A 55,214-nucleotide genomic window follows, 5' to 3' on the forward strand; every position below is an offset into this window, starting at 1 on the left:
GGCCGACCTCGTCGGGGGTCTGCCCGGATCGGGCGGCGGCCTCGGCGAGATCCAGACTGATCATGGCCCAGCTGCGGGCGTACCCGCTGACCAGCATGATGGTGGAGATCCGCTCGGTGGCCCGTAGCCCGGTGCCCCGCAGGGCGACCAGCCCGTACTCGAACCAGCGGACCTGGTTCGGGTTGATCGGTGGACCGCTGATCGCCACGTGGCGCATCCAGGGCTGTCGGCGCAACGCGACGAGGTTGCCCTCACCCCAGCGGGCCAGGGCGGCTCGCCAGCCCTCGTCGGGGGCGCGGGGTGGTGGCGGCGGGCCGAATGCGGTGTCGACCATGAGATCGAGCAGGTCGTGCTTGGTCGGCACGTACCGGTACAGCGACATGGTCGACACGCCCAGCTCGCTGGCGACGCGGCTCATCGAGACCGCCGGCAGCCCTTCGGCCTGGGCGACCTGGATGCCGGTGGCGACCACCTGCTCCAGGCTGAGACTGCGCTTCGGGCCGCGACTCGACCGGTCGCGCAGCCCCCAGGCGAGCGCGATGTTCTCGGGCAGTTCGACGTCGTCCACTCCACCTCCCTTGACCGTCATCCTAGCCTCTGCGTATGGTCTACGCAGATAAGCGTATTGCATACGCAGTTAAGGAGAGTGATCATGGCGCACGGGCCGCCGGCAGTGGAACTGGAAGACCTGCGCAAGACCTACGGCAACCTGGTGGTGCTGGATCGGCTGACCATGCGGGTGGCCGCCGGCGGCGTGCACGCGCTGCTGGGGCCCAACGGGGCGGGCAAGACCACCACGGTGCGGATCCTGGCCACCCTGACCCGGCCGGATTCGGGGACCGCCCGGGTCGCCGGGCACGACGTGCTGCGCCAGCGGCGGCAGGTGCGGCGGGCGATCAGCCTCGCCGGCCAGCACGCGGCTCTCGACGACGGGCAGACCGGCGTGGAGAACCTGACCATGCTGGCCCGGCTGGCCGGTCTGTCGCCCTCCGCCGCCCGTCAGCGGGCCGCCGCCCTGCTGGAACGCTTCGACCTGGTCGAGGCCGCCGGCCGGCGGGTACGGACCTACTCCGGTGGCATGCGACGCCGGCTCGACCTCGCCGCCAGCCTCGTCGGCACGCCGTCGGTGGTCTTCCTGGACGAGCCGACCACCGGGCTGGATCCCCGCAGTCGGCAGGGCCTGTGGGAGGTGATCGGCGACCTGGCCCGGGCCGGCGTCACCGTGCTGCTGACCACGCAGTATCTGGAGGAGGCGGACCGCCTCGCCGACCGGATCACCGTGCTGCACCAGGGTCGGCTCGCCGCCGAAGGCACCGCCACCGAGCTCAAGCAGCGCTTCGGCGCCCAGCGGCTGGAGTTGGTATGGCGGGACGCGGTCGCCTTCGAGCAGGCGGCGCAGCGACTCGGCGACCGGGTCACCCACCGCGACCCGGCCCGGCGAGAACTGTCGGTGACCACCGACGGCAGCGCGCCGGACGTCCGACGCCTGCTCGACGACCTCGACCCGGACCAGCACGGGGTGGTCCGGTTCACCGTCCGGGAGGCGACGCTGGACGACGTCTTCCTCACCCTCACCGGCCGACCGACCGGCGCGCCGCAGGAGGTGGCGAATGTCTGAGCTCGCGGTACGGGGTACGCAGACCGCGGTGATGATCAGCCGCTGCGTCCGGCTGTCCCGGCGCAACGTCGACGCACTGCTCACCTCGCTGGTGCTGCCGGTGCTGCTGATGCTGCTCTTCGTCTACCTCTTCGGCGGGGCGATCGAGACCGGCTCGGCGTACGTGACCTACGTCGTGCCCGGCGTACTGCTGCTCTGTGCGGGCTTCGGCGCGGCGGGCACCGCGGTGAGCGTGACCACCGACCTGACCGAGGGGATGATCGAGCGGCTGCGCACGATGGACGTCGGCGCCACCTCGATCCTCGCCGGTCACGTGGTGGCGAGCGTGGCCCGCAACCTGGTCGCCACGACGCTGGTGCTGGCGGTGGCCGTCGCCATCGGGTTCCGTCCGGCCGTCGCGCCACTGCGCTGGCTGGCCGCAGCCGGGCTGCTGGTGTTGTTCGTGCTGGCGGTGTCCTGGCTGTCCGCGGCGTTCGGCCTGCTGGCGCGCACTCCCGAGGCGGCCAGCGGCTACACCTTCCTGGTGATGTTCCTGCCCTATCCGAGCAGCGCGTTCGTGCCGGTGGAGACGATGCCCCGGTGGGTGCGCGGCTTCGCGGAGCACCAGCCGGTCACACCGGTCATCGAGTCCCTGCGCGGGCTGCTGCTGGACACGCCGGTCGGATCGGCGCCGGCCCACGCGCTGGCCTGGTTCCTCGGCATCCTGGCCCTCGGAGTGGTGCTCTCCGCGGTGCTGTTCCGCCGCCGGGTCGCCTGACCCGGCGTCGCGGTCGGCGAACCGGGCGGCACGTGGTCCGACGCAGACGTACGGCGGCGCTGGCACAGCGCCGCCGTACGGTCGAATCAGTCGTCGAGAACCTGCGCCAGCCGGTCGCGGAAGCGTCGCTCCGACGGGCTGACCTGGCTGCCGCCCAGGCCGAGGACCCCGCCGCTGCTGGCCGCGCCGACGACCCGCTCGGCGATCTCCACGAGCCAGTGCCGGTACGCCCCGGCCTCCCCGGAGTCGACCTTGGCCGCCAACAGCGCCATCGCCTCCTTCGCCCGGACCAGCACGTCCTCGGCGTAGGCGCGGGGATCGGCGGGGGCGATGGCGGGCAACTCCTCGCCGGCCTCCGGGTCGCCCACCCGGGTCACCAGCTCACCGGCGACCGCCGCCACCAGCGGGCTGGCCGACTCCCGGCCGGCGGAGATGCTCTCCAGCCCGGCGGCGCTCTCGGCCATCGTCGCCCTGGTGCCGTCGGACTCGGCGGCGCTCGCCGCGGTGAGCACCGACTGCGGCAGACCGACGAGCAGCCCCCACTCCTCGTCGGTGAAACCGAAACCGGTGTACGCCGGCTCTTCGATCATGTGCCCTCCGCTCGTCGTCGGTCTCCTCGCCGCACCCGCGCAAGGGCGCGGCCGATGGCTGGCCCAGGTTAGTCCAGCGACAGCAGCCCTTGTTCGGACACCACGCTTACCGACAACGTCTTGTACCCGACCTCGTCGAACAGCACAGTCATCCGGCCTTCCTCGTAACTGAGCACCAGGCCCGCACCCCACTCCGGATGCCGGACCTGGCTGTGCACCGGGAACGGCCCCACCGCACCGTCGTCGGCGACGCTGGTGCCGGCGTGACAGTTGTCGCAGTGCCCGCAGATCGCGCTCATCTGCTCGCCGAAGTACGCCAGCAGGGTCTGGCCCCGGCAGGCGTTGGTCTCGGCGAAGGCGCGCATCATGTCGGTGCGCGAGCGGGTCAGGTTCTGCTGCCGCTCGGCCTCGGCCAGGGCCGCCTCGGCGGCTTCCACCGGGGTGGGGGAGTAGCGGGGCGCGCCGACCCGCTGTCCGGCGCGCTGTTGCGCGGCACCCACCTGCTCCAGCAACGCCAGGTACTGGCCGAGCTTGCGCGGCCCCAGGCCGGTGGTCTCGCGCAGTTCCTTGCGGGTGGTCGGGCCACTGCGCAGCAGCGCGGCCAGGTCGCGGAGTTCGGTGGCGTCCGGCAGGCCGCCGCTGAAGTACCGCTGCAACCCGACGTCCTCGGCCTGCCAGAGCAGCAGGACCCGGGCGGGTTGGCCGTCGCGTCCGGCGCGACCGATCTCCTGGAAGTAGCTGTCCGGCGAGTCGGGCAGCGCCATGTGCACCACCCAGGCGATGTTGGGCTTGTCGATGCCCATGCCGAACGCCGAGGTCGCCACCATGATCGGCACCTGGTCGGCGAGGAACGCCTCGTGCAGCCGGGAACGCGCGCCGCCGGCTATTCCACCGTGGTAGTACTGCGCCGGGAAGCCGGCGACGGTGAGCCGCTCGGCCAGCTCCTCGGCGGCCCGACGGGTCGGCACGTAGATGATGCCCGGCCGCTCGTCCTGCTCCAGCAGCGCGATCAACCGCCGCCACCGGTAGTCCTCGGTCGGGCAGTGCGCCACCTCGAAGAAGAGGTTCGGACGGTCCAGCCCGGACACCACGATCTCCGGGTCGCGCAGCCGCAGCCGGGCGACGATGTCCTCGCGTACCGGCGGGGACGCGGTGGCGGTCAGCGCCACCACCGGGGGCCGACCGATGCCCTCGATGAGCTGGCCGAGGGCCAGGTAGTCCGGGCGGAAGTCGTGCCCCCAGGCGGAGATGCAGTGCGCCTCGTCGATGGCGACGAGCGCCGGTTTCAGGTCGCGGACCTCGGCCAGCCGCTGCGGGTTGGCCAGCTGCTCCGGGGTGATGAAGAGGAACTCGGCCCGCCCGTCGCGGATCTCGGCGATCGCCTCGGCCTGCTGGCCGGGCGACTCGTCCGAGCTGATCCGCACCGCGCGCAGCTCCGGTCGCTGCCGTTCGTTGAGCGCGGCGATCTGGTCCTGTTGCAGGGCGAGCAGCGGCGAGATCACCACGGTGGGGCCGGGGATCAGGCTGGCCGGGATCTGGTAGATCGCCGACTTGCCGGCGCCGGTGGGCAGGACCACCAGGGCGTCGCGGCGCTTCATCACGGCCCGCATGGCGGCGAGCTGGTTGGGCCGCAGGGTGCTCCAACCGAACAGGCTGCGAGCCGCGCGGCGCAACGACATCGAGTGCGTGGTCAGTTTCATCGAGGGCCGCAGGTACCCGGGTGCCGCCGCGCCGAAACCGGATACCGCAGTCGCCGGTCAGGCCAGTCGGGGCAGCACCTCCCGCTGGTACAGGTCGAGCAGTTCCTGCCAGTGCGGTCCGGTGTTGGCGACGTAGACCTCGTCGAAGCCGGCCTTCGCGTACGCGTCGATCCGCGCCAGGTGTGCCTCGGCGTCGTTGCCGCAGACGATCGCCTCGCGCATCGCCTGCGGGTCGACGAGTTGGGCGGCCTGCTCGAAGTGCCGGGGCGAGGGCAGCACCTGCAACAGTTCGCCCGGGATCGCCTCGGTCGGCCACCGCTCGTACGCCAGCCGTACGCCCTCCTGCTCGGTCGGCGCGTACGCGGCCTTGAAGCCGGCCTGGCACGGCTTGTCGCCGCCGCCGTTGTCGCGGAAGCGGCGCACCAGGTCGGCGTCGGGCACGGTGTTGATGAAGCCGTCGCCGATGCGGGCGGCGAGGTCGACCGCCTTGGGACCGAACGCGGAGACGTAGACCGGCGGAGGGGTCTCGGGCAGCGTGTAGAGGCGGGCGTGTTCGACCTGGTAGTGGCGTCCGTGGTGGTTGACGAACCCGCCGTCCCAGAGTTTGCGCATCACCTCGACCGCCTCCTGCAGCATCTGCAGCCGGATGCCGGCCTGCGGCCACCGGTCGCCGAGGATGTGCTCGTTGAGCGCTTCGCCGGAGCCGACCCCGAGGACGAAGCGTCCCTCGTGCAGCACCGCGCTGGTGGCCGCCGCCTGGGCCAGCACGGCGGGGTGGATGCGTGTGGTCGGGCAGGTCACTGCGGTGGTGACGGGTAACCGGGTGGCCTGGCTCAGCGCGCCGATCATGGACCAGACGAAAGGTGCCTGGCCCTGCGCGTCGATCCACGGGTGGTAGTGGTCGGAGATCCAGAGGGCGGCGAATCCGGCCCGTTCCGCGGCCCGCGCCTGGGCCAGTAGCTCCGCAGGCGCATACTCCTCAGTGGACAGAAAGTAGCCGATCTTCATGGGCTGCCCCTCGCCGTGTCGGTGTCTGCGGCAGCGGTACCCCGCGGTGTGCCGGTCACACCCGGTGGGGGTCAGCGTCGGAACATCGCCCGGATCGCGAGGAGCAGCAGCAGGCCGCCGACCACCAGGCCGAGCAGGCGTACGCCGGGGATGTCGGCCGCGTTCGTCGCTTCGGCAAGCAGCGGTTCCATCCCCGCACTCTCGCGGGGCAGCGCTCCCAAGGCAACTGTAAGGTTTATTGACTATTCGTTGGCGCGGTGTGACCATGTCTGCACCGTCGGGTGGCGGTACGAGCGGAGGAGAGCGGGCATGAGCGCGTCCAACGGAAACCTGGCGGCGTTGGCGACAGCCGTTCTCCAGCCCGGTTTCGTCGGCACCGTCCCACCCGACTGGGTCCGCCGCTGGCTCGGCGACGGGCTCGGGTCGGTGGTCCTGTTCAGCCGCAACGTCGTCGACCCGGAGCAGGTCAGCGCGCTGACCGCCGCGCTGCGGGCGGAACGGCCCGACGTGATCGTCGCGATCGACGAGGAGGCCGGCGACGTCACCCGGATCGAGTCGGTGCGGGGCAGTTCCCGGCCGGGCAACCTCGCCCTCGGCATCGTGGACGACCCGGCGCTCACCGAGGAGGTCGCCCGCGACCTCGGTGCCGAACTCGCCGCCGCCGGAGTGACCCTGAACTACGCGCCGGACGCCGACGTCAACTCCAACCCGGACAATCCGGTGATCGGGGTCCGTTCCTTCGGCGCCGACGCCGCGCTGGTGGCCCGGCACACCACCGCCTGGGTACGCGGCCTGCAGTCCAGCGGTGTCGCCGCCTGCGCCAAGCACTTTCCGGGCCACGGCGACACCCACGTCGACTCGCACCACGACCTGCCCCGGATCACCGCCGACCGGGCCCGGCTGGACGCCGTCGAGCTGGCCCCCTTCCGGGCCGCTGTCGCCGCGGGCGTACAGGCGGTGATGACCGGCCATCTGCTGGTGCCGGCGTTGGACCCGCACCTGCCGGCCACCTTGAGCAGCCGGATCCTCGGTGGCCTGCTCCGGGAGGAGTTGGGCTTCAGCGGGGTGGTGGTGACCGACGGGATCGAGATGCAGGCCGTGGCGGGCCGGTACGGCCTCTCCGGTGCCGTCGTACGGGCCCTCGCCGCCGGTGCCGACGCGATCTGCGTGGGCGGCGAGCACGCCGACGAGCAGACCGTCCGTCACCTGCGGGACGCCATCGTGGCCGCGGTCGTCGCCGGGGACCTGCCGGAGGAGCGGCTGGCCGAAGCGGCCAAGCGGGTCGGTCAGCTCGCCGCCTGGACGGTGGCCGCCCGGGCGGCCGGGCCGCTCGGCGATCCGGCCGACGGCACCGGTTCGACGGTCGGTCTGCACGCGGCCCGTCGCGCCGTGCGGATCACCCGGACCGGTGGGGAGGCCGCGCTGCCGCTGGGCCGCGCCGCGCACGTGGTGGAGTTCGCGCCACCGCACAACATCGCCATCGGCGCGGACACCCCGTGGGGCGTGGCCGCACCCCTGGCCGAACTGCTGCCGGGCACCACCGTCGCCCGCTACACCGAGGCCGCGACGCCGGCCGACCCAGGCGCCGACGCCGCCGGCCGGCCCCTGGTCCTGGTGGTGCGGGACCTGCACCGGCACACCTGGATGCGCGCCGCCGTCGACCGGGCACTGACCGCCCACCCGGACGCGGTGGTGGTGGAGCTGGGAGTCCCCGCGCTTGTCACCGGGCCGGTGCACATCGCCACCCACGGCGCCACCCGGGCCGCGGGACGGGCCGCGGCCGAGGTGCTCAGCGGAGTCACCGTCACGTCAGGCTGGTGACCAGGTCGGCGTACTCGGGGTGGCGTTTGATGAACGCGGCCATGAAGGGGCACTGCGGCACGATCCGCTGACCCTGGGCGCGGACCTGGTCCAGCGTGCCGCGCATCAGCGCCGAGCCGACGCCCATGCCCTGGAACGCCGGGTCCACCTCGGTGTGGGTGAAGACCAGCGCCTCCCCGCGGGGCAGGTACGCGGTGAACCCGGCAAGCGCGTCGTCGACCAGGATCTCGTAGCGGTGTTTGGCGGCGTTCTCCTCGACCAGCATGCTCACGCCGCCCATTGTCCACCGGCCGGCGCGACGCCGACGGTGTTCGCGGGCCGGCGCGACGCCGACGGTGTTAGCCGGCGTCTCGTACGCTTGGCGGCGTGATGAACCGACCCCCCGCCGGTAGGACCCCCCGTACCCGCAGAATCGCCGGTCTGCTCGCCGGTCTCGCCCTGGGCACGGCACTGCTGGCCGGCTGCAGCTCGGAAGGCGCCAGCACCAACTGCGGACTGGACGCCTGCACGGTGACCTTCGACCGTGGCGTCGAGGCAAGTGCCAACATCCTCGGCGTCGAGGCCAAGCTGGTCGGTGTGCAGAACGACCAGGTCACCCTCGACATCGCCGGTGAGCAGTTGACGTTGACCGTCGGCCAGCAGGCCGCCGAGGTCGGTGGCCTCGGGGTCACCCTGGACAGCGTCACGGATTCGCAGGTCGCGGTCCGGATCGCCCGCAACCCGGGCTGAGCGGTCACGGCGGGCGGCGGCCCACGTTTGGAAATCTTCGCGTTCGGTGATTGAGAGCCCATGTCTCTTACCCGGAACGCCGAAGCCACCGCCGCCCGTACGGCCGACAGCCGGTGGCTGGAACTCCTCGCCCGGGCCGGTTTCATCGGCTACGGGATCGTGCACCTGTTGTTCGGCTGGCTGGTCCTGCAGCTCGCGTTCGGCAAGTCTGCCGACGACGGCGACCAGTCCGGCGCGCTGCGTACCCTCGCGGCGCAACCCATGGGCAAGTTCCTTGTCATCGCGATCGCCGTCGGCATGCTCGCCATGGCGATCTGGCAGGCCCTCGAAGCGGCCGTCGGGCACCACGCCGCGCAGGGCAACGACCGGACCAAGGAGCGGGTCGTCTCCGCCGCCCGGACGGTCATCTACCTCTGGTTGGCCTGGACGGCCTGGAAGGTCTTCTCCAACGCCAACTCCGACAGCGCCTCCCAGCAGGAGGAGCTCACCGCGCGGCTGATGGAGTCCAGCGGTGGCCGCTGGCTGGTCGGCCTCGCCGGTCTGGTGCTCGCCGGCATCGGTGTCGGCATGGTCGTCTACGGGGCCAAGAAGAAGTTCATGAAGCGGCTGAAGACCGGTGAGATGAACGCCCGGACCACCCAGCTCGCCCGCCGTCTCGGCATGGCCGGCTACATCTCCCGGGGCAGCGCCTTCGCCGTCACCGGTCTGCTGGTCGTGCTGGCCGCGGTCAACTACGACCCGGAGAAGGCCCGTGGCCTGGACGCCGCGCTGCGGACGCTGCGCGACCAGCCCTTCGGCACCCTCCTGCTGCTCCTGATCGGCCTGGGCATCGCCGCCTTCGGCGTCTACTGCTTCCTCCAGTCCCGCTACCGCAAGGTCTGAACCCTCCGGCCGGCCACCGCATCCCCAGCGGTGGCCGGCGGCGGCGATCCGAGGCAAGATGGCCCCTTTGTGCGGATCTTGCCGTCGGACCGGAGGGAGAGGAACACGTGCACAGTTACCTGGTTACGGTCGTCGCCGCGCTCGTCGCGGCGGCGGCCGCTGTCGTGGTCGTCGAGGTGGTGCATCGACTGATCGGACGGTGGGGACGTCGGTCGGTGCTGCTGACCGAGCTGGCCGAGCACGCGCACCGGGCCGCCCAGGTGACCGCGACGGTGCTGTCCGTGCAGTTCGCCGTCCGCTTCAGCACCGGCTACGCCGTCGACGCCCCCTGGCGGCAGGTGCTGCTGCATCTGCTGGTGCTCGCGGTGATCGCCGCCAGCGCCTGGCTGGTCGCCGCCCTGCTGGTGGTGGTCGAGGACACCGCACTGGCCCGGTTCCGCGTCGACGTGCCGGACAACCGGCACGCCCGCCGGGTACGCACCCAGGTCGTCATGCTCCGCCGGGTCACCATCGTGGTGATCGTGGTCCTCACCCTCGGCGTGATGCTGATGACCTTCCCCGCCGTCCGCGGCATCGGTGCCGGCGTGCTGACCAGCGCCGGCGTGGTCGGTATCGTCGCCGCGCTGGCCGCGCAGAGTCTGCTCGGCAACCTCTTCGCCGGGCTGCAACTGGCCTTCAGCGACGCGGTCCGCCTCGACGACGTGGTGGTGGTCGAGGGGGAGTGGGGCCGCATCGAGGAGTTGACCCTCAGCTACGTGGTGGTGCAGATCTGGGACGACCGGCGGCTGATCCTGCCCACCTCCTACTTCACCAGCACCCCGTTCCAGAACTGGACCCGGACCGAGGCCGCCGTGCTGGGCACGGCCGAGTTCGAGGTCGACTGGTCGGTTCCGGTGCAGGCCATGCGGGAGGAGTTGCGTCGCCTGGTGGAGGGCACCGACCTGTGGGACGGCCGGGTCTGCGTACTCCAGGTGACGGACGCGACCGGCGGCATGGTCAAGATTCGCGCGTTGGTGAGCGCCGCCAGCGCCGGCGCGTTGTGGGACCTGCGCTGCCTGGTCCGCGAACACCTGGTGGCCTGGGTACGCGACCAGCGGCCCACCGCGATGCCCCGGCTGCGCGCCGAGGTCGGCGACGGTGCCGGCACCCTGCCCTGGCAGTGGGTACGGCCCGCGCGGGCCCCACGCCGTCGCTCCGACGTGCCGGACGACGCGCGCCTCTTCGGTGGCAGCGACGACGGCGAGGCCCGCAGCGAGGCTTTCGTCGGCCCCGACGAACCCGCCGAGGCGCGCCACTGACCCGGTGCCGGCCGCTCTGGCACGGGACGTCACGGCATTCGAATTGCACATCCGGTTCGGTGGCGTCCGTTTGCCGGCGCGTTTTCTGGGGACCTGCTGCGGGACGCTTCTGTCCCATCTCGGTGCTGCGCCGGGTGACGAGTCGAGGATTGACCGGCGGCGAGTTCGGGCATACAGCGCGGTGATGAACGAGAGGGGGACAGCATGGCCGACGTGGCGAATATCAGGACATCCCACAACGGGGGGACATCCCACAACGGGAAGACCGCCCATCTCGGGAGCGAACCGTCCACCGCCGAGCTGGTCCAGCGGGCGGCCGAGCAGGTCTCCCGGCTGGTGCGCGACGAACTCACGCTAGCCCGTGCCGAGCTGACGGAGAAGGGCAAGCGCGCCGGCATCGGTGCCGGTCTGCTCGCCGGCGGCGGCGCGTTCGCGTTCTTCGGTCTCGGTGCGCTGGTGACCACCGCGATCCTGCTGCTGGCCCTGGTGATGCCGGCGTGGGTCGCCGCGCTGATCGTGGCGGTGGTCATGTTCCTGATCGCCGGTGTGCTGGCTCTGATCGGACGCCGTCAGGTCAGCCGGGCGGTGCCGCCGGTGCCGCAGGCGACCGTGCGCAGCCTGCGCGCCGACGTCGACGTGGTCAGCGCCGCGGTGAAGGACAGGGGACGGGCATGACGCGCAACGGCACCGGCGACACCGAGGCGCTGCGGGCGGAGATCCAGCGGACCCGGGTCGAGTTGGGCGAGACGATGGAGGCGCTGGCCGCGAAGGCCGACGTCAAGAAGCGGCTGAAGTCCTCTGCGGACCAGGCCCGGGAGCGGGTGCGTGACCAGGCCGCGATGACCGTCGCCCGGGTCCGTGCACAGACCGGCCTGCGCCGGGAGATGTCCGCGGACGGGGCTCGCAGCGGTCCGGCGCCCTTCGTGGCGCTGGCCGCCGGTGCGGTCGTCGCCGCGGTGATTCTGGCCATCATCCAGGGGAGGCGTCGATGAGCAAGGGCATCGGCAAGGCCGCCTACCGGCCGGTCGGGGTGCTGATGGGCCTCGCCGCCGGTGCCATCGCCGGCAGCATCTTCCGTCAGGTGTGGAAGATGACCGCCGGAGACGGCGAGGCGCCCAACGCGACCGATGAGGACCGTCGCTGGGGTGAGATCCTCGCGGCGGCGGCCCTGCAGGGAGCAATTTTCGCGGTGGTGCGGGCCGCCGTGGATCGTGGCGGAGCGGTGGGCGTACGCCGCCTGACCGGCAGTTGGCCGGACTAGAACGGCCGCGCGCAGGGCACTTTCGACTCATGCACAGCCGCCGTCGAGCGATGCCGACGTATCCGTCAGGTCACATGTCGGAGAATTTCGTCCGCTAGGCTGTGCAGAGTTTTTGCGTACGTGGTTTGCTGTTCCACGCTGTTGAGAGATGGCGTGGTTGAGAGAAGCTCTCCTTCACCGGGGGCCGCCTCAGGCACCGCTGCTCGAAAACGGCCAACCGGCCGCACGGCGTGCTGGGCCGCCAGTTTTAGAAGGAGATACACATGGCGCAGGGAACCGTGAAGTGGTTCAACGCTGACAAGGGCTTCGGCTTCATCACCGTCGACGGCGGGGGTGCAGACGTGTTCGTCCACTTCTCGGCCATCCAGTCCAGCGGCTACCGCACGCTGGAGGAGAACCAGCGGGTGGAGTTCGAGATCGCCCAGGGCCAGAAGGGTCCGCAGGCCGAGCAGGTCCGCCCCCTCTGAGAACACCGGTCGGCGGCTGCCGGCCAGTGGCGAGGCCGCCCCACACATCGGTGTGAAGCCCCGCGTTCCGACAGGACGCGGGGCTTTTTCCTGCCCACCTCAGGCAGGCGGTCCCGACCCTCGGCGGTTGCGGGCGCGCGCGCCCAGCCAGAGCAGGACCAGGCCGGCCAGCATCAGCACCGGGCCGATGACGGCCCAGATCCGCTGGCCGGCCATCACGCTGCCCTCGACATAGCCCAGCCCCTGCACCGTGCAGGCCGCACCGAGGACCACGCCCAGCAGGCCGAGGGTGAGCCGGAACCATCCGCTCATCGCGATCTCCTGGTCGTCGGGCCGGCGGGGCGCGACGCTGTCGGCCGGTGTGTCACTCACCATCGGTGATGCACCTGCGGCCGGATCAGCTCGTCGTAGACCGAGGCCACCTCGGCCAGCTCCGATGTCGACAGTGGCGGTTGATCGGCTGCGGCGACGTTGGCGCGGGCCTGTGCCGCGTCCCGGGCGCCGGGGATCACCACGGTGACGCCCGGCTGGTCGAGCACCCAGCGCAGCGCGAACTGGGCCATCGTCCGGTCGTCGCCGACCAGCGGGGCGAGGCGGCGTACGGCGGCCAGGCCGGTGGTGAAGTCGACGCCGGAGAACGTCTCGCCGACGTCGAACGCCTCCCCGTGTCGGTTGTACGAGCGGTGGTCGTCGGCGGCGAAGGTGGTGTGCTCGTCGTAGCGGCCGGAGAGCAGACCGCTGGCCAGCGGCACCCGGGCGATGATGCCGACACCGGCGTTCGCGGCGGCCGGCAGCACCCGCTCCAGCGGCTTGTGGCGCAGCGCGTTGAGGATGATCTGGACGCTGGCCACCCCGGGGCGGGCGATTGCGGTCAGCGCCTCGTCGCAGGTCTCCACGCTGACGCCGTACGCGGCGATGCGCTTCTCCTCGACCAGGGTGTCCAGGGCGTCGAAGACCGCGTCGTCGGCGAAGACCACCGTCGGCGGGCAGTGCAACTGCACCAGGTCCAGAGTGTCCACGCCGAGGTTGGCCCGGGACCGGTCGGTCCAGGCGCGGAAGTTGTCCAGGGTGTACGCCTCGGGGGTCTGCGGCACGCGGCGGCCCATCTTGGTCGCCACGGTCAGCGCGGTGTCCGGGCGGGCGGCCCGGAAGCGGCCGATGAGCTGCTCGCTGCGCCCGTCGCCGTACACGTCGGCGGTGTCCAGGAAGGTGACGCCGGCCTCGACCGCGGCATCGAGCACCGCCATCGCGTCGTCCTCGCTGACCGTGCCCCAGTCGGCACCGAGCTGCCAGGCGCCGAGGCCGACCACGCCGGCCTGCCGACCCAGTCGGGGGAAGGTGCGTTGCTCCATGAGGCTGAGCCTAGTTGCTCACTTGCTGTGAGCCGGAGCGGGCCGTACTCTAACAAGACGTACGTACGGTTTGTATTTTTGGAGGCGTGAGATGTGGGACCCGGCGACCTACCTGCGTTACCGCGACGAACGTTCCCGGCCCTTCGAGGACCTGCTCGCCCGGGTGCCGGTCGAACAGCCGAGGACGGTGGTCGATCTCGGCTGCGGCCCGGGCACCCTGACCGCCACCCTCGCCGCCCGCTGGCCGGACAGCCGGATCGTCGGCCTGGACTCCTCGCCGGAGATGATCGCCCGGGCCGCCACGCTCGACGTACCGGTCAGCTTCGAGGTGGCCGACCTGCGTGACTGGCGTCCCGACCCGCACACCGACGTGCTGGTCAGCAACGCCGCCCTGCAATGGGTGCCTGAGCACCGTGAGCTGCTCACCAGGTGGGCCGCGCAGCTGCCCGCCGGTGCCTGGATGGCCATCGGAGTGCCCGGCAACTTCGCGGCCCCGTCGCACCGCGCGCTGCGTGAGGTAGCCGGACTCGCGGCCTGGCGCGCCGAACTGGCCCCGTTCCAGCGGGAGGTGCCGGTCGCCGAGCCGGTCGACTACGCCGAGTCGCTGGTCGCCGCCGGCTGCGCCGTGGACGCCTGGGAGACTACCTACGTGCACCTGCTGGAGGCCCGGCCCGACGCGGATCATCCGGTGCTGACCTGGATGGAGGGCACCGCGCTGCGTCCGGTCCGGGCCACGCTCGACGCCGCCGGCTGGTCGGCCTTCCGGGCCGCCCTGGGCGTACGCCTCGCCGAGGCGTACCCGGTGCGGCAGGGGCAGGTGTACTTCCCGTTCCGCCGGATCTTCGTCGTCGCCCGTGTCGGCGCCAGCGCCCAGGAGAATCTGTGACCGATCTGCGTACCTTCATCGCCGGACTGCCCAAGGTGGAGCTGCACGTGCACCACGTCGGCTCCGCCTTACCCCGGATCGTGGCCGAGCTGGCCGCGCGCCACGAGGGGCGCAGCCCGGTCCCGGCGGATCCGCAGCAGCTGGCCGACTACTTCGTGTTCCGCGACTTCGCGCACTTCATCGAGCTCTACCTCAGCGTCGTGGACCTGATCCGCGACCAGGAGGACGTCTGGATCCTCACCCACGAGGTGGCCCGGGAACTGGCGCGCCAACAGGTCCGCTACGCCGAGCTGACCGTGACGCCGTTCTCGCACGTACGCCGCGGCATCCCCGCCCCGGCGTTCTGCGAGGCCATTGAGGACGCCCGCCGACGGGCCGCCGCCGACTTCGGCATCGAGCTGCGCTGGTGCTTCGACATCCCGGGCGAGGCGGGACTGGAGGCCGCCGAGGAGACGCTGCGGATCAGCCTCGACGAACGCCCGGACGGGCTGATCAGCTTCGGCCTGGGCGGCCCCGAGATCGGGGTGCCGCGCCCACAGTTCAAGCCCTACTTCGACCAGGCTCGGGCGGCCGGACTGCGCTCGGTGCCGCACGCCGGGGAGACCACCGGGCCGCAGACCGTCTGGGATGCGCTGCGCGAGCTGGGCGCCGAACGCATCGGCCACGGCATCTCCGCCGCGCAGGATCCCGAGCTGCTGAAGTACCTCGCCGAGCGGCAGATCCCGATGGAGGTGTGCCCGACCTCCAACGTGCGGACCCGGGCGGTACCGGCCATCGAGGAGCACCCGCTGCCCCTCCTCGTCGAGGCCGGGCTGCTGGTGACCATCAACTCCGACGACCCGCCGATGTTCGGCACCACCCTCGACGACGAGTACGCGGTGGCCGCCCGGCTGCTCGACGCCGGCCCGGAGCAGGTGGCGCAGCTGGCCCGCAACGCGGTGGCCGCGTCGTTCCTCGACGAGACCGGCAAGCGCCGGATCCTCGACGAGATCGACGCCTACCTGTCGGCCGCGCTGGCCTGAGCACCGGCGCAGAAGCGCAACGACCCGGGTGAGTGGCGCGCGGCGGGAGGAGGTGTGGGGGGACCATGTCTCCCGCCGCGCGCACGGCTCCACCGGCCGGTGCGCTGGGAGCGAAGGCCGGTGGAACTGCTGGGTTCGAAGGAATCCTGCCAGCGAGCGGCGGGCGCACCGCCCGGGTTAATCCCGATCTAAGGAAGACTTGTCCCGGGGCACAACCCGCTCATCCCTGCGACGTCCGGCGGTCACCGTACGCGTCGGGGTTCACTGGCCCGTCGGACGCTGCCGGGGCCACCGACGCCCGCTGCTCTTCTGCTCCCGGGCCATCCGCCCGACCAGACCGAAACGGCTGACCTGACGCGGTGTCGCCTCCGGGTCGGCGAGCAGCATCACCACGCTGGCCCCGCCGAGCCGGGCCCGGTCGATGCTCACCGAACCGTTGGCCTGCAACGCCACCCGCTTGGCGATGTCCAGACCCAGCCCGGTGGAGCCCTGGTCGCTGGCACCCCGGCGCAGCGCCCGGTCGGCGTCGGCGATGCCCGGCCCGGCGTCGTCGATCCGGATCGCCACGTACCCGTCACGTCGGGAGACCGCCACCTCGAACGCGGTGCCCTGCGGGGTGTAGCGGAACACGTTGCCGATCACCGCGTCCAACGCGGCGGCCAACTCCGCCCGGGGCACCGGCGCGGGAATCCGCAACTGGGCGCCGATCACCCGGTGCGGACGGTTCTGGTCGCCCGCCAGGGCCGCCCAGAAGACCATCCGGTCCCGGACCACCTCACTGACGTCGCACATGGCCGGCCCCGCCTCGGTGGTCACCGCCTTGCGGGTGGTCTTGATCAGCGTGTCGATCTCACCCTCCAGGGTGACGATCGCCTGCCGGATGCGCCGGATCCCCCGCCGGTGGTCCAACTCCGCCTGGCTGAACGAGCCCACGCTTGTGTCGTCGGGCTCCAACGCCTCCGCGTCGAGCCGCAGCACGGTCAGCGGGGTACGCAACCGGTGCGACAGGTCCGCCACGAGTTCCCGCTCCTCGGTGCGGGCCGCGACGAGACGTTCGGCCATCCGGTTGAAGGCGTGACCGGCCTCGGCCAGCTCGCGGGGGCCGCTGAGCTCGACGCGTACGCCCAGGTCGCCGTCGCCGACCGCGAGCGCCGCCTTGACCAGATCCCGGGTGGCGTCCACCGTCCGCGCGGCGACCCGGTCCACCACCAGCACCGCCGCACCCACCAGGGCGACGGCCACACCGGCGAGCAGCAGCCACCGGTTGCCGGCGTCCCCGCCGAGGGCGGAGTCCGGCACGAAGACCTCCACCACGGCGGTCCGATCGGCCAGCACCACCGGATCCAACCGCAACACGCCACCGTCGACGTCGAACACCACGGAACGCCGCTCGGCCCGCGCCTGCGCCAGGTGGTCGGCGTCGGCCCGTCCGGTCGCGTCGGCGTCAGCGTCGTCGGCCAGGCCGTGCACCACCGGGCGGGTCGCCGCGTCGTCGCCGCTGGCCTCGACCGCGCGGGCCACCACGTCGGGGTCGGTGCTCACCGCGAGCGCCCCGGTCACCAGCGCGCTGCGCCGGGCGGCGTCGGCGATCGCCTCCTCCCGGGCCTGGCTGCCGAGGGTCAGCCCGAGCGGCACCAGGAAGACCAGCGCCAGCAGTACGCCCATGCCGGCCGTCGCCAGGGCCAGGGACCGCCTCAGTCCGGCGCCACCAGCCGGAAGCCCACCCCCCGCACGGTGCGCAGGTAGCGTGGCTTCGCCGCGGACTCGCCCATTTTGCGGCGTAGCCAGTACAGGTGAACGTCGATGGTCTGGTCCTCGCCGACCGATGGCTGCCGCCATACCTCCTCCAAGAGCTCCCGCCGGGACACTACCCGGCCGGGACGCGCGGCGAGGTATGCCAGCAGGTCGAATTCCTTTCGGGTCAGCGCCAGCGACTCCCCGTCGAGCTGTGCGCTGCGTTCGCCGAGGTCGACCCGCAGGCCGCCGACGCTGAGCACGACCGGCTGCTCCGCCCGACTGGCCCGGCCCACCCGCCGCAGCACGCTGGTGATCCGGGCGTCCAGGTGCGCGCCGGTGAACGGCTTGACCATGTAGTCGTCGGCTCCGGCCCGCAGCAGTTTGACCACGGACTGTTCGTCGTCGCGGGCGGTGGCGATGATGATCGGTACGTCGGTGATGCCGCGCAGCATCCGCAGCGCGTCCGAGCCGTCCAGATCCGGCAACCCCAGATCGAGGACGACGAGATCGGGCACCTCCGCGGCGACCCGGCGCAGCGCGTCCAGGGCGGTGCCGACGGCGTGCACCGCGTGACCTCGATCGGTGAGCGACCGCAGCATCGCGCCGCGTACGACATGATCGTCTTCGACCAGGAGGACGGTGGCCACCCCAGCACGGTACTCGGCGCGGCGGATGGTTCGTCGTTGCGGCCCACCCCGGAACCCGCCAAGCTGATATGACGATGACATTCACCCTTTACCCGGACACCCGACTCACGCTGGCCCGGGACAGCCTCGCGGGTCTGTCGGTCGGCGATGCCCTCGGATCCCAGTTCTTCGTACCGGGCCGCAAGCCGGCCGACCTGGCTGCCGGGCTGCTTCCGCCGGCACCGTGGCAGTGGACCGACGACACCGAGATGGCCTGCTCGGTGCTGGCAGCCCTGGCGCAGACGGGCAGCATCGACCGGGACGCCCTGGCGGTCGCGTTCGCGCAGCGCTGCGAACCGTACCGGGGTTACGGCCCCGGTGCCGTGCGCATCCTGCGGCTGATCCGCACCGGTACCCCCTGGCCGGTCGCCGCTGCCGCCGCCTTCGACGGGCAGGGCTCGTGCGGCAACGGCGCGGCGATGCGGGTCGCGCCGCTGGGTGCGTACTTCGCCGACTCGACCAGCCGGGCCGCCGCGCAGGCGCAGGCGTCGGCCGAGGTGACTCACGCCCACCCGGAGGGGATCGCCGGTGCCGTCGCGGTGGCGGTGGCCGCGTCGCTGGCCGCGCGGGCCCGCCTGGACGGCGACCGACCCGACCCGGCCCGGCTGCTCGCCGGGGTGGCCGCCGCGCTGGATCCGGCGACCGAGGTGCACCGGGGCGTACGCCGGGCCGTCGACCTGCTCGGTCGACCGCTGACCGAGGTCGTGGCGGCGCTCGGCAACGGCAGCCGGGTCACCGCGCAGGACACCGTCGCCTTCACCCTGTGGGTCGCCGCCAGCTACCTGGACGACTATCCGGCGGCCGTACGGGCCTGTGTCGAGGCGGGCGGGGACGTGGACACCACCGCCGCCATCGTCGGCGGGATGGTGGCCGGGTACACCGGAGTCGGCACCTCGGGCGGGGTGCCCACCGGCTGGCTGGCGGCCCGTGAACCGCTACCGGAGTGGACCGGCTGACCCCGACGCCCGACCCACTCAGCGCCGGACGCCGACCCGCTGCTCCTGCTCGGCGACCGGTGCGGTCGGTTGCTCGGCGCTCGGTTCCTCGTCGAGCACCGTGCGGTCGACGTCCTCGGTGGTGCTGCGGCGGCGCCGGCTGATCAGCCAGCCCACCACCGCACCGCCGCCCAGACCGGCGACCAGACCGGCGGCGACCAGACTGTTGGCGTTCAGGCTGTCGGCGTTCGGGCCCCCGTCGGTGCCGGCCGGAGCCGCCGGGGTGTCGGCCGACGAGCCTTCCGGGGCCGTGCCGTGACCACCGTGCGCGCCGGGGTAGGCCGGGTCGCCGGGCGTCAGGGTCAGCGGCGGCAGCGGACGCTGACCGGGGCCGGCACCCCAATGCACCTGGAGCCCGTCGGCGTAGGTCTGGGTCAGCTCGAAGCTCACCTGGTCGGTCTGCGGCAGCGGGGCCATCGAGAAGACCAGGCGGGCCGGACCCGGATCCGCCGGACCGGGAGCGCGGGTCCAGGTCAGCGCGGCGGTCACGACATCGGTCGCCGGGCCGTGCATGCCCGCGACCGGGACGTCCAGCTTGCGGGTGGTGATCGCGGGCGCCCAGCCCTCCACCGAGAGCGGATACACCTCGGCCACCGGAGTCTCCGCCGGCATCCGGATCTCGATCCGCTCGGTCCGGACCCCGGGCCGTTCGTCGGGCACCAGGAACTCGAGCTTGACCGAGTTGCCCTGCTGGGCCTCGGCCGGAGTGAACGTCACGCCGTCGGCCCACGCCGTGGTCGCAGGCCAGAGCAGCACCCCGGCCGTGGCCAGGGCGGCCACCAGCCCACCCCGGCGTCGACGGCTGCCGCCGCGCGTCATCGCCATCCTGGGTTCCCCATCCGTGTCGACGTGGCCGGAACCGGCTCCGGCCACACCTGGTAGTTCGGTTCCCGGGCCGAAAAGGTTCAACGTCGGCCGGATTCGTCCCCTACGGTGTCGGGGACGGTGGCCGCCGGGCCGACCGATACCATCGCGGTGAGCCGTCACCGGCACCTTCCGTCACACCTGCTGCGAGGAGTTCCCCGTGTCCGCACCCCGTACCCCTGCCGTGGCCGACCCCGTCGTCGTCGCCGCCGGGACGACGGCGGCCGACGCGGTGGCCGCCGCCGAACTGCCCACCAACGGCCCGAAGGCGATCGTGGTGGTCCGCGACCCGCAGGGCGTGTTGCGTGACCTGGACTGGCGTCCGGCCGAGGACACCGTCGTCGAGCCGGTCGCGCTCAACGAGCCGGACGGGCTCAACGTGCTGCGGCACTCGACCGCGCACGTGCTGGCCCAGGCGGTGCAGGACATCTTCCCCGAGGCCAAGCTGGGCATCGGCCCGCCGATCGAGAACGGCTTCTACTACGACTTCGCCGTCGACAAGCCGTTCCAGCCGGACGACCTGGCCAAGCTCGAAAAGCGGATGCAGGAGATCATCAAGTCCGGCCAGCGGTTCCGTCGCCGCCGCTTCGACAGCCTGGACGAGGCGAAGGCCGAGCTGGCCGCCGAGCCGTTCAAGCTGGAACTGATCGACGTCAAGGGCGAGGGGCTGGACTCCTCCGAGGTGATGGAGGTCGGCGGCGGCGAGCTGACCATCTACGACAACCTGGCCGCCAACTCCGACAAGGTCTGCTGGTCGGACCTGTGCCGGGGCCCGCACCTGCCGAACACCCGGCTGATCGGCGCGTTCAAGCTGATGCGCTCGGCCGCCGCGTACTGGCGTGGGTCGGAGAAGAATCCGCAGTTGCAGCGGGTGTACGGCACCGCCTGGCCGACCCGCGACGAGCTCAAGGCGTACCTGAAGCTGTTGGAGGAGGCCGCCCGGCGCGACCACCGCAAGCTCGGTGTGGACCTCGACCTGTTCAGCTTCCCCGACGAACTCGGCTCCGGCCTGGCGGTCTTCCACCCCAAGGGCGGCATCATCCGCCGCGAGATGGAGAACTACTCGCGGCTCAAGCACGAGCAGGCCGGGTACGAGTTCGTCAACACCCCGCACATCACCAAGGGCCACCTGTACGAGGTCTCCGGGCACCTGGACTGGTACGCCGACGGCATGTTCCCGCCCATGGAGGTGGAGGGCGCCAGCTACTACCTCAAGCCGATGAACTGCCCGATGCACGACCTGATCTTCCGCTCCCGTGGTCGCTCCTACCGGGAGCTGCCGCTGCGGATGTTCGAGTTCGGCACGGTCTACCGGTACGAGAAGTCCGGTGTGGTGCACGGCCTGACCCGGGTGCGCGGCATGACGCAGGACGACGCGCACATCTTCTGCACCGAGGAGCAGATGGCCGGCGAGCTGAAGTCGCTGCTCGCCTTCGTGCTGGAACTGCTGCGCGACTACGGCCTGGACGACTTCTACCTGGAGCTGTCCACCCGTAACCCGGAGAAGTCGGTAGGCACCGACGAGAACTGGGAGCGGGCCACCGAGGCGCTGCGCTCGGCCGCCGAGGAGTCCGGGCTCACCCTGGTACCGGACCCGGGCGGGGCGGCCTTCTACGGGCCGAAGATCTCCGTGCAGGCCAAGGACGCCATCGGCCGGACCTGGCAGATGTCCACCATCCAGGTCGACTTCAACCTGCCGGAGCGCTTCGGCCTGGAGTACCAGGCCGCCGACGGCACCCGGCAGCGGCCGGTGATGATCCACCGGGCGCTGTTCGGCTCGATCGAGCGGTTCTTCGGGGTGCTCACCGAGCACTACGCGGGCGCGTTCCCGGCCTGGCTGTCCCCGGTGCAGGTGGTCGGCATCCCGATCCGGGACGACCACGCGGACTACCTGCACGGCTTCGTCGCCGCACTGCGCGCCGAGGGCATCCGCGCCCAGGTCGACTCCGGTGACGAGCGGATGCAGAAGAAGATCCGTAACGCCCAGCAGCAGAAGATCCCGTTCATGGTGATCGCCGGGGACGACGACGTGGCCGCCGGTACGGTCTCGTTCCGCTACCGCGACGGCTCGCAGCGCAACGGCGTGCCGTTGGCCGAGGCGGTCACCCACGTCCTCGACGTGGTCAACACCCGCACCAACGTCGGCCCGTCCGCCGCCTGACCCGCCGTTACGGCAGCCCCGCGTTCGGCGGGGCTGCCGTCGCGCGAGGGTGCGTCAGATCCCGCAGCTCGGTGCCGACCAGGAACGGCTGGGTGTGTTGCCCAGGTGGGTGTGGTCGTTGTGTCCCGGATATCCCGGGCCGAGGATGTTGGTGAACCCGTGGTTGCGGGCCTGCTGGGCGAGCGCGCAGAAGGAGTGCGACCCGACCAGGTCGATCCCGTCGCCGTAGAGGTGTCGGCTGTTGCTGGCGCCGCCGACCGCGCTGTTGCAGGAGTAGCTGCGGAATCCGCTGCTCAGGTAGAGCGGTGCGTTGCCCATGGCGCGGCGCATCGCCTGGAGCTTCCACATCGAGACCAGGGCGTTGAACCGTGCCGTGCTCGCCGACACCGCGCCGCCGGACCAGTCGCTGTTGCACCGGTTCCACTCGGCGTAGCTGAAGCTGACCGGGGTGCAGTCCGGGTCCTGCAGGGCGTAGATCTGGTTGAAGGTCTGCGCACCGGCCACCCCGTCGGCGGCCAGCCCGTAGGCCTGCTGGAAGCGGATCACCGCCGACCGGGTGGCCGGCCCGTACGCCCCGTCGAGGGTGAGCACCGCGCCGTAGCCGGGGTAGCCGGAGACGCGGATCTGCAACTGGCGTACGTCCTCGCCGGTCATGCCGGAGGAGAGGGTTCGACCCCAGGTGTAGCAGGCGTCGGCCCGGGCGGGGGCGCCGGTGGTGGTCACCGCCGTCAGGCTCGCCAGCGCGGCCAGGACGCAGGCGGTGAGGGCACTTGCCAGACGTTGCCGGACGGTACGTCGTTCCACAGCCACTCCAATCGACGATCTTCGAATTGGGAGGACTGAAAGTTTCATCGACGTCGATGTAATAGTCAAGAAACCCTTGTCGCATTCTGCAATTGGCCGTCACCTGTGGCCGCGATCGCCGGACGTCTGCGGTACGGGGTGGCGGACTCGCCCCGTGCGGTACGTAGGATCGCCGTGTGACTGGGGCGGACGAGCAGCACACCGACAGGGACATGGCAGACGGGCTGGACCGGCTCTGGACCCCCCACCGGATGACGTACATCTCCGGTGAGGACCGGCCCGAGGGCGGCTACGAACAGCCCTCCGGCTGCCCGTTCTGCCTGGCCCCGGGGCGATCCCACGAGGAGAGCCTGGTGGTGGCCCGGGGCGAGCACGTCTTCGTCGTGCTCAACCTGTACCCGTACAACCCGGGTCACCTGCTGGTCTGCCCGTACCGGCACGTGGCCGACTACACCGACCTGGACGAGCCGGAGACCGTCGAGCTGGCCGCGTTCACCCAGACCGCCATGCGGGTGGTCCGCAAGGTCAGCAACGCGCACGGCTTCAACCTCGGGATGAACCAGGGCGGGGTGGCCGGCGCGGGCATCGCCGCCCACCTGCACCAGCACGTGGTGCCCCGCTGGGGTGGCGACGCCAACTTCATGCCGGTGATCGGGCGTACCAAGGTCCTGCCGCAACTGCTCAGCGACACCCGCGACCTGTTCCTGCGCGCCTGGCCCAGCTGACCGACGACCGGACCGCGTCGGTCCGGGTCGGACCGGTGTCTGCCCCCTTTGCTCTGCTTCAACCGACGCAATGGCACGGCGACCGAAGTGTTGCGTCTGTTGAAGCAGAGCAAAGGAGAGATGTTGGTGAGGGTGTGGTGGCGCTGCGTGAACGGTCCGGCCGCTCGGTGACCGGCCGGTTTCCGGCGGTGAGCTGGGGCGGATGGGTCCGCGCCGGGAACGTGGGCGAGGCGCACCCGTAGGCGGGTGATCCCCGGGGTCCGGTCGTTCGTACGTATGGTCGTGATGGATCTCTGCCCAGCACCGGCTGGAAGATGGCACGATGCGCCGATGGTGCAGTCGACACGGACGCTGGGGCGCAGCGGCATCGAAGTCAGTGCCCTCGGCATGGGCTGCTGGGCGATCGGTGGCCCGTGGGCGGAGGGCCGCACCCCGCTGGGCTGGGGAGCGGTCGACGACGCCGAGTCGGTACGGGCCATCCGCCGCGCCCTCGACCTCGGTGTGACGCTGTTCGACACCGCCGACACGTACGGGGCCGGGCACGGTGAGCGCATCCTCGGGCGGGCCCTTACCGGGCATCGGGACGCGGCGATCATCGCCACCAAGTGGGGCTACACCTTCGACGAGCAGACCCGGCAGGCCACCGGGTCGGATGCCTCACCGGCGTACCTGCACCGGGCCGTGCGGGCCTCGCTGCGTCGCCTCGGCACCGACCGCATCGACCTCTACCAACTGCACCTGGCCGACCTGCCGGTGGCCCGGGCGCAGGCCCTGATCGGCACCCTGGAGGACCTGGTCACCGACGGCCTGATCCGGACGTACGGCTGGAGCACCGACCGGGTCGACCGGGCCGCCGCCTTCGGCCAGCACGCCCCGCACGCCGTCGCCGTGCAGCACAGCCTGTCGGTGCTGCGCGACGCCCCCGAACTGCTCGGCGTCTGCGAGAAGTACGACCTGGCAAGCGTCAACCGGGGGCCGCTGGGCATGGGGCTGCTCACCGGCAAGTACCAGCCCGACTCGACGCTGCCGCACGACGACGTCCGGGGGATGGCCTCGGGCTGGTTGGAGTGGTTCCGGGGCGGCCGACCCGCCCCGGAGTGGCTGCGCCGGGTGCAGGCGGTCCGGGCGGCGTTGACCGCCGACGGGCGTACCCTCGCCCAGGGTGCGCTGGGCTGGATCTGGGCCCGCAGCGACCGCTCCATCCCGATCCCGGGCTGCCGCAGCGTCGCGCAGGTCGAGGAGAACGCCGCCGCGCTGACCCTCGGCCCGCTCACCCCCGACCACTTCGCCGAGGTCGAACGCCAACTCGCCGCGCTGCGCACCGCCGCCCTACGCGAGGCAGACCGCCCCTACTGGCCCAGCCCGATGCTGCCCACCGCCCGCCCCTGACCGGCGGCGGGCACCCGTCAGGCGTGCTCCTTGCGGATCTGGTCGGCCAGGTGCTCCGGCATCGGGTCGTAGCGGACGAAGTGGCGACGGAAGGTGCCGGCGCCGGCGGTCATCGCCCGCAACTCGACGGCGTAGCGCAGCAACTCCGTGGCGGGCACCTCGGCCCGGACCAGGGTGCGCCCCTCCGACTCCGGGTCCGACTCGGTGCCGAGCACCCGGCCCCGACGGCCGGACAGGTCACCCAGCACCGTGCCCACGCTGCCGTCGGGGACACGTACGGTCACCTCGTCGATCGGCTCCAGCAGCGCCGGGCGGCCCTTGGCGGCGGCGTCGCGCAGGGCCAGCGCCCCGGCGGTCTGGAACGCCGCGTCGGAGGAGTCGACGCTGTGCGCCTTGCCGTCGACCAGGGTCACCCGCAGGTCCACGACCGGGTGCCCGGCGAGCAGGCCGCGTTCCATCTGGGCGCGTACCCCCTTCTCCACTGACGGGATGTAGTTGTGCGGGACCGCCCCGCCGACCACCCGGTCGACGAACTCGAAGCCGGCGCCGCGCGGCAACGGCTCCACCTCGATGTCGCAGACCGCGTACTGGCCGTGCCCGCCGGACTGCTTGACGTGCCGGCCGTGCCCGGTCGCCGGGGCGGTCAGCGTCTCCCGCAACGCCACCTTTACCGGTTCGGTGTCCAACTCGACCTCGCCGGCGCGCAGCCGGTCGAGGACCACGTCGGCGTGCGCCTCGCCCATGCACCACAGCACCAGCTGATGGGTCTGCGGGTTGCGTTCCAGTCGCATCGTCGGGTCGCCGGCCACCAGGCGGGCCAGGTTGCGGGCCAGGGCGTCCTCGTCGGAACGGGACCGGGCGACGATCGCCACCGGCAGCAGCGGCTCCGGCATCTCCCACGGGGCGATCAGCAGCGGATCCTCCTTGGCGGAGATGGTGTCGCCGGTCTCCGCGCTGCCGGACTTGGTGATCGCGCAGATGTCGCCGGCCACCGCCGCACCGACCTCGCGCAAGGTGGCGCCCAGCGGGCTGTACAGGTGCGCGATCCGTTCGTCGGCGTCGTGGTCGGGGTGGCCACGTTCGGCCAGCCCGTGCCCGGCGATGTGCACCGTCTGGTCGGGGCGCAGGGTGCCGGAGAAGACCCGGACCACGCAGACCCGGCCGACGTGCCGGTCGATGGTGGTCCTGACCACCTCGGCGACCAGCGGACCGTCCGGGTCGCAGGTCAACGGCGGGCGGGGGGAGCCGTCCACCCCGGTGACCGCGGGCAGTGCGTGCTCCGGCGGCGACGGGAAGCCGGCGGTGAGCACCTCCAGCAGCACGTCCACCCCGACCCCGGTGGCCGCGCAGACCGGCACCACCGGATAGAAGTGGCCGCGGGCCACGGCCTTCTCCAGATCCTCGATCAGGATCTCGGCGTCGATCTCCTCGCCGCCGAGGTACCGGTCCATCAGGGTCTCGTCCTCGCTCTCGGCGATGATCCCCTCGATGAGTTCGTCGCGGGACTCCGTGATGGCCGGCAGGTGCTCGGGGTCGGGCTGGCGCACCTGCGCCGGCAGCCCGTCGGTGTAGTCGAAGACCCGCCGGGTGATCAGCCCGAGCAGACCGGCGGTGGAGACCCCGTCGTCGCCGAGCATCGGCAGGTACAGCGGCATCACGTTGTCGCCGAAGACCCGCTGGCACAGCGCCACCGCCTCGTCGAAGTCGGCGCGAGGATGATCCAGCCGGGCGACGGCGACCGCCCGGGGCATGTCGACGGCGGCGCACTCCTCCCACAACGCGGCGGTGGCGGCGTCCATCCCGTCCACGGCGGAGACCACGAACAGCGCGGCGTCGGCGGCCCGCAGGCCGGCCCGCAACTCGCCGACGAAGTCGGCGTAGCCGGGCGTGTCCAGCAGGTTGACCTTGATGCCGTCGTGCATCAGCGGCGCGCAGGCCAGCGAGACCGAACGCTGCTGGCGTACGGCCGCCGGATCGTGGTCGCAGACGGTGGTGCCGTCGGTGACCGAGCCGGCGCGGGGGATCGTGCCGGTTGCCGCGAGCAACGCCTCGACCAGTGTCGTCTTGCCCGCGCCGGAATGCCCGACGAGCACCACGTTGCGAATCTTCGCCGGATCGGTCACCACCGGTACCCCGGTGGCGTGCTTGTCCTGACTCCTCTGCGCCATCGGGCGCACCTCCCTCAACCGGTGGTGGTGACGACCGCCGCGCGCGACGGGGATGCGGCCCGGACGGGGTACCGCGGCGCTATCCTCCGGTGGTTCGCCCCGGACCGGGCAGTCAACGGGCAGTCGGGTGAGCTGGGTCACCCTCTCGACCCGATCCCACACCCGATGGCCGCCACGACACAACCCTCCCAGCTCGGACCGGCGTTGTCGGCGTGGTCGGGCCGACCGTTATCGTGGGACCGCCATGGCGAAGATCTTCCAAGTGTCGGTCCGCGCGGGGATGACCCGCGTCGTCGAACCGATTGCCCGCAGCCTGCTGCGCGCGGGCGTGTCCCCCAACGCGGTCACCGTCGCGGGCACCCTCGGGGTGCTCGTCGGCGCTCTCGGCTTCGGTGCCCGCGGCCACCTGGTCGCCGGTGCGCTGATCGTGACGGTCTTCGCGCTGACCGATCTGCTCGACGGAACGATGGCCCGGATGAGCGGCGGGTCGACCCGGTTCGGCGCGTTCCTCGACTCCAGCATGGACCGGGTCGCCGACAGCGCGGTGTTCGGCGCGGTCGCGTACTACCTGGCCACCGAGGGGGACCACGCGGGCATGGCCGCCGCGCTGATCTGCCTGGCCGCCGGCGGGCTCGTCTCGTACGTCAAGGCACGCGCCGAGGGACTGGGCATGAACGCCAACGTCGGCGTCGCCGAGCGTACGGAGCGCCTGCTGATCGTCGGTGTCGGTGGTCTGCTCGCCGCCCTGGTGCACCCGCTGGCGCTGCCGATCGCGCTCTGGCTGCTCGCGGCGGTGTCGCTGTTCACCGTCGGCCAGCGGATGCGGCACGTCTACCGGCAGGCCCAGCAGGTCGACGTGCCGGGTGGCCGCGGGTGAGCGGCACAGCCCGGCGACGGGGGTGCCGGTGAATCTCACCGAAATCGGTTACGTCGCCGGCTGGCGGCTGGTCCGCGCCCTACCCCGCCCGGTGGCTGCGGCGGCGTTCACCGCCGGCGCCGACCGGGCCCACCGTCGTCGGGGCTCCGGTGCCACCCGGCTGCGCGCCAACCTGCGCCGGGTGGTCGGCCCCGACCTGCCCGAGGACGAGCTGGACGACCTGGTCCGCGCCGGTCTGCGGTCGTACGCCCGCTACTGGATGGAAGCCTTCCGGCTGCCGTCGCTGAGCCGCGATCAGGTGCTCGCCACCTTCCGGCTGGACGGTGCCGAGCTGCTCGCCGCCGACGTGGCGGCCGGTCGGGGTGCGGTGGTGGCGCTGCCGCACGCCGGTAACTGGGACCTGGCCGGTGCCTGGGTGGTCGCCAACGGCTGGCCGCTGTCCACCGTCGCCGAGCGGCTCAAGCCGGAGGCCGTCTACAAACGGTTCATGGCCTTCCGGGAGGGGCTGGGCATGGAGATCCTGCCCACCACCGGTGGTGACCGGCCGCCCCTGGACGTGCTGACCGAGCGACTCAACGCCGGAGCGGTGGTGCCGCTGCTGGCCGACCGGGACCTGTCCGCCCGCGGGGTGGAGGTCGACTTCTTCGGCGGCCGGACCCGGATGCCGGCCGGTCCGGCGCTGCTGGCGTTGCGCACCGGCGCGCCGCTGTACGTGGCGTCCATGTGGTACGAACCGGATGCGGCGTGTGCCTCGCTCGAGGGTCCGCTGCCGGTGCCGGGCCACCAGGACGGCACGCTGGACAAGCGAGTTCGGTCGCTGACCCAGCTGATCGCGGACGGTCTCGCGGCGGGCATCGCCCGGCATCCGCAAGACTGGCACATGCTGCAGCGGATGTGGCTGGACTGAGGGGACGGGCGCAATGCGGATCGGCATCGTCTGTCCGTACTCCTTCGACGTGCCGGGCGGGGTGCAGAACCACGTCATGGACCTCGCCGAGGCGTTGATCGGGCTCGGCCACGAGGTGAGCGTGCTCGCCCCGGCGGACGAGGACTCACCCCTGCCGTCGTACGTGGTGTCGGCGGGCCGGTCGGTGCCGCTGCCGTACAACGGTTCGGTGGCCCGGATCGCCTTCGGTCCGGTCTCCACCGCCCGGGTACGCCGGTGGATCACCCGCGGCGACTTCGACGTGCTGCACGTGCACGAGCCGCTGACGCTGAGCATCTCCATGCTCGCGGTGCTCTCCGCCCGCGGTCCGGTGGTGGCTACCTTCCACACCGCGATGACCCGGTCCCGGGTGCTCTCCGCCGCTCAGGGGGCCCTGCAGATCGTGCTGGAGCGGATCACCGCCCGGATCGCGGTGAGCGCGCTGGCCCGCAAGGTCCAGGTGGAACACCTCGACGGCGGCGCGGTGGAGATCCCCAACGGGGTGGCGGTGGCCAAGTTCGCCGGCATGCAGCCGCTGCCCGGCTGGCCGGGGGAGTGCGGGCCGGGCACCGGCGGCACGCTCGGCTTCCTGGGCCGGTTCACCGAATCGCGCAAGGGCTTCCCGATCCTGCGCGACGCGTTCGTCGAGCTGGCCGCCCGACGTCCCGGACTGCGCCTGCTGGTCGCCGGCCCCGGTGACCCGGACGACCTGTTCGACCGTTTTCCGCCCGAGTTGCGGGATCGGGTCACCTTCCTGGGGTTGGTGCCCGAGGCGGACAAGGCCCGGATGCTGCGCAGCGTGCACCTCTACGTCGCGCCGAACACCGGGGGCGAGTCGTTCGGCATGATCCTCACCGAGGCGCTGGCCGCCGGCACCACCGTGGTCGCCAGCGACCTGGACGCCTTCCGCCGCGTGCTGGACAACGGCCGGGCCGGGCGGCTGTTTCGCACCGGCGACGCGGCGGCGCTGGCGCAGACCCTCACCGAACTGCTCGACGATCCGGCTGCCCGGGCGGAGCTGACCGCCTGCGGCGACCAGGTGGTGGCAAATTTCGACTGGCCCGTGGTTGCCCGCCGGGTTCTGGAGGTATACGCAGCTGCGATCGAGGCGACCGACGGGCGGGTGATCGACCAGGAGTGGGTGGGGTCGGACTGACCGGGAGGAACGGGAGCAGCACTACGATGCCGGGCATGTGGTGGGTGGTGGGCGCGACGGTGGTCGTCGGCCTGGTGGCGGCGTACCTGATCTGGACCGCCGGCCGGGTCGAGCGGCTCCAGGCCCGCGCGCAGCTCGCGGCCCGTGCCCTCGACGCCCACCTGCTGCGCCGGGCCGCCGCCGCGGCGGTGCTGGCCGAGCGCCGCTACGGCGTGGAGCTGTACGCGGCGGCGCGCATCGCGCTCGACGCGCAGCCGGAGGAGCGGGAGGCGGCCGAGAACGACCTGACCCGGCAGCTGCGCGCGGTCGAACTCGACCCCACCGACCCGGACTGCGAGGCGGTCATCGCGGCCAGCCGGCGGCTCGCCCTGGCCCGGCAGGTGCACACCGACCTGGTGCGGGACGCCCGTACGGCGCGCAGCCGGCGCCTGGTACGCCTGTTCCGGATGGGTCGCCGGCACACCTGGCCGCGCTACTTCGACATCGACGACCCGACGCTCACCACGCCCGCCACCGACGTCACCGCCCGCTGACCCACCGCCGGCCCTGCGCACGGTGACGGCGGCCACACCGCAGGCCACCACGGCCCTGATTGGCTGTCGGCACGGCACTCGCGCCGGTCGTAGCATGTCGCTGCCCCACCGGTGCGCATCAAGGAGCGATGAGCCGTGTCCGAGACGACTTCCCCGAACACCACAAGCACCACCCCGGTCGTCGGCACTGCCCGCGTCAAGCGGGGGATGGCCGAGATGCTCAAGGGCGGCGTGATCATGGACGTGGTCACCGCCGAGCAGGCCAAGATCGCTGAGGACGCCGGCGCGGTCGCGGTGATGGCGCTGGAGCGGGTGCCCGCCGACATCCGCGCCCAGGGCGGGGTGTCGCGGATGAGCGACCCGGACATGATCGACGGGATCATCAACGCCGTCTCCATCCCGGTGATGGCCAAGGCCCGCATCGGCCACTTCGTCGAGGCGCAGATCCTCCAGGCGCTCGGCGTCGACTACGTCGACGAGTCCGAGGTGCTCACCCCGGCCGACTACGCCAACCACATCGACAAGTGGGCCTTCACCGTCCCCTTCGTCTGCGGGGCGACCAACCTGGGCGAGGCGCTGCGCCGGATCACCGAGGGCGCCGCCATGATCCGCTCGAAGGGTGAGGCCGGCACCGGGGACGTCTCCAACGCCACCACCCACATGCGCAAGATCCGCCAGGAGATCCGCCGGCTCTCCTCGCTGCCGGAAGACGAGCTGTACGTCGCGGCCAAGGAGCTTCAGGCCCCGTACGAGCTGGTCAAGGAGGTCGCCGAGACCGGCAAGCTGCCGGTGGTGCTGTTCACCGCCGGTGGCATCGCCACCCCGGCCGACGCGGCGATGATGATGCAGCTCGGCGCAGAGGGTGTCTTCGTCGGCTCCGGCATCTTCAAGTCCGGCAACCCGGCCCAGCGGGCCGCCGCGATCGTCAAGGCGACCACCTTCCACGACGACCCGGACGTGCTGGCGAAGGTCTCCCGCGGCCTCGGCGAGGCGATGGTCGGCATCAACGTCGACGACATCCCCGTTCCCCACCGCCTGGCCGACCGCGGCTGGTGAAGTGCAAGGAAGGGCACCTTATTAACGCCTGCGGTAGAGAAAGGGTCCCTTCTTAACGCTTCCCGGAAGGAGCACAGTGCCCGCACCCGTGATCGGCGTGCTCGCCCTCCAGGGCGACGTCCGTGAACACCTCACCGCCCTGACCGGCGCGGGCGCTCAAGCCCGCCCGGTGCGCCGAAGCGCGGAACTGGACGCGGTCGACGGCCTGATCATCCCCGGCGGCGAGTCCACCACGATCAGCAAGCTGGTCGACATCTTCGAGCTGCGTGGCCCGATCGACAAGCGGATCTCCGCCGGGATGCCGGTCTACGGCTCCTGCGCCGGGATGATCATGCTGGCCGCCGAGGTCCTCGACGGCCGCCCGGACCAGCGCGGCTTCGACGGCATCGCGATGACCGTGCGCCGCAACGCCTTCGGTCGCCAGGTCGACTCGTTCGAAGCGCCCGTGCAGATCACCGGCATCGACGGTGGCCCGCTGCACGCGGTCTTCATCCGCGCCCCCTGGGTCGAGCGCGTCGGCGCGGACGTCGAGATCCTGGGCACGGTCGCCGAAGGGCCGGCCACCGGCCGCGTCGTGGCGGTGCGCCAAGGCAACCTGCTGGCCACCTCGTTCCACCCGGAACTCACCGGCGACCTGCGCCTGCACGCCCACTTCGTCGACATGGTCCGCACCGCAACCTGACCCCGTGGCCCCACCGTGCGTCGGGGGTGGTGCGGGTCGCGATCGATGACGACCTGACCCTGCCGGCCCCACCGCTCGGCCTGACCCTGCTGGCCCACCGCCCGGCCTGACCCTGCCGGCCCCACCCCCAATCGGCCCAGGGGCCCGCCAACCCATAGGACCTATCGGGCCTATCGGACCGCTCAGGCCCGCCGGACCCGCCGGACCCGCCGGACCCGGAGGTATCGGCAGCAACTTCGGGGATGTTGCTGCCTTCGTCCGCCGGCAGGCAGCAACATCCCCGAAGTTGCTCGCCGCCTCGCCGCCTCGCCGCGTCGCCGCATGACCGTGTGGCTGGGTCGCCGCATGGCCGTTTGGCCAGGTCGCCGTGTGGCCGCGTCGCGGTGTGGCCGCGTCGCGGTGTGGCCGCGTCGCGGTGTGGCCGCGTCGCCGTGTGGCCGGGTCGCCGGGTCGCCGCGTGGCGGTGCGGCAGCGGGGCGCGTGCGAGGACCTGGGCGAGCACCGTCTCGCGGTGTGGGGTGGGAAGGAGGGCGGGCGGTCAGCCGGCCACGGAGCGCAGGCTGCCTGGGCGGCGGCCCAGCAGGCGGTCCAGTGCCGCAGCGCTGTCCGCGTCGGCGGGCTGCGCCACCGTCAGTCGCTGCTGGTCGCCGGCGAGTTCCAGGGTCTCGTACGCCAGTTGCAGTGGCCCCACCTCCGGATGCCGCAGCCGGCGCACGCCGCTGGACTGGGCCGCGACCGGGCGGCGCTGCCACCGGGACCGGAACGGCTCCCCGACGGTACGGTCGAGTCGTTCGGCGAAGATGTCGGTGGCCGGGTCACCCCCGCGCAGCCGGTGCAGGTCGGCCACCTGCTGGTCGGCGAGGTCGGCCCAGTCGGGGAAGTGCTCCCGGGCGCGTTCGTCGGCGAGGAGGTACCAGACCAGGTTGGGGTGTTCGGCGTCCAACAGTCCCAGCGGGCGGGCCAGCCGGTCGAACGGCTCGTTCCAGGCGAGCACGTCACCGAGGCGGTTGAGCAGGTACGCCGGCCGGTCCCGCAGCGCCTCCAGCAGAGTCCGGACCGTGGGGCGGACGGTACGCGACACCATCGGTCGCTCGCCTGCGCACAGCTGCCGGTGCTGGTCGACCGAGGCGAGTTGCTGAAGGTGCCGCCGGTCGGCGTCGTCGAGCCGCAGGGCGTCGGCCAGCGCGGCGAGGATCTCCGGCGACGGGCGGTTGTCGCGTCCCTGTTCTAGTCGGGTCAGGTATTCCACGCTGACCTGGGCCAGCGTGGCGACCTCGGCTCGGCGCAGCCCCGGCGTACGCCGTCGAGGGCCGGCCGGCAGCCCCACCTGCTCGGGTCGCAGCGCTTCTCGGCGGCTGCGCAGGAAGGCGCCCAACTCCCCGTCCATCACGTCGTCCAGTGTGCCGTCGTACCGGCCGGTGAGGGTGGCCCCGTCAGGACCACCCTCACGCCGGTCTGTCCGGCACGTCGAGCCGCGGATGGAATGAGCCCATGAAGAAACGACCTTCCACCATCGCGGTGATTCGTCCGGGACGACGCGCGGTCCGCCGCCTGGTCCCGGGGAGCTGACCGTGACGACGATGCTGATCACCTATCGGGTCCGGCCGGAGCGGCTCGACGAGCACCTGTCCCTGCTCGATGAGGTCTACCGGGAACTGGCCCACACCCGCCCGCCCGGCCTGCGCTACCAGTCGCTGCGGCTCGACGACGGGCACTGTTTCATCGACGTGGTGATCGGCCCGCATCTGCCGGCGCCACTGCCGTCATTGCCGGCGTTCGTTCGCTACCGGGCCGGGTTCGACGAGCGTTGCCAGGATTTCGAGATGTCGGAGGTCAGCGTGGTGGGATCGTACGGCATGGGGGAGTAGCTTCGTCCGCTATCCGGCGTTCTGCGCTTATCGACAAGGCCGTGGGCGTGCGGCGGGTGACGGTTGCCCGCCGTCCGTCGGTAGGATTGTCGAGATTCGGCAGGGCCATCTGCCCGCCACGGCTTCCACCAGAACAGACCGGCACCACCGCGTGCGCGGGTGCGGAGCGGGGCGTGCGCGGTGCGGTCGATGCAGACGGCGGGTAGCAACGGAGGTAACAGATGTCCGGCCACTCAAAGTGGGCGACGACCAAGCACAAGAAGGCGGTCATCGACGCCAAGCGCGGCAAGATGTTCGCCAAGCTGATCAAGAATGTCGAGGTTGCGGCGCGGACCGGCGGCGGCGACCCCGCCGGCAACCCCACCCTTTACGACGCGATCCAGAAGGCCAAGAAGAACTCGGTCCCCAACGACAACATCGACCGCGCAGTCAAGCGCGGCTCCGGCCTGGAGGCCGGCGGCGCCGACTACCAGACGATCATGTACGAGGGGTACGGCCCCAACGGCGTCGCGCTGCTGATCGAGTGCCTGACCGACAACCGCAACCGCGCCGCCACCGAGGTGCGTACCGCGCTGACCCGCAACGGCGGTTCGTTCGCCGACGCCGGCTCGGTGTCGTACATGTTCTCCCGCAAGGGCGTGGTGATCGTGCCGAAGGCCGACACCAGCGAGGACGACGTGATGTTGGCCGTCCTGGACGCGGGCGCCGAGGAGGTCAACGACCTGGGCGAGGCGTTCGAGGTGGTCTCCGAGCCGGGTGACCTGCTGGCGGTCCGGACCGCGTTGCAGGACGCCGGCATCGAGTACGAGTCGGCCGAGTCCTCCCTCATCCCCAGCGTCAACGTGCCGCTGGACGAGGAGGGCGCGCGGAAGGTCTTCAAGCTGATCGACGTCCTGGAGGACTGCGACGACGTGCAGAACGTCTACGCCAACTTCGACGTCAGCGACGAGATCATGGCGGCCGTCGGCTGACAGCCGCTTCGTTGGATATGCGAACCTCCCGGATATATCCTTGTCCGGGAGGTGTATCTCATGGCCAAAACCCTGTTGGATCTCGATGAGGATCTTCTGGCGGAGGCGACTGCTGCGCTCGGCACCGCGACCAAGAAGGAGACGGTGACAGAGGCGCTCAGGCAGGCGGTGGAGTCCAGCCGGGAGCGACGGCAACGAGCCCTGGCTGACCTTCAGGAGGTCGCTGACGGGGGCGGCTTCGACTTCGATCAGCTCGACGAACTCGACAGGTGAAGTACCTCATCGACACCAGCGCGCTGGTCCGCATGGTTCGTCGTCAAGCCGAACCACACTGGTCCGACCTGGCTGCCCGTGGTCTGATCGCCATCTGCGACCCGGTGCTCGTGGAGACCTTGACCATCGCGGATGCCAAGGCATACGACCGGGTCGAACGCGGACTCCGCGACCTGTATCCCTGGGTTCCCGTGCCGGACGACGCCTGGCAGGTCGTGCGGGCGGTGCGGCAGGAACTCGCCAGTCACAGTGCTCACCAAGGGCTTTCCGTGGCAGATCACCTCGTGGCGGCTACTGCCATTCGGCTGAAATTGGTGGTACTTCATCAGGACGCTGACTTCGAGACTGCTGCCCGGCTGGTGCCGCAACTGAGTCAAGAACGGATTACCTGAGCGCCGTAGTCGGATGCAGCTGTGATCCGCTCGTCGAAGGTCTCCGACGACGTCACGGCGGCCGTCGGCTGAGCCGGCTCCGACCACTGGCAGCACATCAGGGCGTGTATGCGAGCCACGGGCTCGTGTGCACGCCCTGACTCGTCCTGCCGCCCATCAAGGGTTGCTAGAGATGTCTTTATAAAGCATTCTCTACCATGTGACCGAAGAGCTGCATCAGCGAACCGTCAAAGTCACCGATCCTCGCGCCCTGCGGGCGTACGCGCACCCGCTGCGGATGCGTCTGATCGGCCTGCTTCGCGGCGAAGGCCCGATGACCGCGACACAGGCCGCCGCCAGGCTCGACGACAACGTGCCCAACTGCTCGTTCCACCTGCGGCAACTCGCCAAGTACGGGTTCGCCGAACGGGTGCCCGGAGCGGACGGGCGGGAGCGACCGTGGCGGGCCACCACGCTGTACACGTCCTGGGACGACTCCGACGATCCGGCCATGCGGGCCGCCACGGACCAGATCAACAGCGTGATGGTCGACATCTACCTGCAACGGGCGCGGAACTACCTGGCGATCCGTGCCGACGAGCCCGTCGAGTGGCGGATCGCGGCAGGCTTCGGTGACACGCTGCTGCACGTCACCGCCGCCGAGTTGCGCGAGCTGACAGCCGAGGTCGATGCGCTGCTGGCCCGGTACGACGAACGGATCGCCGACCCGGCGAAGCGGCCGCCCGGGTCCCGCCCGGTGACCTTCGTCCAGATGCGGCTTCCGCGCGGCGGCGTACCCGTCGAGGAGCAGCGCGGGGAGTCCGACCATGACTGAACCCCTGGTCCTGGCCGACCCGGCGCCGCCGCGCCGGCCCCGCATCCCACGCCTGCTGCGGCAGACGGCCTTCCGTCGCTACTGGTCGGCGCAGACCGTCTCGCTCTTCGGCGACCAGGTCACCATGCTCGCCGTGCCGCTGCTGGCCCTGCTCGCGGTCGGCGCCGGACCGGCCGAGATGGGCTACCTGACCGCCGCCTCGCTGCTGCCGAACCTGTTCCTCTCCCTGCCGGCCGGCGCCTGGGTGGATCGCCGCCCACGCCGACGTCAGGTGATGATCGTCGCCGACCTCGGCCGGGCGGGCCTGCTGCTGGCCGTGCCGCTGCTCTGGTGGACCGGCACCCTGAACCTGCTGCTGCTGTGCGCCGTGGCCTTCCTGATCGGTTGTCTCTCGGTGTTCTTCGAGGTGGCGCACAGCAGCCTGTTCGCCGCCCTGGTCCGTCGACCGGACTACGTGGACGCCAACAGTCTGGTCAACGGCAGCCGGGCCATGTCGCATGTGGCCGGCCCGAGCATCGGTGGGCTGCTCGTACAGGTGCTCACCGCCCCGGTCGCGCTCTTCTCCGGCGTGCTCACCTATCTGGTGTCGGCGGTCTTCCTGGCCCGGACGAGGGTCACGGAGCGCACCGTGCCCACCGGCACCGCCCTGGGCATGGTGGCGGGCGTACGGTTCGTGGCCCGCTCCGAGATCCTGCGGGCGACCCTGCTCGGCACCACCACGCTCAACCTGTTCAACTACATGTTCGCGGCGCTCTTCGTGCTGTACGTGACCACCGAGTTGGGCGTCTCACCCGGCATCCTGGGGCTGGTCATCGGGGCCGGCGCGGTAGGCGGACTCCTCGGTGTGGCGGTGACCGGCCCGGTCAGCCGCCGGATCGGCATCGGCCCCGCGGTGCTCGTCGGGTTCGTCGTCTTCCCCGCCCCACTGGTCCTCGTGCCGCTGGCCATGGGGCCGGAGCCGGTGGTGCTCGCGTTGCTGTTCGCCGCCGAGTTCGTCTCCGCGCTGGGTGTCATGGTCCTCGACATCGCGGTCGGATCGGTGCAGATCGCGGCCACACCGGTGGCCATGCTCGCCGTGGTCTCCGGTTTCCGACGCACCGTCAACCACGGCATCCGACCGATCGGCGCCCTGGTCGGCGGGACGCTCGGCGCCTCGATCGGGGTACGCCCCGCGCTCTGGATCGCCAGCATCGGCGCCCTGCTCGGGCTGCTCTGGGTCGTCTTCTCACCGTTGCGGGGCATGCGCACGCTGCCCGAAGAGTGACACCCGGCCGCGCTGTCGATCGGCAGACCCGTCAGTCGAAGATGCCGGCCGGTGGCGGGAACCTGCCCTCCCTGGCGTGCGAGTAGTCGCGCGACTCGGCCACCAGGGTGTCGGCGTCGAAGCGCAGCAGGGTGCAGCCGGAGATGGTCAGTGGCGCGTCGTCCGGGTAGGTGACCGCCCAGTATTCGACAGTCGCCGTCGCGCCGTCGCAGCGCGGTGCGGCGAACCAGACCTCGGCCGGGCGGGTCTCCTCGCCGAAACACTCCTCGACGTAGGCGCGCAGCCCGTCACGCCCTCGGCAGGGGCGGAACAGCGAGGCCCAGTGGACGCCGTCGGTCGCCTGCAACGCCACGATGCTCTCGACGTCCTTGGTGGGCCAGCCGTGCGCCCAGGCGTCCGCCCAGCGCTGCGCCGCGTCCCGTACATCCATGATCATGCTCCTCGGCAGGTGGTTCCCGGAGTTCTACCACCGGGCTGCGACACTGCGGCCCGAGTGCGCTCATGCAGCCAACTGCCTAGCCCTGTTGTCTACGTCAATAGACTCCGTCGTTGTCGGAGTCGAGTAGGGTTGACGCTGTCATTGTCAACCCATGGAGTTGGTGGGCGTGTCGGAGATCCGGGAGATGCTGGGAAACGTCTCCCGGCAGCGCGCGTCCGTGATCGCCAACCAGCGGAACTTCCCCGAGCCCATCGCGGTGCTGGCGATGGGCAAGGTGTGGCGGAAGTCGGATGTGGAGGCTTGGATCCGGGAGTATCGGCCGGAGTTGGCCCAGGACTGAGCAGGGGGAGTGGTGGCGGTCGAACGCTTCAGCCCGGGTGACGTGGTGATCCGGCGGGAGATCCTGCATGGTGAGGTCTGGTTCGCCTGCCCGACGATCTGCGTCGAGGACAGCCCCGATCTGCTGGCGCTCTACCTTCCGCCGGGCGCGGAGTTCGGCTTCCCGGTCGAGGGCAGGTTTCCGTGTGGCCGGCACCCCTGGCAGGTGGCGGGTCACCGGGCCTGGAGCGGGCACGGCAAGCTGATGCTCCAGCGTCCCGGCGAGGCACACGCCGTCGACGTCTTCTGGTCCGGCCCGCAGCGCGCCTTCGCCGGCTGGTACTTCAACCTCCAGGACCCGTTCCGGCGTACGCCGATCGGGGTGGACACCCTCGACCACGAGCTCGACCTGTGGTGGGCGGCGGACGCCGACCGGTACGTCTTCAAGGACGTGGAACTGTTCGCCCAGCGGCTGGTGGAGGGACGCTATCCCGGCATGGCCGAGGCGATCCGGGCCGAGGGTGACCGGATCGCCGCCCTGCTCGACGCGGGCCAGCGCTGGTGGGACGAGTCCTGGGCGACCTGGCAACCCGACCCGGCCTGGCCGGTGCCGCGCCTGCCGGCCGACTGGGTCACGGTGCCGCACTCGGCGGTAGGCGGGTCAGTGGACGAACTGGTACCTGCGGCGCCGGGCGCGACGGTAGCCGACGGCCATGACCAGGCCGGCGACGGTGGCGACCGCCCCGCTGATCAGGATGATCATCGGTAGCTGTTCGGAGAAGGTGGTCGGCAGCCCCCAGGAACCCTTCTGGTCCGGAAACGTGATCTCCGCGGTGACCTCCCGGTGGAGGCGTCCGCTCTCCACCCGCAGTCGGGCCTGCCACGGGCCGTTGGGGACCTGCTGGTCCAGCACCACCTCGAGGTGGGTGGTGTCGCCGGGCAGCACGGTCGCACCCAGGGTCGCGGGGAACGGCCCGGCCGACAGCCCGCCCGGGCCGTCGGAGAGCCACAGCTTGCCGGTCAGGTCGAGGGCCCGTTCCCCGGTGTTGCGCACCCGCGCCCGTACCACCGGGGCACCCTGCTCGGTCCGGCCCGGGGTCAGTTTCTCGATCCGGAAGTCCGACGGCGGTTCACCGCCCCGGCCGACGTCGAGGTAGACCCGGATGCCGACCTGGTTGACCTTGCGCACCAGCATCGCCGCGTCCCGTCGTTCCGCGGCGCCGACCGTGGCCCAGATCGTGCCGTAACGCTCACCTCGGGACGCGGAGGGCGGTACGGCGATGGTGGCGCGTACCGTCGTGGTGCTGTATGGCCGGGCCACGATGACGGGTTGGTCGATGGTGATCCACTCGGACAGTTCGTTGGCGCCCGGCTCGGACGCCGGCACGAATTCGTTGTCCTTGATCTCGGCTGCGGCGACCCCGATGGTGATCTGATGGGTCGAGGCGGAGCTGTTGCTGATCTCGATCCGTCGGGTCATCCGGCTGCCCGGTTTGACGTGGTCGACGATGTAGACCCGGGCGCGGGGGTCGTCACGCCGGTCCACCGACGCCTCGACCAGCCGGATGCCGATGCTGCCCGATGCCGGAGCGGGGCTCGCGCCGGTGCCGCGGTCCCGGTCGGTGGCGCCCGCGGGGGTGCCGATCACGACGCTCGCCACCAGGATGGCGAGCGCCGCGACCGGCAGGCCCCACGAACGGGTTGTCCCTGAGCGCATCGAACTCAGTTCACGCTGTGGGTGATGGTGCCCGTGAACGTCCCGGCGACGCTTTGCAGCGGAATCGACACGGTGACCAGCGGATCCCAGGTCGCCGTGTTGTTGCCGGAGCCGTCGGTGCCGTGGCTGTAGGCCGTTACGGCGGCGTCCAGCGCGACTCCGGCAGGAGGCGGCGGGGCGGTGCAGGGTCCCACCTGGCCGGGGGTGAAGGTGCCGGTGCCGGTGGTGTCGGCAATGCCCGAGCAGTAGTAGACGTTGTCGCTGGTGATCGTCTCACCGGCGCCGACGCCGGTGCCTGTGGTGAAGTCGCTGCTGCTGACCGAGGCGACCCAACCCACTCCCGACTCGGCCCGAAGGTCCTCGACCAGGACGTCGCCGATCTGGCCGGAGGCGTATCCGCCCGGCGGGCCGCTGCTGAGTGTCGCGTCGTCGGGCACGGTGATCTGCAGCGGCCCGGCGATGACCTCGAAGGTCAGGTCCGTCTCGCAGTCGACACCGGCCTCGCAGGTCTCGGCCTGCGCCGGTGCTGCGGCCAGCAGCGTGCCCGCCAGTGCGGCCACTCCTGCCAGCGCGGTGGTCACCAGTCGTCGTCTCATCCAGCTACCTCCTCCAGATCGGTCACTCCGTCGAGGAGGAGATTAGGGGCTTCTGTGGGCCTGTGACCGTTATGCGGCTATTCATCACGAATACGGGTGATCTGCAAGCGTGCCGACGTCCCGGAGAGGACGTCGGCACGCTGCACCGGGCCGGGTGCCGTCAGCCCAGCGTCTCGCGCTCCCGCCAGGCGGTACGGATCGAGGTGCGGCCGTTGGTGCGCAGCAGCGAACCCTCGTACACCCGGGACCCGGCGAGCACGAAGCCGGCCGCCGCGACCAGCAGCAGGGCCAGCGAGGCGAAGAGTTCCCAGACGGCGGCGTCGCCGTTGAACAGCCGCAGCGGCATCGCGGTCGGCGACGAGAACGGCAGGTAGGACAGCACCTGCATGGCACCGGCGTTGTCGTTGAGGAAGATCACCGCGAAGAACGGCAGCATCACCGCGAGCTGCACCGGCATGGACACCCCGCTGATGTCCTCCAGCCGGTTGACCAGCGCGCCGGCCGCCGCCCACATCGAGGCGATCAGCACGAAACCGAGCAGGAAGAACGGCACGAACCAGCCGATCGCCGGGCCGAGCAGGGAGAGCAACTGGTTGCTGTCGCCGAACGCCATGCCGGCCAACGCGACGGCGGCGATCAGCCCGATCTGCCCCAGCGCGAGCAGGGTGCCGGCGAGCATCTTGCCGGCCAGCAGGGCGCGCACCGGCACCGCGGCGACGAGGATCTCCACGATCCGGGTCTGCTTCTCCTCGATGATGCTCTGCGCGATCTGCATGCCGAAGGTCTGCGAGGTGATGAAGAAGATGAAGGCGAAGGCGAACGGCACCAGGAAGGCCACCACCGGGTCCACCGCGTCCGGGTTCAACAGCCGCACCGGGGGCGCGCTGCTCAGGGCGGACACCACGTCGGTGGGGGCGTCGTTCATGGCCAGCACGGCCGGGCCGGCGACGACCGCGGCGTCGGCGTCGCCGTCGCGGACCGCCTGCTCGGCGGCGGCGTCGTCGGCCACGACCCGCACCTCGAGCCCCGCCTCGCGCAGCGGGCCGGCCGCCGCCTCGGTCACCGCCACGGTGGACGGCCCACCGGCGAGCAGGGGCGGCAGGATGGTCGCCGCCGCCGCGATGAGCAGGAAGAACAGCGTACTGATCAGGAAGGTGCGGTCGCGCAGCTTGACCCGGATCTCGCGGGCGGCGACCAGCCGGGTGGCCTCGAAGGTGTTCACTTGGTGACCTCTCGGAAGATCTCGGCGAGGGACGGGGTGACCGGCCGGAACGCGCGCACCGGGCCACGGGCGAGTGCGGCGTGCAGCACCGGCTGCTCGTCGGTGTCGGCGGCGAGGTCGAAGACGGCGCGGGGGCCGTCCAGGTCGACCAGGCTGACCCCGGCCTGGTCCCGCAGCCAGCCCGCGTCGGTGTCCACTACCAGCTCGAAGCGGCGGGTGGTGGCAGAGGACCGCAGCAGCTCCCGGCTGCCGGCGGCGCGGATCGTGCCGTCGGCGATGATCACCAGGTCGTCGCAGAGGCGTTCGACCACGTCGAGTTGATGGCTGGAGAACAGCACCGGTACGCCGGCGGCGGCGCGCTCCCGCAGCACCGTCAGGATGGTGTCCACGGCCATCGGGTCCAGCCCGGAGAACGGCTCGTCGAGCACCAGCACCTCGGGGTCGTGCACCAGCGCGGCGGCGATCTGGGCGCGCTGCTGGTTGCCCAGCGACAGCGTCTCCAGCAGGTCGTCGCCCCGCTCGTCGAGCCCGATCCGCTCCAGCAGGGTGTCGGTGGCGCGTCGGGCACCCTCCGCGGTCATCCCGTGCAGTCGGCCCAGGTAGACCACCTGTTCGCGGACGCTCATCTTCGGGTAGAGGCCACGCTCCTCCGGCATGTAGCCGAAGCGTCCCCGGATCTGGCGGTCCAGTGGCCGACCGCCCCAGGTCACCCGACCCGCGTCGGCGGCCAGTACGCCGAGGATGATCCGCATGGTGGTGGTCTTGCCGGCGCCGTTACCGCCGACGAAGCCGGTCATCCGGCCGGCGGCGACCTCGAAGGACACGCTCTTGAGCACCTGGCGGTCGCCGAAGCTACGGTCGACGCCGTCGAGGCGGAGGACTGTGGTCACGGCGTCCACGCTAGTTCTCTGATGATCGACTGCCGTCCGCCCGGCGACGGAGATCGTGACTCCTCCTCGCGGTGGAGTCCGCTCACCCGCCGGGTCGGACCACCCCCTGCTCGTAGGCGAAGACCACCGCCTGCACCCGGTCCCGCAGCTCCAACTTGGCCAGCACCCGGCTGACGTGCGACTTGACGGTCGCCTCGCCGAGGTGCAGCGCGGTGGCGATCTCGGCGTTGCTGGCACCCCCGGCGACCAGGACCAGGACCTCCCGTTCCCGGGGGGTGAGGTCACGCAGGGCCGCCTGCGGATCTGTCCCGCCGGTGCTCGGCCCGCCCGGCCGGGCGAAGGTGGCGATCACCCGGCGGGTGATCTCCGGGGCGAGCAGACCGTCGCCCCGGGCCACCACCCGGATCGCCTCGATCAACGCCTCCGGTGTGCCGTTCTTGAGCAGGAAGCCGCTGGCCCCGGCGCGCAGCGCGGCGAACAGGTAGTCGTCCCGGTCGAAGGTGGTGAGGATCAGCACGGCCGGACCCGCCTGGTCCTGCTCGGCGCGGATCCGCCGGGTCGCCTCCAACCCGTCGACGTCGGGCATCTCCACGTCCATCAACACCACGTCCGGGCACAGGGCGCGGGTCATGCTGACGGCCCGGTGCCCGTCGGCGGCCTCGCCGACCACCTCGATGTCGTCCTCGATCTCCAGGATCACCCGGAAACCCGTACGCACCAGGTGGTGATCGTCGGCCAGCAGCACCCGGATCGGCCGTTCGCTGCCGGACTCCTCGGCGTGCCCGGCAGCGGTGCTCACGTCACCCGCCCCGCCGGCACCGGCAGCGGGAACCGCACCCGTACCCGCCAGCCACCGCCGGCCCGCGGACCGACCTCCAGTTCGCCACCGTGCGTGGCGACCCGTTCCCGCATCCCGATCAGCCCCAGGCCGTCGGCGTTCGGTGCCCGGCTGCCCCGGCCGTCGTCGGTCACTTCGATCTCCACCTCCTGCGCCAGATAGCGGATCCGTACGTCGAGCAGCCGCGCCCCGGTGGCGTGCTTCAACACGTTGGTGACCGCCTCCTGCACCACCCGGTACACGGCCTGGGAGACGGATTCGGGCAGCGGCGTCGGGTCACCGTACACCCCGAGGGTGGCCTCCAGGCCGGCCTCGCGGGCCCGGGTGACCACCGCCTCGACCTGCGCGATCCCGGCCACCTGCTGGGGGGCGTCGGGTTCGCTGTCGCGGGCCCGCAGCACACCGAGCATCCGGCGCAGCTCGTCCACCGCCGTGCGGGCGGACTCCTCGATCGCGGTCAGGGCGGTCCGGGCCTTGTCCGGGTCCTTGTCGAAGACCCGCCGGCAGGCCGCCGCCTGTACGCCCATCACCGACACGTGGTGGGCGACCACGTCGTGCAGCTCGCGGGCGATGCGGACCCGTTCGCCGACCACCGCGTTCTCGCGTGCCTCGGCCTGCGACCGACGCAACGCCTCGGCCTGCTCGGCCACCTCGTGCTGTCGGCGGGCGGCGACCCACGCGGTCTCGCCGAAGAAATACGCGAAACCGAAGAACAGCACATTGATCAGGACGCCGGTGACGATCGCGGCGAGGATGGGCGGCACGGGCCCGACCGCGTCCGCGAAGGCGTCCGGCGGCAGACTGCCGAGGTTGATCCCGTAGGAGATCGCCAGCCACACGAACATGGCGACGATCACGCCGACGCGCACCCGACGGGACAGCCGCCGATCGCGCCCCCACGCGCCGAGGGTGAAAATGGCGGCGAACAGCGCCCACTGGGACAGCTGCCACTCGGGTACGGCCCGGACCTGCGACCCGATGAACGCGGCGGAGATGAGCAGCGCGGTGACGGTGGGGTAGCGGCGGCGACAGATCAGCGGCAGCGGCACCGCGACGGTCCAGAGGATCTGTTCGAGGCCGGACGGGGGCGGCCCGAGCAGGAACGACCCGGTGCTGTGCGCCAGGGTGAGGCTGAACAGCGCCAGGGCCGTCGCCGCCAGACCGGCGTAGAGGTCCACCCGCTGCTGCTCGGGGGTGGGCCCCGGCCGCCGCCACCCGTCGGCTGTCTCGCTGGTCACTCGGGTCAGGATGCCACTTCCGTGGCCGGTGACCCAACCTGCGCCGACGTGATGTCGGTCGAACAGGTGGGGCTGCTCGCGGCAGGTGGTGCGGTCAGCCGATCCCGGCGCCGACCATCGGCGGCAGCGGGCAGTGCAGCAGACCGCAGATCGTCCGCAGCAGTTCGATCTCGGCCACCGTCATCATCTGGTCGTGGCTGATCACCGCCACCACGGCCGCGACCAGACGCTCCTTGTCCGCCGGGCGGAGCCCGTCGAGCACCGGCCAGGCGCTCTCCAGGGCCAGCACGCCGTTGTCCGGCGGCGCGTACGCCCAGGTGGTGCCGGGCAGCAGGATGTCGATGCCGGCCTGGAAGGCGCGTTGCGCGTCGGCGGGCTCGGCGTGCCCCACCTGGGCGAGCGTGGCCAGCAGGAAGCCCGCCGCGGAGCGGGCGTCGGTGAGCGTGCGCCGGTCGGTGCGCCAGCGCGAGTCCGGTCGCAGCGATTCCTGGATCTCGGCCAGCATCAGCCGGGACAGGCAGTACTCGGAGACGTTTATCGCTCCGTCGGCGTGGATCAGCGTGAACACCGCCGCCACGGTCGACTCCAGTTCCGGAGCCGGTCGGCTACGCAGGGCCGGGAAGGTCAGCTCGGCCAGCGGCAGCACGAGCATCGGATGCAGCCCGGTCAGCGCCTGCGCCTGACCGAGCGCGGCGTCGGCCAGCTCGCGGCCGTGCTGCTGGGCCAGGGCAGCGTGCTGGTGCTGCCGGACCTGCGGCTCGGCGCTGATCAGCAGGCCCAGCAGCAGCGGCACGGCGGTGTCGCGGTCGCGGGCCCGGTCGAGCAGCGGGGCCGGGATCTGGTCGAGCAGGGCTGCGGCGTGCTGGTAGGCGTTCTCCGTCGGCGCGGCCACCCGCCCGAGCACCTCGGTCGGCGCGACACGCACCCGGGTTCCCGCCACCGGCAACGGCGACGCGTCCGGGCGTACCCCACCGGTTGCCCCCGCCCCGGCGGCCCGGCCGGGCGCGACCTGGTCGGGTGGGGTCTGGCCGGGCGCGGGTTGCGGCGGTGCGGACGGTGCCAGGCCCAGTGCGACGTCCTCCTGCCGGCCCGACGGTGGCGCTGCCGCCCACTGCCGGGACAGCCGTTGCAGCTCGGCCGGGTCGAAGGACGGCTCCAACGCGCGGATCCGGTCGGCCAGCGGCGGGTGGGTGGCGAACCAGGAGGTCCGGGCCGCCTCGCCGAAGAGCATGTGCCCGACCTCGTCGCGCTTGGGCGACCTCAGCTCCGAGCCGTCGGAGAGACCACCGATCTTCTTCAGGGCTCCGGCGATGCCCCGGGTCTGCCGGGTGTACTGCACGGCCGAGGCGTCGGCGAGGTACTCCCGTTGCCGCGACACCGAGGCCTGGATGAGCCGCCCGGCGAGCACGCCGACGTACCCGGCGACCAGCAGTGCCAGCCCCACCAGCAGCAGCGGGTTGGCTCCACCGCCACTGTTGCCGCGTTGCCGGTTGCCGCCGCTGATCAGCCCGGAACGGGACAGGCCCCGGCCGATCACGGTCAGGAACAGGATGCCGAACAGCAGGCCCATCAGCCGGATGTTGAGCCGCATGTCCCCGTTGACCACGTGCGCGAACTCGTGCGCGATGACCCCTTGGAGTTCGTCGCGGTTGAGGCGCTGCAACGCGCCCCGGGTGACCGCGACGGCGGCGTCCGACGGGCCCCAACCGGCGGCGAAGGCGTTGATCGCCGTCTCCTCCGGCAGGACGTAGACCTCCGGCACCGGTACGCCGGAGGCCAGCGCCATCTCCTCCACCACGTTGCGCAGCCGGCGCAGCTCCGGGTCGGTGGTGTCCGGCGGCACCGGCACTCCGCCCAGCTCACGGGCCACCTTCCCGCCACCGCCGCGCAACGCGAGGGTACGCACCAGCGCGGCCAGCCCGATCGCCGCGACGGTCGCCACGGTCACCATGGCCACGAAGCCGGCCAGTTGTCCGGGGTCGGCGGCGGTGGCGTTGAACGCGAAGATCGCCGCGACGTTCACCACCACCACGATGCCGATCACGGCCAGCACGAACAGCAGCACCAGCCGGGTCGACAGCCGGCGAACCTGACGCTGCCGTTCGAAGAAGTTCATCAGAAGGAGACCTGCGGGGCCTGACGCTGCTGCGGGTCGTCCGGCTCGAACAGCGCGGCCGGCCCGAAGGAGAACATCCCCGCGATCAGGCTGGACGGGAAGACCTCACGCTTGTTGTTGTAGGTCATCACCGCGTCGTTGTACGCCTGCCGGGCGAAGGCGACCCGGTTCTCCGTCGAGGTCAGCTCCTCCGACAGCTGCATCATGTTCTGGTTGGCCTTCAGGTCCGGGTACGCCTCGGAGAGCGCGAACAGCCGACCCAGGGTGGCGGTGAGCGCATTCTCCGCGCCGCTGAGCTGCTGCATCGCCGCCGGGTCGCCCGGCGCTGCGGCGGCCGTGGCCTGCGCGTTGACCGCGGCGTTACGGGCCTTGATCACCGCCTCCAGGGTCTCCCGCTCGTGCTTGAGGTAGCCCTTGGCGGTCTCCACCAGGTTGGGGATCAGATCGTGCCGGCGCACCAACTGCACGTCGATCTGGGCGAAGGCGTTGCGGTACGTGTTGCGGGCCCGAACCAAGCCGTTGTAGATCGACACCCCGAAACCGAGCACCGCCACGACGATCAGGACCAGGCACACCAAACCGATGATCACTTCCACGGCAACTCCCCAGGTCCGCACCAGTTCCGTCAAGCCCACCCTACTGACGCCCCACCACCCGCGCTCCCCGCACGACCGCCGCCCGGCAGCATTGATCATGAGGTTGGCGGCGGTGGAGGATCTCCACGACTGCCGCCAACCTCATGATCAGCAGGGCTGGGGTAGGGGATCAGCGGGCGGCGCGGCGGGCCTTGAGGGCGCTGTCGACGACGTCCCAGAGGGTGGTGGCGACGATGACCACGATGCTGATCCGTGCGACGGTGTCGATGCCGCCGTCGCGCAGCCAGGCGAAGCGGGCGACGAAGTCGGGGTTGAACAACCTGTCGTTGGTCAGCAGCCAGATCACCGGCACCGCGTACGCCAGGTTGAGTGCGGCGTTGACGGCGACCAGCGGCCAGGTCCACCGGCGGGCCCGGTACTTGGCGACCTCCAGCCCGATGCTGGCGACCAGGACGACGAGCAGTGCCGGCAGCCAGAAGCTCCAGAGCGCGGGGTCGAGGAGCGGCAACCGGACGCCGTCGCCGACCACCGTCTGGAAGTGCTGCCACGGCAGGGCGGCGATGAGCAGGACCAGGAACACGATCGAGGCGCACACGTCGGTGAGGCTGACGTCCCGCTCGACGGGCTCGTCCGGGAGCTGATCGACGCTCCACTCCGGCCGGTTGAGCGGGGTGCCCACCCGCTCCATGATCGCGAAGATCAGGGTCACCCAGAAGGCGATCTGCACCGCGACGTTGAACGCCGCCACGATGCCCTTGCCGATCGCGCCGCCGGCGTTGTCGGAGACGGTGGCCTCCAGCACGCCCATCAGCACACCGATGATGGCCGGAATGGTGCTCAGCAGCCCGATCATCAGTCGTTGCCAGGCCAGGTAGTACGTCGGGCCGATCAGTTGCAGTCGCCGGTCGGCGTACCGGGCGGCCAGCTCGGCGGGGTTGCCCAGCTCGGTGAGCACCTCGCGCTCGGCCGTCGCGGCGTCGACCCCTTCGGCCGTCCGACCGTCGACCATGTCAGCGATCGAGGCGCGCAGTTCGTCGGCGATCTCCTCGCGGCGCGCCGTCGGCACCGAGCGCAGGGTGGCGGCGAGGTATCTGTCGGTCAGCGAGGTCGTCATCGGGGGGCTCCTTCGATCAGGGCGGTCAAAGAGGTCTGCACGGCGGCGAGGTCGGTGAGCAGGCGGTCCAGCACCTGCTCGCCCGCCTCGCTGGTGCGGTAGAACTTGCGCGGCCGGCTTTCCTCGGTGTTCCACTCGCTGGTCAGCAGCCCCTGCTCCTCGAGCCGGCGCAACAGCGGGTAGAGGGTGTTGGCGTCCACCGGAAAGCCGTGTCCGGTGAGCCGTTGCAGCAGCGCGTACCCGTAGCCGGGTTGGCGCAGCGCCACCAGGCTGGCCACCACCACCGTCCCCCGGCGTAATTCCTGCAGATGCGTCCGCAACACGTCGTCACTGCCCATGCGTCACACCATACTGTGTGGCGCACAGTGTTGTCCAGTGGCCAATGGTGTTGGTGGGGCAATAGTGTTGTATGGGCAATGGTGTTGGTCGCCCGACATGGTGTCAGTCGGGGAAATTCGCGTCACACGCTAAAACTTTGCAGCGTATGCACCTTTGGCCTTACGGTTTCTGACGTGCAGGTGGACGAGCTGACGACGCTGGGGCGACGGGACCGCAAGAAGCGGCAGACCCGAGCCGCCCTGGCCGCCGCCGCGCTGCGGCTGGTCGCCGAGCGCGGCCTCGACCAGGTGACGGTCGAGGACATCAGCGAGGCGGCGGACGTCTCCGCCCGTACCTTCTTCAACTACTTCCCGACCAAGGACGACGCCCTGGTGGGCGACAGCGAGGGCGACCGCGAGCGAGTGCTGCGGGCCCTGGCCGCCGTACCCGCCGAGCAACCCGCGCTGGAAGCGCTGCGCCGCGCCTTCATCGGGGCCGTCGAGGAGGCGCAGGGCGACGCCGAACTGTGGCAGCTGAGGTTGCGGGTGGTGACCCAGCATCCGGTGCTGCTGGGCCGCCTGGTCACCGGCAACGCCACCACCGAACGGGCCCTCGTCGAGGCGATCGCCGCGCGTACCGGACTGCCGGCCGACGACGCGTACCCGGCGCTGGTCGTGGCGGTCGCGGGGGCTGCCCTGCGGGCCGCGATGATCCGGTGGGCGACCGGCGATGCCCACCGGCTGGCCACGCTGCTCGACGAGTCGTTCGCCACCATCGCCGCCGGCCTGCCCGACCCCCGCACCGGCTGACCACGGGCCCGCCGCCCGCCGAGCCCGTCACCCACCCGAATCTGCCGCCTGCCGAGCCTGCCGCCTGCCGAGTCCGGCGTGTGTCGAGCCCGGCTGCGGCACCCAGACCAGGACCACCTGTCCGGCGCGACCGCGTCGAGGACTGAACCATGCGTGAGGAAGAAGTGTCATGACGACTGCGATCGAGCCGGTCGACGCCGCAGGGGCGGACGGCGGCCGGATGTCCCGCCGGGAGATCCTCCAGGCCCTCTCCGGGCTGATGGTGGGGATGTTCGTGGCGATCCTCGCCTCGACGGTGGTCGCGAACGCGCTGCCGCGCATCATCGCCGACCTCAACGGCAGCCAGACCGTCTACACCTGGATCGTCACCAGCGAACTGCTGGCCATGACCGCCACCGTGCCGTTGTGGGGCAAGATGGCCGACCTCTACAGCAAGAAGCTGCTGATCCAGCTCTCCCTCGGGCTGTTCGTGCTCGGCTCGTTGGTCGCCGGTCTCACCCCGAATGTGGAGGTGCTGCTGGTCAGCCGGGTGATCCAGGGCGTCGGCGCGGGTGGCATGACCGCCCTGGCGATGATCGTGATGGCGGCCATGATCCCGCCGCGTGAGCTGGGCCGCTACGCCGGCATCTTCGGCGCGGTGTTCGGTGTCGGCACCATCGCCGGCCCGCTGATCGGCGGCGTGCTGGTGGACACCTCGTGGCTGGGCTGGCGCTGGTGCTTCCTGATCGGGGTGCCGTTCAGCTTCCTCTCCATCTTCCTGCTCCAGCGCACCCTGCACCTGCCGATCATCCGCCGCAAGGCCCGCATCGACTGGGCCGGCGCGGCACTGATCACCGCCGGTGTGTGCACCCTGCTGATCTGGTCCTCGCTGGCCGGGCACAAGTTCGCCTGGGCCTCCGGCTGGACCGCGCTCATGGTCGTCGGTGGTCTGGCGCTGCTGGTGGTGGCCGTCTGGGTCGAGTCCCGGGCCGCCGAGCCGATCATTCCGCTGGAGATCTTCCGCAGCCGTACGGTCACGCTGACCACCGTCGCCAGCATGCTGGTCGGCGTCGCCCTGTTCGGCGGGACGGTCTTCCTGTCCCAGTACTTCCAGACCTCCCTGGGCAAGTCGCCGACCATCGCCGGCCTGATGAGCCTGCCGATGATCCTCGGTCTGCTGGTCTCCTCCACGATCGCCGGCCAGCTCATCACGAAGTACGGCAGGTGGAAGGCGTACCTGGTGGCCGGGGCCGCCATCATGGGCGTCGCGATGCTGCTGCTGTCGACCATCGACATCGACACCCCGCTGCCGCTGCTGTTCAGCTACATGGCGCTGCTCGGCATCGGGGTCGGCATGCTCATGCAGAACCTGGTGCTGGCGGCACAGAACGACGTGCCCGCCCACGAACTGGGTGCGGCCACCTCGGTGCTCACCTTCTTCCGCAGCATGGGCGGCGCGATCGGGGTCAGCGCCCTCGGCGCGGTGCTGGCCAACCGGGTCACCGGCCTGATGACCGCGCAACTCGGACCGGCCGCCGGTGCGACCGACGGCGGCACCACCGAGGTACCCGACCTGTCCACCCTGCCGGAGCCGGTGCTGGTGATCGTGCAGAACGCGTACGCCACCGCCACCTCGGAGCTGTTCCTGATCGGCGCGCCGATCGCGTTCCTCGCCCTGCTGGCGGTGCTGTTCATCCGGGAGAAGCCGCTGCACACCCTCAGCGGCGACGAGCGGGCCCGCCAGGAGGCGAACCTGCCCGTCGCACACTGACCGAGATCTGGACTCGACGTGGGGCGCCCGGCATCCGGGCGCCCCACGGTGGCGCCGTGGTCGATGTGTGCCGCTGCCTCACGCTCCCAGGCGTTCGGCGGCCATCGCGGTGCCCTCGATGCGAGCTTGGATCTTCGCCCAGGCGGTGTCCCTGGAGGTGGAACGGTCGTCGCTGAACGGCGCGAAGCCGCAGTCGTCGCAGCTACCCAACCGCTCCGGGGCGATGTACTCGGCGGCCCGGAGCACCCGGTCGCGGACCTGCTCCGGGGTTTCCACGACCGGGTCGACCGGGTCGGTCACCCCGACGAAGATCCGCTGGTCCGGCCGCGAGTGGGTGGCGACCTGGCGGAGTACCCGGTCCGGGTCGGCCTCGCTGGCGAGCTGGAGATAGAACACCCCAGCGTGCAGCGCGAACAGGCTCGGCAGCAGCTCGGCGTAGTCGACGTCGAGGCTGTGCGTGGAGTCCTGGTCGCCGCCGGGACAGGTGTGCACGCCGATCCGGGCCCGCTCCTGCTCGGTGAACCGGTCGAGCACCCGATTGTTGAGCGCCACGAACGAGTCGAGGAGTCCCTTGGAGGGGTCGAGCTTGACCGCCAGGCGCCCCTCGGTGAAGTCGAGCTGCACGCTGCTGGCCCCGGCGTCCAACGCCTCCCGGATATCCGCCTCGGCCTCGTTCACCAGGTCGTCGAGGAACGCCTCCCGGTCGTACCCGTCGATGCCCTCGGGTGGGTAGAGCAGGCTCAGCGCGGAGGGCGCGATCACCGACTGCTTGACCGGCACGGTCGCGTACCGCTGGGCGGCCCGCAGGTAGTCCACGGAGCGGGCCGCGTAGCGGAACGGGCCGGCGGTCAGCTTGGGCAACTGCCGGGAATGGCCGTCGGCGAACGGGATCTCCACCCCGTCGGCCGCCAGGTGATCAAGACCATGCACGGGGTACGTCGCGAAGCTGGGCTTGCGCTGTTCGCCGTCGGTGACCACGGGCGAGCCGAGCGCTTCGAAGCGGGCGATGGTGTCGCGTACGGCGTCGTCGTACCGGGACTGGAGGGCGTCGGAGTCGAGTCTGCCGGCCTCGTGTTCCGCGATGCCGGCGAGGAGTTGCGCAGGGCGGGGGATGCTTCCGATCGGTTCCGTCGGGAGACTCATGCCACGAACCTAGCGGCGCCCATCGATCCACTCAACGTGTTCGCCCCGGTGCGCGCAGCAGTTGCCGCACCACTGCCAACCTCATGGTCAACCAGGTGGAGTGGGGTGGAAGTGTGATCCAGGATGCCGCACCGGTCGGTAGTGCGCGGCGCGCTGGAGCAGCTCCAGCGGCGGCGATAGGGTGGGTCGACCGACTCGATCATCCGACCCGGGGGGCCTTCGCATGAGCGATTCGTTCGCGCATCTGCACGTGCACACAGAGTACTCGATGCTCGACGGGGCGGCCCGGCTCAAGGACCTGTTCGCCGAGGTCAAGCGGCAGGGGATGCCGGCGGTCGCGATGACCGACCACGGCAACATGCACGGCGCGAACGACTTCTACAAGCAGGCCATGGCCGCCGGGGTGACGCCCGTGCTGGGCATCGAGGCGTACGTGGCGCCGGAGTCGCGGTTCCACAAGAAGCGGGTGCGGTGGGGTCGCCCGGAGCAGAAGAGCGACGACGTCTCCGGTAGCGGTGGTTACACCCACATGACCATCTGGGCGCGCAACCGGGTCGGCCTGCACAACCTGTTCAAGCTCACCAGCAAGGCGTACACCGAGGGCTACTTCGTGAAGTGGCCCCGGATGGACGCGGAACTGCTCGCCGAGCACGCCGACGGGCTGATGGCCACCACCGGCTGCCCCTCCGGTGAGGTGCAGACCCGGTTGCGGCTCGGCCACGACGCGCAGGCCCTCGAAGCGGCGGCGAAGTACCAGGACATCTTCGGCAAGGAGAACTTCTTCCTGGAGTTGATGGACCACGGCCTGGACATCGAGAAGCAGGTCCGGGACGGGCTGCTGGAGATCGGCCGCAAGCTGAACATCCCGCCGGTGGTCACCAACGACTCGCACTACACCCACGAGGCCCAGTCCGAGGCGCACGACGTGCTGCTCTGCGTGCAGACCGGCAGCAACGTCGCCGACCCGAACCGGTTCAAGTTCGGCGGCAGCGGCTACTACATCAAGTCGGCCGACGAGATGCGCGGCGTGGACAATTCCGACGTGTGGCTGGAGGGCTGCCGCAACACGCTGCTGGTGGCCGAGAAGGTCGACCCGACCGGGATGTTCGAGTTCCACAACCTGATGCCGCGTTTCCCGGTGCCCGAGGGGGAGACCGAGGAGTCCTGGTTCCGCAAGGAGACCTTCGCCGGCCTGGCCCGCCGCTTCCCGAACGGCATCCCCGAGGGGCATGTGGTGCAGGCCGAGTACGAACTCGGCGTCATCATCCAGATGGGCTTCCCGTCGTACTTCCTCGTGGTCGCCGACTTCATCCAGTGGGCCAAGAACCAGGGCATCGCCGTCGGTCCGGGCCGTGGCTCGGCGGCCGGTTCCCTTGTCGCGTACGCCCTGGGCATCACCGACCTGGACCCGATCCCGCACGGGCTGATCTTCGAACGGTTCCTGAACCCCGAGCGGGTCTCCATGCCGGATGTCGACATCGACTTCGACGAGCGTCGGCGCGGTGAGGTGATCAAGTACGTCACCGACAAGTGGGGTGAGGACAAGGTCGCCCAGATCGCCACCTTCGGCACCATCAAGGCGAAGGCCGCGATCAAGGACTCGGCCCGGGTGCTCGGCTACCCGTACGCGGTCGGCGACCGGATCACCAAGGCCATGCCCCCGGCGGTGATGGGCAAGGACATCCCCCTGGAAGGGATCTTCGACCCGAAGCATCCGCGCTACGCCGAGGCCGGCGAGATCCGCGGCATGTACGAGTCGGAGGCCGACGTCAAGAAGGTCATCGACACCGCGCGGGGCATCGAGGGGCTGATCCGGCAGACCGGTGTGCACGCCGCCGGGGTCATCATGTCCGCCGAGCCGATCGTCGACCACATCCCGCTGATGCGCCGGGACTCCGACGGGGTGATCATCACCCAGTTCGACTACCCGACCTGCGAGTCGCTCGGGCTGTTGAAGATGGACTTCCTCGGCCTGCGCAACCTGACCATCATCGACGACGCGGTGAAGAACATCCAGCTCAACCACGGCAAGGAGCTGGACCTGCTGGGTCTGCCGCTGGACGACAAGGCCGCCTACGAGCTGCTGTCCCGAGGCGACACCCTGGGGGTGTTCCAGCTCGACGGCGGGCCGATGCGCTCGCTGCTGCGGATGATGAAGCCGGACAACTTCGAGGACATCTCCGCAGTCCTCGCGCTGTACCGGCCCGGCCCGATGGGCGTGGACTCGCACACCAACTACGCGCTGCGCAAGAACGGCCTCCAGGAGATCACCCCGATCCACCCGGAGCTGGAGGAGCCGCTCAAGGAGATCCTCGCCCCCACCTACGGCCTGATCGTCTACCAGGAGCAGGTGCAGCGCGCCGCGCAGATCCTGGCCGG

Annotated in this window: 58 protein-coding genes (2 of these 58 only partly in view); 33 read left to right on the forward strand and 25 right to left on the reverse strand. The window is 71.3% G+C overall.

The window, feature by feature from the left end; all coding sequences use genetic code 11:
* On the reverse strand, positions 1–568 hold the 5' portion of the coding sequence (locus Vgi01_RS15435; RefSeq protein ID WP_204291472.1) for a TetR/AcrR family transcriptional regulator. Its footprint begins 188 nt before the window's first position; 568 of the gene's 756 nt are visible here — the first part of the coding sequence; the start codon lies at positions 566–568; its stop codon lies beyond the left edge, outside the window.
* 84 nt (positions 569–652) lie between these two features.
* On the opposite strand from Vgi01_RS15435, the gene Vgi01_RS15440 reads away from it, so the two are divergent.
* Both Vgi01_RS15440 and Vgi01_RS15445 read left to right on the forward strand, forming a co-directional pair.
* Positions 653–1,618: an ATP-binding cassette domain-containing protein gene (locus tag Vgi01_RS15440; RefSeq protein ID WP_204291473.1), complete on the forward strand. Its 966-nt coding sequence runs from the start codon at positions 653–655 to the stop codon at positions 1,616–1,618.
* Complete coding sequence (locus tag Vgi01_RS15445; protein WP_204291474.1) at positions 1,611–2,375, forward strand: ABC transporter permease; 765 nt, start codon at positions 1,611–1,613, stop codon at positions 2,373–2,375. The genes Vgi01_RS15440 and Vgi01_RS15445 overlap by 8 nt, the downstream gene beginning before the upstream one ends.
* 86 nt (positions 2,376–2,461) lie before the next feature.
* Here Vgi01_RS15445 and Vgi01_RS15450 read toward each other — a convergent pair whose 3' ends face one another.
* From Vgi01_RS15450 to Vgi01_RS15460, 3 genes are all read right to left on the reverse strand, one after another.
* On the reverse strand, positions 2,462–2,965 hold the full coding sequence (locus Vgi01_RS15450) for a hypothetical protein (protein WP_013732656.1): 504 nt from the start codon (positions 2,963–2,965) through the stop codon (positions 2,462–2,464).
* A 68-nt stretch (positions 2,966–3,033) separates the two neighbouring features.
* Positions 3,034–4,665 carry a RecQ family ATP-dependent DNA helicase gene (locus tag Vgi01_RS15455; RefSeq protein WP_204291475.1) on the reverse strand — a complete coding sequence of 544 codons (1,632 nt, stop codon included), beginning with the start codon at positions 4,663–4,665 and terminating at the stop codon, positions 3,034–3,036.
* A 57-nt stretch (positions 4,666–4,722) separates the two neighbouring features.
* Positions 4,723–5,673 (reverse strand): TIGR03557 family F420-dependent LLM class oxidoreductase, encoded by a 951-nt coding sequence (locus Vgi01_RS15460; protein ID WP_204291476.1) that lies wholly within the window; start codon positions 5,671–5,673, stop codon positions 4,723–4,725.
* Between the two features lie 309 nt (positions 5,674–5,982).
* Here Vgi01_RS15460 and Vgi01_RS15465 point away from each other — a divergent pair, with 309 nt between their 5' ends.
* Positions 5,983–7,494: a glycoside hydrolase family 3 protein gene (locus Vgi01_RS15465; RefSeq protein WP_102658089.1), complete on the forward strand. Its 1,512-nt coding sequence runs from the start codon at positions 5,983–5,985 to the stop codon at positions 7,492–7,494.
* On the opposite strand, the gene Vgi01_RS15470 is transcribed toward Vgi01_RS15465, so the two are convergent.
* Entirely contained in the window at positions 7,478–7,759 is a 282-nt protein-coding gene (locus Vgi01_RS15470) for a GNAT family N-acetyltransferase (RefSeq protein WP_239088994.1), read from the reverse strand. The two genes, Vgi01_RS15465 and Vgi01_RS15470, sit on opposite strands and share 17 nt — an antisense overlap.
* A gap of 104 nt (positions 7,760–7,863) precedes the next feature.
* On the opposite strand from Vgi01_RS15470, the gene Vgi01_RS15475 reads away from it, so the two are divergent.
* The 7 genes from Vgi01_RS15475 to Vgi01_RS15505 all read left to right on the forward strand — a co-directional run bounded on the left by Vgi01_RS15475 (position 7,864) and on the right by Vgi01_RS15505 (position 12,131).
* A complete protein-coding gene (locus Vgi01_RS15475; protein ID WP_102658122.1) occupies positions 7,864–8,223 on the forward strand; it encodes a hypothetical protein in 360 nt (119 codons plus the stop codon).
* Between the two features lie 60 nt (positions 8,224–8,283).
* Complete coding sequence (locus tag Vgi01_RS15480; protein ID WP_102658088.1) at positions 8,284–9,105, forward strand: DUF1206 domain-containing protein; 822 nt, start codon at positions 8,284–8,286, stop codon at positions 9,103–9,105.
* Positions 9,106–9,212: 107 nt separating this feature from the next.
* The gene (locus tag Vgi01_RS15485) at positions 9,213–10,403 is read left to right on the forward strand and encodes a mechanosensitive ion channel family protein (RefSeq protein WP_102658087.1); all 1,191 of its coding nucleotides are present in this window, start codon (positions 9,213–9,215) and stop codon (positions 10,401–10,403) included.
* Between the two features lie 204 nt (positions 10,404–10,607).
* Positions 10,608–11,078: a phage holin family protein gene (locus tag Vgi01_RS15490; protein WP_233196797.1), complete on the forward strand. Its 471-nt coding sequence runs from the start codon at positions 10,608–10,610 to the stop codon at positions 11,076–11,078.
* A complete protein-coding gene (locus tag Vgi01_RS15495; protein ID WP_102658086.1) occupies positions 11,075–11,395 on the forward strand; it encodes a DUF3618 domain-containing protein in 321 nt (106 codons plus the stop codon). Before Vgi01_RS15490 ends, Vgi01_RS15495 begins: the two co-directional genes overlap by 4 nt.
* On the forward strand, positions 11,392–11,664 hold the full coding sequence (locus tag Vgi01_RS15500; RefSeq protein WP_102658085.1) for a DUF4235 domain-containing protein: 273 nt from the start codon (positions 11,392–11,394) through the stop codon (positions 11,662–11,664). The genes Vgi01_RS15495 and Vgi01_RS15500 overlap by 4 nt, the downstream gene beginning before the upstream one ends.
* A 263-nt stretch (positions 11,665–11,927) precedes the next feature.
* Positions 11,928–12,131: a cold-shock protein gene (locus tag Vgi01_RS15505; protein WP_013732668.1), complete on the forward strand. Its 204-nt coding sequence runs from the start codon at positions 11,928–11,930 to the stop codon at positions 12,129–12,131.
* A 99-nt stretch (positions 12,132–12,230) separates the two neighbouring features.
* On the opposite strand, the gene Vgi01_RS15510 is transcribed toward Vgi01_RS15505, so the two are convergent.
* Both Vgi01_RS15510 and Vgi01_RS15515 read right to left on the reverse strand, forming a co-directional pair.
* Positions 12,231–12,506 carry a hypothetical protein gene (locus Vgi01_RS15510; protein ID WP_013732669.1) on the reverse strand — a complete coding sequence of 92 codons (276 nt, stop codon included), beginning with the start codon at positions 12,504–12,506 and terminating at the stop codon, positions 12,231–12,233.
* Positions 12,500–13,483, reverse strand: a complete 984-nt coding sequence (locus tag Vgi01_RS15515) for an aldo/keto reductase (protein ID WP_013732670.1) — start codon at positions 13,481–13,483, stop codon at positions 12,500–12,502. The genes Vgi01_RS15510 and Vgi01_RS15515 overlap by 7 nt, the downstream gene beginning before the upstream one ends.
* A gap of 91 nt (positions 13,484–13,574) precedes the next feature.
* Here Vgi01_RS15515 and Vgi01_RS15520 point away from each other — a divergent pair, with 91 nt between their 5' ends.
* On the forward strand, positions 13,575–14,369 hold the full coding sequence (locus tag Vgi01_RS15520) for a trans-aconitate 2-methyltransferase (RefSeq protein ID WP_204291478.1): 795 nt from the start codon (positions 13,575–13,577) through the stop codon (positions 14,367–14,369).
* The gene (locus Vgi01_RS15525) at positions 14,366–15,391 is read left to right on the forward strand and encodes an adenosine deaminase (protein WP_204291479.1); all 1,026 of its coding nucleotides are present in this window, start codon (positions 14,366–14,368) and stop codon (positions 15,389–15,391) included. The genes Vgi01_RS15520 and Vgi01_RS15525 overlap by 4 nt, the downstream gene beginning before the upstream one ends.
* Positions 15,392–15,652: 261 nt before the next feature.
* Here Vgi01_RS15525 and Vgi01_RS15530 read toward each other — a convergent pair whose 3' ends face one another.
* Positions 15,653–17,056 (reverse strand): HAMP domain-containing sensor histidine kinase, encoded by a 1,404-nt coding sequence (locus tag Vgi01_RS15530; protein WP_204291480.1) that lies wholly within the window; start codon positions 17,054–17,056, stop codon positions 15,653–15,655.
* A 29-nt stretch (positions 17,057–17,085) separates the two neighbouring features.
* Positions 17,086–17,775 (reverse strand): response regulator transcription factor, encoded by a 690-nt coding sequence (locus Vgi01_RS15535; protein ID WP_102658081.1) that lies wholly within the window; start codon positions 17,773–17,775, stop codon positions 17,086–17,088.
* 74 nt (positions 17,776–17,849) lie between these two features.
* Between Vgi01_RS15535 and Vgi01_RS15540 the strand changes: the two genes are divergently transcribed.
* Positions 17,850–18,770 (forward strand): ADP-ribosylglycohydrolase family protein, encoded by a 921-nt coding sequence (locus tag Vgi01_RS15540; protein WP_102658118.1) that lies wholly within the window; start codon positions 17,850–17,852, stop codon positions 18,768–18,770.
* Positions 18,771–18,788: 18 nt separating this feature from the next.
* Here the strand turns inward: Vgi01_RS15540 and Vgi01_RS15545 are convergent, their stop codons facing one another.
* A complete protein-coding gene (locus Vgi01_RS15545; RefSeq protein WP_204291481.1) occupies positions 18,789–19,634 on the reverse strand; it encodes a DUF1775 domain-containing protein in 846 nt (281 codons plus the stop codon).
* A gap of 199 nt (positions 19,635–19,833) precedes the next feature.
* On the opposite strand from Vgi01_RS15545, the gene thrS reads away from it, so the two are divergent.
* The gene (gene thrS, locus Vgi01_RS15550; protein WP_102658079.1) at positions 19,834–21,834 is read left to right on the forward strand and encodes a threonine--tRNA ligase; all 2,001 of its coding nucleotides are present in this window, start codon (positions 19,834–19,836) and stop codon (positions 21,832–21,834) included.
* Between the two features lie 54 nt (positions 21,835–21,888).
* Here thrS and Vgi01_RS15555 read toward each other — a convergent pair whose 3' ends face one another.
* Positions 21,889–22,638: a D-Ala-D-Ala carboxypeptidase family metallohydrolase gene (locus tag Vgi01_RS15555; protein ID WP_204291482.1), complete on the reverse strand. Its 750-nt coding sequence runs from the start codon at positions 22,636–22,638 to the stop codon at positions 21,889–21,891.
* 212 nt (positions 22,639–22,850) lie between these two features.
* Here Vgi01_RS15555 and Vgi01_RS15560 point away from each other — a divergent pair, with 212 nt between their 5' ends.
* Both Vgi01_RS15560 and Vgi01_RS15565 read left to right on the forward strand, forming a co-directional pair.
* A complete protein-coding gene (locus tag Vgi01_RS15560) occupies positions 22,851–23,363 on the forward strand; it encodes an HIT family protein (RefSeq protein ID WP_204291511.1) in 513 nt (170 codons plus the stop codon).
* Between the two features lie 330 nt (positions 23,364–23,693).
* Positions 23,694–24,752, forward strand: a complete 1,059-nt coding sequence (locus Vgi01_RS15565; RefSeq protein ID WP_204291483.1) for an aldo/keto reductase — start codon at positions 23,694–23,696, stop codon at positions 24,750–24,752.
* Positions 24,753–24,769: 17 nt separating this feature from the next.
* Here Vgi01_RS15565 and Vgi01_RS15570 read toward each other — a convergent pair whose 3' ends face one another.
* Positions 24,770–26,920: an elongation factor G-like protein EF-G2 gene (locus tag Vgi01_RS15570; RefSeq protein ID WP_204291484.1), complete on the reverse strand. Its 2,151-nt coding sequence runs from the start codon at positions 26,918–26,920 to the stop codon at positions 24,770–24,772.
* A 244-nt stretch (positions 26,921–27,164) separates the two neighbouring features.
* Here Vgi01_RS15570 and pgsA point away from each other — a divergent pair, with 244 nt between their 5' ends.
* From pgsA to pdxT, 6 genes are all read left to right on the forward strand, one after another.
* On the forward strand, positions 27,165–27,797 hold the full coding sequence (gene pgsA, locus Vgi01_RS15575; protein WP_126712572.1) for a phosphatidylinositol phosphate synthase: 633 nt from the start codon (positions 27,165–27,167) through the stop codon (positions 27,795–27,797).
* A gap of 28 nt (positions 27,798–27,825) precedes the next feature.
* A complete protein-coding gene (locus Vgi01_RS15580) occupies positions 27,826–28,704 on the forward strand; it encodes a phosphatidylinositol mannoside acyltransferase (protein WP_204291485.1) in 879 nt (292 codons plus the stop codon).
* Between the two features lie 13 nt (positions 28,705–28,717).
* The gene (locus Vgi01_RS15585; RefSeq protein WP_204291486.1) at positions 28,718–29,878 is read left to right on the forward strand and encodes a glycosyltransferase family 4 protein; all 1,161 of its coding nucleotides are present in this window, start codon (positions 28,718–28,720) and stop codon (positions 29,876–29,878) included.
* A 26-nt stretch (positions 29,879–29,904) separates the two neighbouring features.
* Complete coding sequence (locus tag Vgi01_RS15590; RefSeq protein WP_204291487.1) at positions 29,905–30,411, forward strand: hypothetical protein; 507 nt, start codon at positions 29,905–29,907, stop codon at positions 30,409–30,411.
* Positions 30,412–30,546: 135 nt separating this feature from the next.
* A complete protein-coding gene (gene pdxS, locus Vgi01_RS15595) occupies positions 30,547–31,467 on the forward strand; it encodes a pyridoxal 5'-phosphate synthase lyase subunit PdxS (protein ID WP_102658071.1) in 921 nt (306 codons plus the stop codon).
* A 76-nt stretch (positions 31,468–31,543) separates the two neighbouring features.
* Positions 31,544–32,149, forward strand: coding sequence for a pyridoxal 5'-phosphate synthase glutaminase subunit PdxT (gene pdxT, locus Vgi01_RS15600; RefSeq protein ID WP_204291488.1), 606 nt, complete (start codon positions 31,544–31,546; stop codon positions 32,147–32,149).
* Positions 32,150–32,687: 538 nt separating this feature from the next.
* Here pdxT and Vgi01_RS15605 read toward each other — a convergent pair.
* Positions 32,688–33,536, reverse strand: a complete 849-nt coding sequence (locus Vgi01_RS15605) for a helix-turn-helix transcriptional regulator (RefSeq protein WP_239088995.1) — start codon at positions 33,534–33,536, stop codon at positions 32,688–32,690.
* Positions 33,537–33,720: 184 nt separating this feature from the next.
* On the opposite strand from Vgi01_RS15605, the gene Vgi01_RS15610 reads away from it, so the two are divergent.
* From Vgi01_RS15610 to Vgi01_RS15635, 6 genes are all read left to right on the forward strand, one after another.
* Positions 33,721–34,017 carry a hypothetical protein gene (locus tag Vgi01_RS15610; protein WP_204291490.1) on the forward strand — a complete coding sequence of 99 codons (297 nt, stop codon included), beginning with the start codon at positions 33,721–33,723 and terminating at the stop codon, positions 34,015–34,017.
* A gap of 221 nt (positions 34,018–34,238) precedes the next feature.
* Complete coding sequence (locus tag Vgi01_RS15615; protein ID WP_013732691.1) at positions 34,239–34,988, forward strand: YebC/PmpR family DNA-binding transcriptional regulator; 750 nt, start codon at positions 34,239–34,241, stop codon at positions 34,986–34,988.
* A 60-nt stretch (positions 34,989–35,048) separates the two neighbouring features.
* Positions 35,049–35,261, forward strand: coding sequence for a type II toxin-antitoxin system VapB family antitoxin (locus tag Vgi01_RS15620; protein WP_013732692.1), 213 nt, complete (start codon positions 35,049–35,051; stop codon positions 35,259–35,261).
* Entirely contained in the window at positions 35,258–35,653 is a 396-nt protein-coding gene (locus tag Vgi01_RS15625) for a PIN domain-containing protein (RefSeq protein ID WP_102658067.1), read from the forward strand. The genes Vgi01_RS15620 and Vgi01_RS15625 overlap by 4 nt, the downstream gene beginning before the upstream one ends.
* 199 nt (positions 35,654–35,852) lie before the next feature.
* The gene (locus Vgi01_RS15630; RefSeq protein WP_102658066.1) at positions 35,853–36,467 is read left to right on the forward strand and encodes a winged helix-turn-helix domain-containing protein; all 615 of its coding nucleotides are present in this window, start codon (positions 35,853–35,855) and stop codon (positions 36,465–36,467) included.
* Positions 36,460–37,731, forward strand: coding sequence for an MFS transporter (locus tag Vgi01_RS15635; protein ID WP_204291491.1), 1,272 nt, complete (start codon positions 36,460–36,462; stop codon positions 37,729–37,731). Before Vgi01_RS15630 ends, Vgi01_RS15635 begins: the two co-directional genes overlap by 8 nt.
* A gap of 31 nt (positions 37,732–37,762) precedes the next feature.
* On the opposite strand, the gene Vgi01_RS15640 is transcribed toward Vgi01_RS15635, so the two are convergent.
* Positions 37,763–38,161, reverse strand: a complete 399-nt coding sequence (locus Vgi01_RS15640; protein WP_204291492.1) for a nuclear transport factor 2 family protein — start codon at positions 38,159–38,161, stop codon at positions 37,763–37,765.
* A 160-nt stretch (positions 38,162–38,321) separates the two neighbouring features.
* Between Vgi01_RS15640 and Vgi01_RS15645 the strand changes: the two genes are divergently transcribed.
* Entirely contained in the window at positions 38,322–38,510 is a 189-nt protein-coding gene (locus tag Vgi01_RS15645) for a hypothetical protein (protein ID WP_013732697.1), read from the forward strand.
* A gap of 12 nt (positions 38,511–38,522) precedes the next feature.
* Positions 38,523–39,257: a ribonuclease FAU-1 family protein gene (locus tag Vgi01_RS15650; protein WP_233196796.1), complete on the forward strand. Its 735-nt coding sequence runs from the start codon at positions 38,523–38,525 to the stop codon at positions 39,255–39,257.
* Here the strand turns inward: Vgi01_RS15650 and Vgi01_RS15655 are convergent.
* From Vgi01_RS15655 to Vgi01_RS15700, 10 genes are all read right to left on the reverse strand, one after another.
* Positions 39,150–40,205, reverse strand: coding sequence for a COG1361 family protein (locus Vgi01_RS15655; RefSeq protein WP_204291493.1), 1,056 nt, complete (start codon positions 40,203–40,205; stop codon positions 39,150–39,152). The genes Vgi01_RS15650 and Vgi01_RS15655 overlap by 108 nt on opposite strands.
* A gap of 5 nt (positions 40,206–40,210) precedes the next feature.
* Positions 40,211–40,801, reverse strand: coding sequence for a hypothetical protein (locus Vgi01_RS15660; protein WP_102658064.1), 591 nt, complete (start codon positions 40,799–40,801; stop codon positions 40,211–40,213).
* Between the two features lie 160 nt (positions 40,802–40,961).
* The gene (locus tag Vgi01_RS15665; RefSeq protein WP_204291494.1) at positions 40,962–42,023 is read right to left on the reverse strand and encodes an ABC transporter permease; all 1,062 of its coding nucleotides are present in this window, start codon (positions 42,021–42,023) and stop codon (positions 40,962–40,964) included.
* The gene (locus Vgi01_RS15670; RefSeq protein WP_204291495.1) at positions 42,020–42,913 is read right to left on the reverse strand and encodes an ABC transporter ATP-binding protein; all 894 of its coding nucleotides are present in this window, start codon (positions 42,911–42,913) and stop codon (positions 42,020–42,022) included. Before Vgi01_RS15670 ends, Vgi01_RS15665 begins: the two co-directional genes overlap by 4 nt.
* 82 nt (positions 42,914–42,995) lie before the next feature.
* Complete coding sequence (locus tag Vgi01_RS15675; RefSeq protein WP_239088986.1) at positions 42,996–43,712, reverse strand: response regulator; 717 nt, start codon at positions 43,710–43,712, stop codon at positions 42,996–42,998.
* Positions 43,709–44,989, reverse strand: a complete 1,281-nt coding sequence (locus Vgi01_RS15680; protein WP_204291496.1) for a sensor histidine kinase — start codon at positions 44,987–44,989, stop codon at positions 43,709–43,711. Before Vgi01_RS15680 ends, Vgi01_RS15675 begins: the two co-directional genes overlap by 4 nt.
* A gap of 94 nt (positions 44,990–45,083) precedes the next feature.
* Complete coding sequence (locus Vgi01_RS15685; protein WP_204291497.1) at positions 45,084–47,105, reverse strand: M48 family metallopeptidase; 2,022 nt, start codon at positions 47,103–47,105, stop codon at positions 45,084–45,086.
* Positions 47,105–47,701 (reverse strand): LemA family protein, encoded by a 597-nt coding sequence (locus tag Vgi01_RS15690; protein WP_199180188.1) that lies wholly within the window; start codon positions 47,699–47,701, stop codon positions 47,105–47,107. The genes Vgi01_RS15685 and Vgi01_RS15690 overlap by 1 nt, the downstream gene beginning before the upstream one ends.
* A 169-nt stretch (positions 47,702–47,870) precedes the next feature.
* Positions 47,871–48,815 (reverse strand): permease prefix domain 1-containing protein, encoded by a 945-nt coding sequence (locus Vgi01_RS15695; protein ID WP_102658060.1) that lies wholly within the window; start codon positions 48,813–48,815, stop codon positions 47,871–47,873.
* Positions 48,812–49,153 carry a PadR family transcriptional regulator gene (locus Vgi01_RS15700; RefSeq protein ID WP_013732708.1) on the reverse strand — a complete coding sequence of 114 codons (342 nt, stop codon included), beginning with the start codon at positions 49,151–49,153 and terminating at the stop codon, positions 48,812–48,814. Before Vgi01_RS15700 ends, Vgi01_RS15695 begins: the two co-directional genes overlap by 4 nt.
* A 174-nt stretch (positions 49,154–49,327) precedes the next feature.
* Between Vgi01_RS15700 and Vgi01_RS15705 the strand changes: the two genes are divergently transcribed.
* Both Vgi01_RS15705 and Vgi01_RS15710 read left to right on the forward strand, forming a co-directional pair.
* Positions 49,328–49,942: an acyl-CoA-like ligand-binding transcription factor gene (locus tag Vgi01_RS15705; RefSeq protein ID WP_102658058.1), complete on the forward strand. Its 615-nt coding sequence runs from the start codon at positions 49,328–49,330 to the stop codon at positions 49,940–49,942.
* 169 nt (positions 49,943–50,111) lie between these two features.
* The gene (locus Vgi01_RS15710) at positions 50,112–51,692 is read left to right on the forward strand and encodes an MDR family MFS transporter (RefSeq protein WP_102658057.1); all 1,581 of its coding nucleotides are present in this window, start codon (positions 50,112–50,114) and stop codon (positions 51,690–51,692) included.
* 78 nt (positions 51,693–51,770) lie between these two features.
* Here Vgi01_RS15710 and Vgi01_RS15715 read toward each other — a convergent pair whose 3' ends face one another.
* Entirely contained in the window at positions 51,771–52,835 is a 1,065-nt protein-coding gene (locus tag Vgi01_RS15715) for a cobalamin-independent methionine synthase II family protein (RefSeq protein WP_204291498.1), read from the reverse strand.
* Between the two features lie 223 nt (positions 52,836–53,058).
* On the opposite strand from Vgi01_RS15715, the gene dnaE reads away from it, so the two are divergent.
* On the forward strand, positions 53,059–55,214 hold the 5' portion of the coding sequence (gene dnaE, locus Vgi01_RS15720) for a DNA polymerase III subunit alpha (RefSeq protein ID WP_102658055.1). 1,378 nt of this gene lie beyond the right edge of the window; 2,156 of the gene's 3,534 nt are visible here — the first part of the coding sequence; it begins with the start codon at positions 53,059–53,061; its stop codon lies beyond the right edge, outside the window.

It is taken from the genome of Micromonospora gifhornensis, from assembly GCF_016863515.1.
GTDB classification, from domain to species: Bacteria; Actinomycetota; Actinomycetes; order Mycobacteriales; family Micromonosporaceae; genus Micromonospora; species Micromonospora gifhornensis.

Bases quoted from the DNA above. Each gene is read 5' to 3' on its own strand.
- Vgi01_RS15635 (WP_204291491.1), top strand. From the start codon at position 36,460: ATGACTGAACCCCTGGTCCTGGCCGACCCGGCGCCGCCGCGCCGGCCC.
- Vgi01_RS15450 (WP_013732656.1), bottom strand. From the start codon at position 2,965: ATGATCGAAGAGCCGGCGTACACCGGTTTCGGTTTCACCGACGAGGAG.
- Vgi01_RS15470 (WP_239088994.1), bottom strand. From the start codon at position 7,759: ATGCTGGTCGAGGAGAACGCCGCCAAACACCGCTACGAGATCCTGGTC.
- Vgi01_RS15545 (WP_204291481.1), bottom strand. From the start codon at position 19,634: ATGGCGATGACGCGCGGCGGCAGCCGTCGACGCCGGGGTGGGCTGGTG.
- Vgi01_RS15695 (WP_102658060.1), bottom strand. From the start codon at position 48,815: ATGACGACCTCGCTGACCGACAGATACCTCGCCGCCACCCTGCGCTCG.
- Vgi01_RS15540 (WP_102658118.1), top strand. From the start codon at position 17,850: ATGACATTCACCCTTTACCCGGACACCCGACTCACGCTGGCCCGGGAC.
- Vgi01_RS15490 (WP_233196797.1), top strand. From the start codon at position 10,608: ATGGCCGACGTGGCGAATATCAGGACATCCCACAACGGGGGGACATCC.
- Vgi01_RS15645 (WP_013732697.1), top strand. From the start codon at position 38,322: ATGGAGTTGGTGGGCGTGTCGGAGATCCGGGAGATGCTGGGAAACGTC.
- Vgi01_RS15505 (WP_013732668.1), top strand. From the start codon at position 11,928: ATGGCGCAGGGAACCGTGAAGTGGTTCAACGCTGACAAGGGCTTCGGC.
- Vgi01_RS15460 (WP_204291476.1), bottom strand. From the start codon at position 5,673: ATGAAGATCGGCTACTTTCTGTCCACTGAGGAGTATGCGCCTGCGGAG.
- Vgi01_RS15685 (WP_204291497.1), bottom strand. From the start codon at position 47,105: ATGAACTTCTTCGAACGGCAGCGTCAGGTTCGCCGGCTGTCGACCCGG.
- Vgi01_RS15585 (WP_204291486.1), top strand. From the start codon at position 28,718: ATGCGGATCGGCATCGTCTGTCCGTACTCCTTCGACGTGCCGGGCGGG.
- Vgi01_RS15605 (WP_239088995.1), bottom strand. From the start codon at position 33,536: ATGGACGGGGAGTTGGGCGCCTTCCTGCGCAGCCGCCGAGAAGCGCTG.
- Vgi01_RS15500 (WP_102658085.1), top strand. From the start codon at position 11,392: ATGAGCAAGGGCATCGGCAAGGCCGCCTACCGGCCGGTCGGGGTGCTG.
- Vgi01_RS15495 (WP_102658086.1), top strand. From the start codon at position 11,075: ATGACGCGCAACGGCACCGGCGACACCGAGGCGCTGCGGGCGGAGATC.
- Vgi01_RS15475 (WP_102658122.1), top strand. From the start codon at position 7,864: ATGAACCGACCCCCCGCCGGTAGGACCCCCCGTACCCGCAGAATCGCC.
- Vgi01_RS15440 (WP_204291473.1), top strand. From the start codon at position 653: ATGGCGCACGGGCCGCCGGCAGTGGAACTGGAAGACCTGCGCAAGACC.
- Vgi01_RS15640 (WP_204291492.1), bottom strand. From the start codon at position 38,161: ATGGATGTACGGGACGCGGCGCAGCGCTGGGCGGACGCCTGGGCGCAC.
- Vgi01_RS15590 (WP_204291487.1), top strand. From the start codon at position 29,905: ATGCCGGGCATGTGGTGGGTGGTGGGCGCGACGGTGGTCGTCGGCCTG.
- Vgi01_RS15445 (WP_204291474.1), top strand. From the start codon at position 1,611: ATGTCTGAGCTCGCGGTACGGGGTACGCAGACCGCGGTGATGATCAGC.
- Vgi01_RS15520 (WP_204291478.1), top strand. From the start codon at position 13,575: ATGTGGGACCCGGCGACCTACCTGCGTTACCGCGACGAACGTTCCCGG.
- Vgi01_RS15455 (WP_204291475.1), bottom strand. From the start codon at position 4,665: ATGAAACTGACCACGCACTCGATGTCGTTGCGCCGCGCGGCTCGCAGC.
- Vgi01_RS15560 (WP_204291511.1), top strand. From the start codon at position 22,851: ATGGCAGACGGGCTGGACCGGCTCTGGACCCCCCACCGGATGACGTAC.
- pgsA (WP_126712572.1), top strand. From the start codon at position 27,165: ATGGCGAAGATCTTCCAAGTGTCGGTCCGCGCGGGGATGACCCGCGTC.
- Vgi01_RS15565 (WP_204291483.1), top strand. From the start codon at position 23,694: ATGGTGCAGTCGACACGGACGCTGGGGCGCAGCGGCATCGAAGTCAGT.
- Vgi01_RS15700 (WP_013732708.1), bottom strand. From the start codon at position 49,153: ATGGGCAGTGACGACGTGTTGCGGACGCATCTGCAGGAATTACGCCGG.
- Vgi01_RS15660 (WP_102658064.1), bottom strand. From the start codon at position 40,801: ATGAGACGACGACTGGTGACCACCGCGCTGGCAGGAGTGGCCGCACTG.
- Vgi01_RS15480 (WP_102658088.1), top strand. From the start codon at position 8,284: ATGTCTCTTACCCGGAACGCCGAAGCCACCGCCGCCCGTACGGCCGAC.
- Vgi01_RS15570 (WP_204291484.1), bottom strand. From the start codon at position 26,920: ATGGCGCAGAGGAGTCAGGACAAGCACGCCACCGGGGTACCGGTGGTG.
- Vgi01_RS15465 (WP_102658089.1), top strand. From the start codon at position 5,983: ATGAGCGCGTCCAACGGAAACCTGGCGGCGTTGGCGACAGCCGTTCTC.
- Vgi01_RS15615 (WP_013732691.1), top strand. From the start codon at position 34,239: ATGTCCGGCCACTCAAAGTGGGCGACGACCAAGCACAAGAAGGCGGTC.
- Vgi01_RS15530 (WP_204291480.1), bottom strand. From the start codon at position 17,056: ATGGGCGTACTGCTGGCGCTGGTCTTCCTGGTGCCGCTCGGGCTGACC.
- Vgi01_RS15715 (WP_204291498.1), bottom strand. From the start codon at position 52,835: ATGAGTCTCCCGACGGAACCGATCGGAAGCATCCCCCGCCCTGCGCAA.
- Vgi01_RS15620 (WP_013732692.1), top strand. From the start codon at position 35,049: ATGGCCAAAACCCTGTTGGATCTCGATGAGGATCTTCTGGCGGAGGCG.
- Vgi01_RS15510 (WP_013732669.1), bottom strand. From the start codon at position 12,506: ATGGTGAGTGACACACCGGCCGACAGCGTCGCGCCCCGCCGGCCCGAC.
- Vgi01_RS15515 (WP_013732670.1), bottom strand. From the start codon at position 13,483: ATGGAGCAACGCACCTTCCCCCGACTGGGTCGGCAGGCCGGCGTGGTC.
- Vgi01_RS15710 (WP_102658057.1), top strand. From the start codon at position 50,112: ATGACGACTGCGATCGAGCCGGTCGACGCCGCAGGGGCGGACGGCGGC.
- Vgi01_RS15655 (WP_204291493.1), bottom strand. From the start codon at position 40,205: ATGCGCTCAGGGACAACCCGTTCGTGGGGCCTGCCGGTCGCGGCGCTC.